The sequence below is a fragment of the Photorhabdus hindustanensis genome, assembly GCF_002968995.1.
Classification (GTDB): domain Bacteria; phylum Pseudomonadota; class Gammaproteobacteria; order Enterobacterales; family Enterobacteriaceae; genus Photorhabdus; species Photorhabdus akhurstii.
Map to the genome: position 1 here is coordinate 1 of NZ_PUWT01000037.1, position 57,671 is coordinate 57,671.

Annotated in this window: 45 protein-coding genes and 1 rRNA gene (1 of these 46 running past the window's edge); 20 read left to right on the plus strand and 26 right to left on the minus strand. The window is 43.5% G+C overall.

Features of this window, described 5'->3' with window-relative positions; translation table 11 throughout:
- The 3 genes from C6H66_RS14135 to btuB all read right to left on the minus strand — a co-directional run.
- Positions 1 to 273, minus strand: a 16S ribosomal RNA gene (locus tag C6H66_RS14135); the annotation flags it as partial.
- Between the two features lie 361 nt (positions 274 to 634).
- Positions 635 to 1,498, minus strand: coding sequence for a glutamate racemase (gene murI, locus C6H66_RS14140; RefSeq protein WP_105395898.1), 864 nt, complete (start codon positions 1,496 to 1,498; stop codon positions 635 to 637).
- Positions 1,443 to 3,302 carry a TonB-dependent vitamin B12 receptor BtuB gene (gene btuB / locus C6H66_RS14145; protein WP_105395899.1) on the minus strand — a complete coding sequence of 620 codons (1,860 nt, stop codon included), beginning with the start codon at positions 3,300 to 3,302 and terminating at the stop codon, positions 1,443 to 1,445. The genes murI and btuB overlap by 56 nt, the downstream gene beginning before the upstream one ends.
- Positions 3,303 to 3,480: 178 nt before the next feature.
- Here btuB and trmA point away from each other — a divergent pair, with 178 nt between their 5' ends.
- Positions 3,481 to 4,584 (plus strand): tRNA (uridine(54)-C5)-methyltransferase TrmA, encoded by a 1,104-nt coding sequence (trmA, locus tag C6H66_RS14150; RefSeq protein WP_105395900.1) that lies wholly within the window; start codon positions 3,481 to 3,483, stop codon positions 4,582 to 4,584.
- Between the two features lie 64 nt (positions 4,585 to 4,648).
- Here the strand turns inward: trmA and C6H66_RS14155 are convergent, their stop codons facing one another.
- Positions 4,649 to 5,020: a YijD family membrane protein gene (locus C6H66_RS14155; protein WP_036782597.1), complete on the minus strand. Its 372-nt coding sequence runs from the start codon at positions 5,018 to 5,020 to the stop codon at positions 4,649 to 4,651.
- 23 nt (positions 5,021 to 5,043) lie between these two features.
- On the minus strand, positions 5,044 to 5,688 hold the full coding sequence (fabR, locus tag C6H66_RS14160; protein ID WP_036782581.1) for an HTH-type transcriptional repressor FabR: 645 nt from the start codon (positions 5,686 to 5,688) through the stop codon (positions 5,044 to 5,046).
- Between the two features lie 391 nt (positions 5,689 to 6,079).
- Between fabR and sthA the strand changes: the two genes are divergently transcribed.
- Positions 6,080 to 7,477 carry a Si-specific NAD(P)(+) transhydrogenase gene (sthA, locus tag C6H66_RS14165; protein WP_036782578.1) on the plus strand — a complete coding sequence of 466 codons (1,398 nt, stop codon included), beginning with the start codon at positions 6,080 to 6,082 and terminating at the stop codon, positions 7,475 to 7,477.
- Here the strand turns inward: sthA and oxyR are convergent.
- The 5 genes from oxyR to argC form a co-directional block, all read right to left on the minus strand.
- Positions 7,469 to 8,374 (minus strand): DNA-binding transcriptional regulator OxyR, encoded by a 906-nt coding sequence (oxyR, locus tag C6H66_RS14170; protein WP_036782575.1) that lies wholly within the window; start codon positions 8,372 to 8,374, stop codon positions 7,469 to 7,471. The two genes, sthA and oxyR, sit on opposite strands and share 9 nt — an antisense overlap.
- Positions 8,375 to 8,523: 149 nt before the next feature.
- A complete protein-coding gene (gene argH, locus C6H66_RS14175) occupies positions 8,524 to 9,909 on the minus strand; it encodes an argininosuccinate lyase (RefSeq protein WP_105395901.1) in 1,386 nt (461 codons plus the stop codon).
- A gap of 152 nt (positions 9,910 to 10,061) precedes the next feature.
- A complete protein-coding gene (locus C6H66_RS14180; RefSeq protein ID WP_105395902.1) occupies positions 10,062 to 11,276 on the minus strand; it encodes an argininosuccinate synthase in 1,215 nt (404 codons plus the stop codon).
- A 68-nt stretch (positions 11,277 to 11,344) separates the two neighbouring features.
- Complete coding sequence (gene argB / locus C6H66_RS14185; RefSeq protein ID WP_105395903.1) at positions 11,345 to 12,118, minus strand: acetylglutamate kinase; 774 nt, start codon at positions 12,116 to 12,118, stop codon at positions 11,345 to 11,347.
- Between the two features lie 25 nt (positions 12,119 to 12,143).
- On the minus strand, positions 12,144 to 13,148 hold the full coding sequence (gene argC, locus C6H66_RS14190; protein ID WP_105395904.1) for an N-acetyl-gamma-glutamyl-phosphate reductase: 1,005 nt from the start codon (positions 13,146 to 13,148) through the stop codon (positions 12,144 to 12,146).
- Positions 13,149 to 13,250: 102 nt separating this feature from the next.
- On the opposite strand from argC, the gene argE reads away from it, so the two are divergent.
- The 3 genes from argE to C6H66_RS14205 all read left to right on the plus strand — a co-directional run bounded on the left by argE (position 13,251) and on the right by C6H66_RS14205 (position 18,212).
- Positions 13,251 to 14,408, plus strand: a complete 1,158-nt coding sequence (argE, locus tag C6H66_RS14195; protein WP_105395905.1) for an acetylornithine deacetylase — start codon at positions 13,251 to 13,253, stop codon at positions 14,406 to 14,408.
- A gap of 279 nt (positions 14,409 to 14,687) precedes the next feature.
- Positions 14,688 to 17,324 (plus strand): phosphoenolpyruvate carboxylase, encoded by a 2,637-nt coding sequence (ppc, locus tag C6H66_RS14200; protein ID WP_105395906.1) that lies wholly within the window; start codon positions 14,688 to 14,690, stop codon positions 17,322 to 17,324.
- 309 nt (positions 17,325 to 17,633) lie between these two features.
- The gene (locus C6H66_RS14205; RefSeq protein ID WP_036814526.1) at positions 17,634 to 18,212 is read left to right on the plus strand and encodes a YolA family protein; all 579 of its coding nucleotides are present in this window, start codon (positions 17,634 to 17,636) and stop codon (positions 18,210 to 18,212) included.
- A 295-nt stretch (positions 18,213 to 18,507) separates the two neighbouring features.
- Here C6H66_RS14205 and C6H66_RS14210 read toward each other — a convergent pair whose 3' ends face one another.
- Complete coding sequence (locus tag C6H66_RS14210; RefSeq protein WP_105395907.1) at positions 18,508 to 18,903, minus strand: type III secretion system chaperone; 396 nt, start codon at positions 18,901 to 18,903, stop codon at positions 18,508 to 18,510.
- Between the two features lie 2 nt (positions 18,904 to 18,905).
- A complete protein-coding gene (locus C6H66_RS14215; protein WP_046397093.1) occupies positions 18,906 to 19,841 on the minus strand; it encodes a hypothetical protein in 936 nt (311 codons plus the stop codon).
- Positions 19,842 to 20,254: 413 nt separating this feature from the next.
- Here C6H66_RS14215 and C6H66_RS14220 point away from each other — a divergent pair, with 413 nt between their 5' ends.
- Positions 20,255 to 20,437, plus strand: a complete 183-nt coding sequence (locus C6H66_RS14220) for a type II toxin -antitoxin system TacA 1-like antitoxin (RefSeq protein WP_105395908.1) — start codon at positions 20,255 to 20,257, stop codon at positions 20,435 to 20,437.
- A 1,512-nt stretch (positions 20,438 to 21,949) separates the two neighbouring features.
- Here the strand turns inward: C6H66_RS14220 and tcbA are convergent.
- From tcbA to metB, 4 genes are all read right to left on the minus strand, one after another.
- Positions 21,950 to 29,479, minus strand: coding sequence for an insecticidal toxin complex protein TcbA (gene tcbA, locus C6H66_RS14230; protein WP_105395909.1), 7,530 nt, complete (start codon positions 29,477 to 29,479; stop codon positions 21,950 to 21,952).
- Positions 29,480 to 30,123: 644 nt separating this feature from the next.
- Positions 30,124 to 31,008 (minus strand): methylenetetrahydrofolate reductase, encoded by an 885-nt coding sequence (gene metF, locus C6H66_RS14235; RefSeq protein WP_036780106.1) that lies wholly within the window; start codon positions 31,006 to 31,008, stop codon positions 30,124 to 30,126.
- Positions 31,009 to 31,349: 341 nt separating this feature from the next.
- Positions 31,350 to 33,785, minus strand: coding sequence for a bifunctional aspartate kinase/homoserine dehydrogenase II (locus C6H66_RS14240; protein ID WP_105395910.1), 2,436 nt, complete (start codon positions 33,783 to 33,785; stop codon positions 31,350 to 31,352).
- Between the two features lie 2 nt (positions 33,786 to 33,787).
- Positions 33,788 to 34,948, minus strand: a complete 1,161-nt coding sequence (gene metB / locus C6H66_RS14245; protein ID WP_105395911.1) for a cystathionine gamma-synthase — start codon at positions 34,946 to 34,948, stop codon at positions 33,788 to 33,790.
- A 298-nt stretch (positions 34,949 to 35,246) separates the two neighbouring features.
- Between metB and metJ the strand changes: the two genes are divergently transcribed.
- On the plus strand, positions 35,247 to 35,564 hold the full coding sequence (gene metJ / locus C6H66_RS14250) for a met regulon transcriptional regulator MetJ (RefSeq protein ID WP_036780112.1): 318 nt from the start codon (positions 35,247 to 35,249) through the stop codon (positions 35,562 to 35,564).
- A 128-nt stretch (positions 35,565 to 35,692) separates the two neighbouring features.
- On the opposite strand, the gene rpmE is transcribed toward metJ, so the two are convergent.
- Positions 35,693 to 35,908 carry a 50S ribosomal protein L31 gene (gene rpmE / locus C6H66_RS14255; RefSeq protein WP_036780114.1) on the minus strand — a complete coding sequence of 72 codons (216 nt, stop codon included), beginning with the start codon at positions 35,906 to 35,908 and terminating at the stop codon, positions 35,693 to 35,695.
- A 210-nt stretch (positions 35,909 to 36,118) separates the two neighbouring features.
- Between rpmE and priA the strand changes: the two genes are divergently transcribed.
- The 7 genes from priA to rraA all read left to right on the plus strand — a co-directional run bounded on the left by priA (position 36,119) and on the right by rraA (position 44,236).
- Positions 36,119 to 38,317, plus strand: coding sequence for a primosomal protein N' (gene priA / locus C6H66_RS14260; protein WP_105395912.1), 2,199 nt, complete (start codon positions 36,119 to 36,121; stop codon positions 38,315 to 38,317).
- A 326-nt stretch (positions 38,318 to 38,643) separates the two neighbouring features.
- Positions 38,644 to 39,672, plus strand: coding sequence for a DNA-binding transcriptional regulator CytR (gene cytR, locus C6H66_RS14265; RefSeq protein WP_105395913.1), 1,029 nt, complete (start codon positions 38,644 to 38,646; stop codon positions 39,670 to 39,672).
- 69 nt (positions 39,673 to 39,741) lie between these two features.
- Positions 39,742 to 40,569: a cell division protein FtsN gene (gene ftsN, locus C6H66_RS14270; RefSeq protein WP_046397082.1), complete on the plus strand. Its 828-nt coding sequence runs from the start codon at positions 39,742 to 39,744 to the stop codon at positions 40,567 to 40,569.
- A 124-nt stretch (positions 40,570 to 40,693) separates the two neighbouring features.
- On the plus strand, positions 40,694 to 41,224 hold the full coding sequence (hslV, locus tag C6H66_RS14275) for an ATP-dependent protease subunit HslV (RefSeq protein ID WP_036780122.1): 531 nt from the start codon (positions 40,694 to 40,696) through the stop codon (positions 41,222 to 41,224).
- Between the two features lie 11 nt (positions 41,225 to 41,235).
- Positions 41,236 to 42,567, plus strand: a complete 1,332-nt coding sequence (gene hslU / locus C6H66_RS14280; RefSeq protein WP_036780124.1) for an ATP-dependent protease ATPase subunit HslU — start codon at positions 41,236 to 41,238, stop codon at positions 42,565 to 42,567.
- 95 nt (positions 42,568 to 42,662) lie between these two features.
- Positions 42,663 to 43,580: a 1,4-dihydroxy-2-naphthoate polyprenyltransferase gene (locus tag C6H66_RS14285; protein WP_105395914.1), complete on the plus strand. Its 918-nt coding sequence runs from the start codon at positions 42,663 to 42,665 to the stop codon at positions 43,578 to 43,580.
- A gap of 146 nt (positions 43,581 to 43,726) precedes the next feature.
- Positions 43,727 to 44,236, plus strand: a complete 510-nt coding sequence (gene rraA / locus C6H66_RS14290; protein ID WP_036780127.1) for a ribonuclease E activity regulator RraA — start codon at positions 43,727 to 43,729, stop codon at positions 44,234 to 44,236.
- 68 nt (positions 44,237 to 44,304) lie between these two features.
- Here rraA and zapB read toward each other — a convergent pair whose 3' ends face one another.
- Entirely contained in the window at positions 44,305 to 44,547 is a 243-nt protein-coding gene (gene zapB, locus C6H66_RS14295) for a septal ring assembly protein ZapB (protein WP_036780129.1), read from the minus strand.
- Positions 44,548 to 44,850: 303 nt separating this feature from the next.
- Between zapB and C6H66_RS14300 the strand changes: the two genes are divergently transcribed.
- Both C6H66_RS14300 and glpK read left to right on the plus strand, forming a co-directional pair.
- On the plus strand, positions 44,851 to 45,681 hold the full coding sequence (locus C6H66_RS14300; RefSeq protein WP_046397084.1) for an MIP/aquaporin family protein: 831 nt from the start codon (positions 44,851 to 44,853) through the stop codon (positions 45,679 to 45,681).
- A gap of 30 nt (positions 45,682 to 45,711) precedes the next feature.
- The gene (gene glpK / locus C6H66_RS14305; RefSeq protein WP_105395915.1) at positions 45,712 to 47,235 is read left to right on the plus strand and encodes a glycerol kinase GlpK; all 1,524 of its coding nucleotides are present in this window, start codon (positions 45,712 to 45,714) and stop codon (positions 47,233 to 47,235) included.
- Positions 47,236 to 47,291: 56 nt separating this feature from the next.
- Here glpK and emrD read toward each other — a convergent pair whose 3' ends face one another.
- Complete coding sequence (emrD, locus tag C6H66_RS14310; RefSeq protein ID WP_105395916.1) at positions 47,292 to 48,476, minus strand: multidrug efflux MFS transporter EmrD; 1,185 nt, start codon at positions 48,474 to 48,476, stop codon at positions 47,292 to 47,294.
- Between the two features lie 334 nt (positions 48,477 to 48,810).
- On the opposite strand from emrD, the gene fpr reads away from it, so the two are divergent.
- On the plus strand, positions 48,811 to 49,557 hold the full coding sequence (gene fpr, locus C6H66_RS14315) for a ferredoxin--NADP(+) reductase (RefSeq protein ID WP_036814547.1): 747 nt from the start codon (positions 48,811 to 48,813) through the stop codon (positions 49,555 to 49,557).
- A 2-nt stretch (positions 49,558 to 49,559) separates the two neighbouring features.
- Here fpr and C6H66_RS14320 read toward each other — a convergent pair whose 3' ends face one another.
- Positions 49,560 to 50,000 (minus strand): DUF805 domain-containing protein, encoded by a 441-nt coding sequence (locus C6H66_RS14320; protein WP_046397086.1) that lies wholly within the window; start codon positions 49,998 to 50,000, stop codon positions 49,560 to 49,562.
- Between the two features lie 67 nt (positions 50,001 to 50,067).
- Between C6H66_RS14320 and C6H66_RS14325 the strand changes: the two genes are divergently transcribed.
- A complete protein-coding gene (locus C6H66_RS14325) occupies positions 50,068 to 50,670 on the plus strand; it encodes a DUF1454 family protein (RefSeq protein WP_181150208.1) in 603 nt (200 codons plus the stop codon).
- A 121-nt stretch (positions 50,671 to 50,791) separates the two neighbouring features.
- Positions 50,792 to 51,559 (plus strand): triose-phosphate isomerase, encoded by a 768-nt coding sequence (gene tpiA / locus C6H66_RS14330; RefSeq protein WP_105395917.1) that lies wholly within the window; start codon positions 50,792 to 50,794, stop codon positions 51,557 to 51,559.
- Between the two features lie 52 nt (positions 51,560 to 51,611).
- On the opposite strand, the gene C6H66_RS14335 is transcribed toward tpiA, so the two are convergent.
- The 5 genes from C6H66_RS14335 to C6H66_RS14360 all read right to left on the minus strand — a co-directional run bounded on the left by C6H66_RS14335 (position 51,612) and on the right by C6H66_RS14360 (position 56,494).
- Entirely contained in the window at positions 51,612 to 52,607 is a 996-nt protein-coding gene (locus tag C6H66_RS14335) for a sulfate ABC transporter substrate-binding protein (RefSeq protein ID WP_036780148.1), read from the minus strand.
- Positions 52,608 to 52,778: 171 nt separating this feature from the next.
- A complete protein-coding gene (gene pfkA / locus C6H66_RS14340) occupies positions 52,779 to 53,750 on the minus strand; it encodes a 6-phosphofructokinase (protein WP_046397089.1) in 972 nt (323 codons plus the stop codon).
- Positions 53,751 to 54,244: 494 nt separating this feature from the next.
- Entirely contained in the window at positions 54,245 to 55,189 is a 945-nt protein-coding gene (locus C6H66_RS14350) for a phosphatidate cytidylyltransferase (RefSeq protein WP_181150209.1), read from the minus strand.
- Positions 55,186 to 55,827 carry a lysophospholipid acyltransferase family protein gene (locus tag C6H66_RS14355; protein ID WP_036780155.1) on the minus strand — a complete coding sequence of 214 codons (642 nt, stop codon included), beginning with the start codon at positions 55,825 to 55,827 and terminating at the stop codon, positions 55,186 to 55,188. The genes C6H66_RS14350 and C6H66_RS14355 overlap by 4 nt, the downstream gene beginning before the upstream one ends.
- Positions 55,820 to 56,494, minus strand: coding sequence for a CDP-alcohol phosphatidyltransferase family protein (locus C6H66_RS14360; protein WP_036780157.1), 675 nt, complete (start codon positions 56,492 to 56,494; stop codon positions 55,820 to 55,822). Before C6H66_RS14360 ends, C6H66_RS14355 begins: the two co-directional genes overlap by 8 nt.
- A 506-nt stretch (positions 56,495 to 57,000) precedes the next feature.
- Between C6H66_RS14360 and C6H66_RS14365 the strand changes: the two genes are divergently transcribed.
- Positions 57,001 to 57,204 carry a hypothetical protein gene (locus C6H66_RS14365; protein WP_105395918.1) on the plus strand — a complete coding sequence of 68 codons (204 nt, stop codon included), beginning with the start codon at positions 57,001 to 57,003 and terminating at the stop codon, positions 57,202 to 57,204.
- A gap of 227 nt (positions 57,205 to 57,431) precedes the next feature.
- On the opposite strand, the gene C6H66_RS14370 is transcribed toward C6H66_RS14365, so the two are convergent.
- Positions 57,432 to 57,671, minus strand: partial view of a type II toxin-antitoxin system RelE/ParE family toxin gene (locus C6H66_RS14370; protein WP_105395919.1) — the 3' portion only. 72 nt of this gene lie beyond the right edge of the window; only the last 240 of its 312 coding nucleotides appear in the window; its start codon lies off the right edge, out of view; the stop codon is at positions 57,432 to 57,434.

Here is a 57,671-nt window from a genome sequence, read left to right on the forward strand (position 1 = left end):
GTAGGCCATTACCCTACCTACCAGCTAATCCCATCTGGGTTCATCCGACGGCGTGAGGCCCTTTCAGGTCCCCCACTTTGGTCTTGCGACATTATGCGGTATTAGCCACCGTTTCCAGTGGTTATCCCCCGCCCTCGGGCAGATCCCCAGACATTACTCACCCGTCCGCCGCTCGTCAGCAAAAGCGCAAGCGCTTTCCTGTTACCGCCCGACTTGCATGTGTTAGGCCTGCCGCCAGCGTTCAATCTGAGCCATGATCAAACTCTTCAATTCAAAGCTTGACGCTCAAAGAATTCTGACTAATTAGTTCGTAATGAATTAACTGTTGTTCACTCTTCAAGACTTTAAAACGTATTTTTTTGTGATACGGTCTTGTGAGTGCCCACACAGATTGTCTGATTAATTGTTAAAGAGCAGGCTGAATCAAAAAATCATATTCTCGTTCAGCCGGGCTGCGTATACTACGCTGTTCGCCCGCAGAGTCAAGCGCTTATTCGCTTTCCTTCTGCCTGACCTCACAATGTTTATCAGCGTTGTGTCGGTCAGTGGTGGCGCATTATAGGGAGTTCTCTGGCGCTGGCAATAATTATTTTGAAAAAAGTTAACGACCGATGATTATTCCATCGAATTTAACTTAAGTTATCAATTTTTCCAGTTTTGAGAATCCATATCCCTGCAAAACGGGGATTAATGCATCAGTATCAGTATTCACTTTCATACAATAAGCAAGACTATCTGCTGAAGTACAAACAAGATTATTCTGATGTTTAACTAACCAAGCCGTTCTTCGGGCAATAGCGGCACCAGAATCAATTAAGTGTGTGCCATCAGGGAGTATCTGAACTAATTCTTCTGCTAATAGTGGAAAATGAGTACAACCCAATACTACTGTGTCAGGTGGTTCTTTCATTCCGAGCCACGGTTTCAGTATCTTTTTTAAAATGTCGGAAGAGACCTTACCACCATGCAATTTAGCTTCAGCTAATTCTACTAATTCAGCAGAGCCTATAGATTCAATCCTGCAACCTGTAGCAAACTTTTCGATAAGTTCCTTTGTATAGGAGCGATTAACTGTTGCTCTAGTCGCCAATAATCCAACGACACCATTACGAGTTAACTTTGCTGCGGGTTTTATCGCTGGAACCACACCAACGACCGAAAAACTGAACCGCTCACGTAGAGCAGGCAAACTGACTGTACTTGCCGTGTTACATGCAATAACCACTATTGCCAGAGGATGTTTTTGCTGAACAGCCGCAACAATTTGAACAACTCGTTCAACAATAAATTCTTCCGATTTTTCACCATAAGGGAATGCTTCGTTATCAAAAACATATATATAGTGGAGATCTGGCAATAATTGCCGGATCTCTTGGTAAATAGATAAGCCGCCTACCCCAGAATCAAACACTAAAACTGTCGGACGTGCGACTTTATTTAAATCAGAAGTTATAGCTCCCAGTGAGATAGTATTCGCGTCCTGGAATGCGATAGCCATAAACTGTCTCGTAATCTTTATCAAGCAGGTTAGCTATTCTAGCACGGATTGTCAGATAAGAAGTGACTGGATATGAAACCGTTAAGTCCCAAAAGCTGACGCCACCTAATTTCACACGTTTAGCCGGGAATGTACTGAAATCGTTGTCATAACGCCGCCCTAAATATTGATAAGTTAACCCCCAATCAAAATCATATAGCTGCCAGTCAAGTTGATATTTGACTTGCTGCTTAGCACGACGAACTAAAATTTCATTAGTTTCACTATTACGAGGGTCGATATATTGTACCGTCAATTGATGCTGAAATATGCCTGTGTCCATTGAGCCAGTCCACTCAACACCTTTAATTTTTGCTTTACCAATATTGTAGTAACGGCTATTTGCATAATCGATCAATTGCTCAATCTCATTGCGATATACAGTCAGACGCCAATTTAGCTGGCCTGTGACGCCTTCAATACCACCTTCCCATTGTTTACTTTCTTCCGGTTTCAAATCATGATTACCACCAAAACCATACATTTGACTAAGCGTCGGAGCCTTAAATGCCGTACCATAAGAAGCGATCAAACGATAATTTTTAATAAATTCCCAACCTAAACTGGCTTGCCATGTGGTATTCCAACCAGCTTCTGAATGTTTATCTGAACGAATTGCACCTTCTAAAATAAAATCTTTTAGTTGTTGCTGTGCTGTCAGATACATTCCTGTATTACGTACCGTTTCACTCTTCGGAATATAACTGGTCCCAGCTTCTATCGATTGTTTTTGGAAATCCACACCTGTACTAACCATACCCTGATATAGCTGAAACGTATTTCCCCATTGCAGGTTATATTGATCAGAATCATTAAGGCTAGCAGACTTATCATAGCGCCCATATTTAGGGTCAAAGTTATAGTCTTTTATATGACTATAACTTGCAATTAATTGGGACGAGTAGATCCCACGGTTAAATCTGATCCCCGTATCATAGTGGCGGCTATAAAGTTCACGAGTATCCGGTCTAGCATATGGGTAACTCCAATTAATATCCGCATCATAAGATGTTCTATTGTTATAGCCATAAGCTCGAATAAACCCACTGACTTGCTCATTAAATTTTTGATCGACTCCCAACCAAAGCATTTTGCTCATAAAACCGTCACGATCAGGCTGTCTAAAGCCACCAGTATTACCATAAGCAACAACATCGTATCCTTTGGTATAGGTATAGTTAGCTGCTGCTGTCAGGACTGTATTTTCAACTAACTTTTGCTGAGTCGCGCCATCATAAGTCTGATAACCATGTGAACCGATACCTACGTTAAGGTTAGCGCCTAGTTTCTCTCTGGTAGTGATGATATTAATAACACCACCAATAGCATCAGAACCATAAACAGCGGAACGTGGTCCGCGGATATATTCGATTTTCTGAACCAATGATACAGGTATCTGGCTTAAATCAGAGGAGCCACTGATACCTGCTTGATTCAAACGTATCCCATCCACCAGCACTAATACATGACTAGCATGAGTGCCACGTATAAACAAAGAGCTTAGCTGTCCAATACCGCCATGCCGCGCAATATCAACACCGGGTAGACAACGTAAAATATCGGCTACACTATTTGACTGCCAATGATCAATTTCATCTCGTGTTACAACAGTATAAGGAGCCAGTATGCTTGACACTGGCTGTTTAAAACGACTCGCCGTCACAACCAATGAATCCTGCGACTCCACCATAGCGGAAGCTTGATTCCAACTAGAAATCACCACGATTGAAACAATGGATAATAAAAACCGATTTTTATTTATCATGAGAAAATATCCCACAATTTATTATCAGAAGGATACACTACAATGAAGCGTGAAACTGACTCATAATAGTAAGCATAGACAGGATTATGCATGAGTAATAAGAAAACTGGACATCCTTTGCTCTTTCCCTACAATTTCGCACGAAAATTTTTCTTACTACAGATATAAGAGAACAAACATAATGCAAAATCTCCTGCCAACGGAAAGCTACGAGCAGCAACTGACGGAGAAGGTCAGCCGCTTAAAAAACATGATGGAGCCTTTCCAGCCCCCGGAGCCAGAGGTTTTCCGCTCACCGCAATCTCATTACAGAATGCGAGCAGAATTTCGAATCTGGCATGAACAGGATGATTTGTACCATATTATGTTCGATCAACAGACGAAACAACGTATTCGTCTTGTTCAATTCCCTGTCGCTAGTAAGTTAATTAATAAAATGATGGTAGAATTAATTGACTCCATTAGATCTGAACAGATCTTACGTCATAAGCTATTTCAAATTGATTATCTGTCCACTTGCAATAATAAAATCCTTGTTTCTTTGCTTTATCACAAAAAATTGGGTGATGAATGGACACAACAAGCATTAAAACTGCGTGAGGCGTTAAGAAATAAAGGGTTTGACATTGAGTTAATTGGCAGAGCTGCTAAAACCAAAATCACATTGGATCATGATTATATTGATGAGGTTCTACCTGTTGCAGGCCGAGAAATGATTTATCGCCAGGTGGAAAACAGCTTCACCCAACCAAATGCTAGCGTCAATATTCATATGCTTGAATGGGCAATTAATATTACCAAGGATTCAAAAGGTGATTTACTTGAGCTTTATTGCGGTAATGGCAATTTCTCTCTGGCATTAGCTCAAAATTTTGAACGAGTATTGGCAACAGAAATTGCCAAGCCATCCGTTGCGGCCGCTCAATACAATATTGCAGCCAACGGGATTGATAATGTACAAATTATCCGCATGTCAGCGGAGGAATTCACCCAAGCAATGAATGGTGAACGCGAATTTAATCGCCTTCAAGGAATTAATTTAAAAAGCTATCAATGTGAAACTATTTTTGTCGATCCGCCACGTAGCGGCCTTGATGAAAAAACGCTTGAAATGGTCCAGACATATCCACGGATCCTTTATATTTCCTGTAACCCGGAAACCCTTTGCCATAATCTAGAAACATTAACCCAAACGCATCAAATCAGCCATCTGGCTCTGTTTGATCAGTTTCCTTATACACACCATATGGAATGTGGAGTACTGCTGGAAAAATCAAACTGATACTTAACGAACATATAAAACAGAAACGCCGGCAGATAGTTATCTCTCCGGCGTTTTGCATCAATTAATGACTATTTTCTATAATTGCCTGGTTTTTGCGAATTTTTACCTTTCTGTAAATCCAGAATACCAGTACGGTACCTATTACCGCGGGTAGAAAATTAGAGCCAATTTCAGGGTATTCAACTCTAATAATCGCACTATAACTAAATAATCCTAAGAGGAAACAAGCAACAACTAACTTAGGCATCCCATCTGGCATTGAGTAATTCAAATAGCGCTGATGGATACAATAAATTGATAAAATCAGTGTTATCAATGGGAAAACTGAAAAAGAAACAACTGAGCTAAAAACTGCTGAAAACGTTCCATTCGTTGCTAGTCCGACAATAAAAGCGAGTAACAATGTACTTTTGTCCTGGCGATATTGTTCCATCATTTCGTTCTCCTCCTTCATAGTTATTTAAGTTTAGGGTTCGGTGGATTCATTTCTTTGCGATACCAATAATATGCACCTTTAGCAATCATCCGTAGCTGCAAGACTAAACGTTCTTCTAAACGCTGTCTTTTCTCCAAATCAATATCCAATGCTTCTGCACCGGCACTGAATACTATTGTTACCATTGCCTCTGCCTGCACCTCAGTAAAATACCTCGGCATACAGCTTTCCTGTTCTAAATAGTCTGCCAGTTCAGCAATAAAATGTTGGATTTCCCGTGCGACAGCGGCACGAAATTCAGCAGAGGTCCCTGAACGTTCACGTAATAATAATCGGAATGCATTTGGATTATTACCGATAAATTCCATAAAAGTTGAAACAGATGTACGGATGACACTGCCACCTTTAGCAATACGTTGCCGGGCTTGCCTCATTAACTGACGTAACATCAAACCACTTTCATCTACCATCGTCAGCCCAAGCTCATCCACATCACGAAAATGACGATAAAATGAAGTTGGTGCAATACCTGCTTCACGGGCGACTTCACGCAAGCTAAGGCTGGTAAAACTCCTTTCGGCACTCAACTGGCTGAAAGCAGCTTCAATCAGTGAACGACGAGTTTTTTCTTTCTGTTTCGCTCTGATGCCGATAACGTTACTCACACGAATCCTGACTCTTTATCTGAACTACATGTTAGGAAATATACCAAATTTTAACGCGTTTGCCGTAATGATGTGCTCATCATGTCATTTATAATGATCAATGTCATTTTCTCAGCGCATTTTCTTATTAGATATTAGGATGATAAAGGCGACTATACGTAGTCAAAAAATCATTAAGGAGAGCATTCCCTCTTTAGTTAATTCACTTCGATCGTTAGATAATTATTTATTTTCCAAAAGCTTTATAATCTTGCGCCAGATTAACGTAACGGGCAAAACTATGTTCAATTCACTCTAAATGAGATATAAAATCCTTATGACGATTGGGCTATTAAGTCAACCAATGTTAATATAGCGTTGTAATTTTGTGTAAAAACAGGTCTTTCCTCATATGCAACATATTCATTTTGACGCCATTGTCATTGGTTCTGGTCCCGGTGGAGAAGGAGCAGCAATGGGATTGGTGAAGCAGGGTAAAAGCGTTGCGGTTATCGAACGCTATAATAATGTTGGTGGTGGTTGTACTCATTGGGGTACCATCCCGTCCAAAGCCCTCCGTCACGCCGTCAGCCGTATTATCGAATTTAACCAAAACCCTCTGTACAGTGATAACTCCCGCATTCTTCGCTCTTCATTTGCTGAAATCTTACGCCGTGCTGAAATGGTGATTAATCAGCAAACTAGAATGCGTCAAGGATTTTACGAACGTAATGGGTGTCGTATGTTTTCCGGGGAAGCAACATTCATTGATGATCACCGGGTGAGTGTGCGCTATGCCGACGATAACTACGATATTTTAAGCGCAGATAAGATTATTATTGCAACCGGTTCTCGCCCATATTGTCCACCAGATGTTGATTTCACCCATTCCCGTATTTATAACAGCGATTCCATTCTGAAACTGGATCATGAACCACGGCATGTCATTATTTATGGTGCCGGAGTGATTGGTTGCGAATATGCTTCAATCTTCCGTGGATTAGGCGTAAAAGTTGATTTAATCAACACTCGTAACCACTTACTGGCTTTCCTTGACCAAGAGATGTCAGACGCACTTTCTTACCATTTCTGGAATAGTGGTATAGTTATCCGCCACAATGAAGAATATTCTAAAATTGAAGGTGTTGATGACGGTGTTATCGTTCACCTCAAATCCGGTAAAAAAGTCAAAGCTGACTGTCTGCTTTATGCTAATGGCCGAACAGGCAATACTGATACTCTAGGGCTGAAAAACGTTGGTCTGGAAGCAGATAGCCGCGGTTTACTGAAAGTTAATAAGATCTATCAAACTAGCAATGAAAATATCTACGCTGTAGGAGATGTTATCGGTTATCCAAGCCTGGCCTCTGCTGCTTATGATCAAGGACGAATTGCCGCTCAAGCAATGGCGAAAGGAAACGCCGAAGTTCATCTGATTGAAGATATTCCAACGGGTATCTATACCATTCCTGAAATCAGCTCTGTAGGTAAAACCGAGCAACAATTAACAGCAATGAAAGTGCCTTATGAAGTTGGGCGAGCACAATTTAAACATCTTGCACGCGCACAAATTGCGGGGATGAACGTAGGAAGCCTGAAAATACTATTCCATAGAGAAACAAAAGAGATTCTTGGTATTCATTGTTTCGGAGAACGTGCTGCTGAAATCATTCATATCGGCCAAGCGATTATGGAACAGAAAGGTGAAAGTAATACTATCGAATATTTCGTCAATACTACTTTCAACTATCCGACTATGGCTGAAGCTTATCGTGTCGCAGCGCTAAATGGCCTGAACCGGCTATTTTGATTGCCTGTAATAAGTGCCCATTCTAGCTCTAATAGCCTCTGCCAGTTGCTCATAGCGACCACGCAGAGGTGAACCAGGACGATAAATCAAAATAACAGATCGCTTCGGCTCTGGGTTGCTACACTCCAGATAACAGACACCATCACGTTTTTTCTCTTGTGGCACTGCCAGATCAGGCAATAAGGTTATTCCACTACCGGCAGCAACCATATTACGCAGAGTTTCCAAACTGGTTGCACGAAAATGGGTATCTTCCTTCGCCCCAGCCTGAAAACAGAACCCCATAGCCTGATCACGCAAGCAATGACCATCTTCTAGCATCAGCAATTTTTCACCCGTCAATTCATCCATAGCAATTTTTTCTCGCTCTGCCCAAGGATGGCCATCATAGATAGCGAGTTTCATGGGTTCTTCAAACAATGGCACTTCAATGAAGGCTCTTGTCTCCTTACCCATTGCCAGAATCGCAATGTCCAATTTGCCGCTATCTAACTGGGCTAGCAAACTTTGAGTCTGGGCTTCATACAAATACATTTCCAACTTAGGAAACAAACCATGAAGCCCAGGAATAATATGAGGCAACAGATATGGGCCAATAGTAGGGATCAGGCCAATATGCAGAGGACCAGACATGTTTTCCCCTTGAAGTGACGCCATTTCCTGCAAAATTCTAACCTCACGGAGAACCGTTCTGGCCTGTTCTACTAATAACATCCCTTGTTGAGTGAACAAAACTTTACGGCTGGTGCGTTCCAATAACATTACACCCAGATCATCCTCAAGCTTACGAATTTGCCCGCTCAATGTAGGCTGGCTGACGTGGCAAGAATCAGCAGCATGGCGAAAGTGCCGATGCTCCGCAAGCGCCACAAGATATTCCAGATCGCGGATATTCATTCCCACCTCAACTAATATGAATGATAGAAAATACCAATAGATAATTATATCAACGTGAGGGAAAGACTATCAGATAATCATTAAAAACTTATATATAAAGATCGCATTTATTTTACAGGGGATAGATTCATCTCCCCTGCTGATAATGACTAACTTAATTTTAGCCTCTGTTTAGCCTCTGAAATCGCTTTCATGACCTGTTTTTGCGATACGCCACCCTTTGCAAGTCGTTTGTCCAGACAAGATTGCAGAGACAAAATATCATATACATCATCAGTAATTGCACTGCTGAACTTCTGCAACTCTGCCAATGACAACGCTTCCAGTGCCTTACCCTGACCCTGAGCAAGCGCCATAATCACAATTTCCCCAACAATATGGTGAGCTTCACGGAATGGAACACCTTTTGCAACCAAATAATCAGCTAATTCGGTCGCATTAGCATAACCCTGTTTAGCTGCTTCTGCACAACGTGAACGCCTGACCTGAATGCCATCTAACACCAACGCTGCCATATGCAAACAATCCAGCCAAGTGTCCAGCGCATCAAATAACCCCTCTTTATCCTCCTGCATATCTTTATTATAGGCCAACGGCAGACCTTTCAACGTCATCATCATGCCGGTCAATGCCCCCTGCACCCGGCCACATTTCCCACGGATTAACTCCAGCGCATCCGGGTTTTTCTTCTGTGGCATCAGAGAAGAACCGGAAGTGACTCGATCTGACAGTTCAATAAATCCTGCTTCACCGCTATTAAAGAAAATGAGGTCTTCCGCAAAACGGGAAAGATGGATCATACTGATACCGGCATTAGATAGCAGTTCCAATACATGGTCACGATCTGAAACACTATCCAGGCTGTTACGCGTCGCTGAAGCAAAACCTAGCCATGATGCCAATTGTTCGCGGTCAATATCATAAGCGGTTCCAGCCAATGCACCGCACCCAAGCGGGCTGGTATTCAGCCGCTTTAAAGTATCCTGTAACCGACTTTCATCACGAACCAGCATTTCTACATATGCCAAACACCAGTGAGCAAATGTGATAGGCTGCGCTCTTTGCAGATGGGTATAGCCCGGCATCACCGCATCTTGATTATTCTCCGCGGTAATCACCAATGCCTGCTGTAACTCCACAATTGCCTGATGAAGATGTGAAATGTATTCTTTACACCAAAGTTTGAGATCTGTCGCCACCTGATCGTTACGGCTACGGCCAGTATGGAGCTTCTTACCCAGATCGCCGACTTTACTGATCAATTGCCCTTCTACCCAACTATGGATATCTTCTGCATCACTTTGCAAGATGGTTTGTGGATTAGCCTGAACTTCATTCAGCAATTCATTTAATGCCAACTCCAGTTTTCGTTGCTCCTCAACGGTCAACACACCAACCGTTACCAGCGCTTTCGACCATGCAACTGAACCGGTAATATCCTGTTCCGCCAACCGGTAATCAAAGCGAAGTGAATCGTTAAATTGTTTGAACCGTTGATCTGCTTTCTGACTGAAACGCCCGCCCCAGAGTGCCATATTTTCGTTCCTGATTATCTGATGTCTGAGTGATTGATGACCTTTTATAAACAGCAATTTCATTTTCAATATGGAGATAATAGACTAGAGAAATCAAATACAAGGATGAATGTACGATCTGGTCATTATCTCCATAACTACGAACAATGAAATTACTCTTTACTATTTAATGCCCGAATACGTGAAGAGAGAGAATACAAACGGATAAATCCTCCTGCATGGCTGTGATCGTAAACCTCATCCTCACCAAACGTTGCAAACGCTTCAGAATAGAGACTATTCGTCGATCTCTTCTGGATCGCCGTCACCTGGCCTTTATAGAGTTTCAGAACCACTTCACCACGGACATCCTCAGCCAACGTCTCAGCGGCTGCCTGAATAGAGTGACGTAGTGGGGCAAACCAACGTCCATCATAAACAACATAGGACATTTCCAGCCCAAGCTGTTGACGCCATTTCAAGCTATCACGGTCCAGAACCAGTTGTTCAACACCACGTAACGCGGCCATCATAATGGTTCCTCCCGGTGTTTCATAACAACCACGAGATTTCATTCCCACCAGCCGGTTTTCCACAATATCGATCCGACCAATACCATGTTTTGCTCCCAGAACATTTAGTACTTCAAGGCATTGATATGGAGACATCACCTTGCCGTTAACCCCAACAACCTCGCCTCTCTCAATGGTCACACTGACCAATTCAGCTTCATCTGGCGCCTCTTCTGGAGCAACTGTCCACACCCAACAATCTTTATTGGATGCATTCCAGGTGCTTTCCAGTACGCCGCCTTCGGTAGAGATATGCCACGCATTCTCATCACGGCTGTAAATTTTCTCTAATGTCGCAGTAGTTGGAATATCTCGCGCTTTCAGATAATCCAACAACGCCTCACGGGAACGCAAATCCCACTCTCTCCACGGCGCGACGACTTTTAGCTGAGGAGCTAATGCCGTATAAGTGCTTTCAAACCGAACCTGATCGTTACCCTTACCTGTTGCGCCATGAGCAAGTGCATCCGCCCCCACTTTCAATGCCAATTCAACCTGTGCTTTAGCAATAATTGGTCGTGCCATTGAAGTGCCCAATAAATAGCTACCCTCATACAGAGCGCCAGTTTTCAGCACCGGATAAACATAATCTTTAATAAACTCCTCACGTAAATCCACAACATGACATTCTGATGCGCCAGAGCGCAAAGCTTTCTGCTCCACGCCCTCCAGATCTTCACGGCTTTGTCCCACATCGGCGACAAACGCAACAACTTCACAATTATCATAATGCTCTTTCAGCCAAGGAATAATGGCAGAAGTATCCAGACCACCAGAATAAGCAAGAACGATCTTTTTAATATCTTTAGTATGCATGAAGTTACCCTTTAAAATTCCGTTGTTATTCATCAGCAAAGCTTTGCCGAAAATTAATCAAACTTAATTTAAGCCAGAATACGAGTACCGACGGGAACACCGTTAAACAGGTCGGTCAGTTGATCTGCATGACGCCAACTAGCGATATCTACCGGGCGACCTAATGTCCTAGCGGCATCTAGAGCTGCATTCACCTTCACAATCATGCCGTCAGTAATAATGCCCTGCACAATAAGTTGTTCCGCCTTCTCAGCATTAATGTCAGGGATCTTCTGCCCTTTACCATCCAAAATACCGCTAACATCAGAGAGTAATACCAAATCAGCACCTAGCGTCTGAGCTATCGCCGTTGCTGCCTGATCGGCATTCACATTCATCAATTCCCCTTTATCAGTTACACCAATGGAACTAATAATGGGTATATAACCTGCATCCAGTAGCATTTTCAGCAACTTAGCATCGCCCGGCATCGCTTTCCCCACATGCCCCAACTCTTCATTCAGTTGGGAAACCCTGACCACATTACCATCTCCTAAATATAATCCAACTGATGCAAGTTGATATTTAGTCGCCCACGATAACAAGGTCTTATTGGCTATACCCGCTAACGCTCCCGTAATCATCCCAATTTGATCAGCGGGTGTTACCCGCAATCCTTGTTTCTTCTCTATCGGTAGCTGCAATTTCTGCATCAACTCATCCACCAGACAGCCACCACCATGAACAATAACCAACTGGCGTTCATGCGTTTGTCGATATTCCTGCAATGCAGTAAACACGCGTTCCAACGCTTCTTCACTGTCCAGTAACACGCCACCTAATTTTATGACTAAAGGTTCCATCTGCTTTACTCCTTCATGTCAATCATTAAAGTAATGCCTGAGTTTCTTCAAACCCAAAACGTATATTCATACACTGAACTGCCTGAGCTGCCGCACCTTTCAAAAGATTATCCTCAGTACCCACAACAATCAGGTGATCATCCTGTACAACAAAACCGATATCACAGAACGGTAGCCCAACAACGGATTTCAGTGCCGGTACCCCTTTGTTGTAGAGCCGCACCAATGGCTTATCCTTGTATGCTTGCTGATAAGCTTCATTTATCTGTTCTGCGGTAACACCTGACTTCAATTTACAGGTAATTGTGGCAAGAATACCCCGCACGAAATTGCCAAGATGCGGAGTAAAAATCACCTTAGTTCCCAGATGTTCCTCAATCTCCGGTTGATGACGGTGAGTAAATATTCCATAAGGTTGCAAACTGATTTCGCAGAAGCTGTTAGTCATACTGGCTTTCCGACCTGCGCCACTCACGCCACTGGTAGCATTAATCACTGGCCAATGGCTGGTATCTAGCAAACTATTTTCCAACAGTGGCTTCAAAGAGAGTTGAGAAACTGTTGGATAACATCCCGGTACAGCAACCAATTGAGCCTGTTTGATCTTTTCAGCCTGCCATTCGGCAAGCCCATATACTGCTTGTGCTAACCATTCAGTATGCTTATGTTTGAATCCGTAGTATTGTTGATAAATCTGAGCATTTTGTATGCGATAGGCACCGGAGAGATCGAACACAATGCAACCTGCCGCCAGAAATAACGGCGCAATGTCATGACTGACTTCATGGGCGGTGGCAAGGAAAACCACATCAATCCCTTTAGCAACATTAATAATATCAGTCAGCGGTTGCAGCGGCAGATCAACAATGCCTTTATACTGTGAATGTAAATCTGAGAAACATTTATCTGCATCAACGCTCTGAGCAGAAACCATTAGTCCAACCAGATTTATATACGGGTGGCGATGCAGATATGCTGCCAGTTCTGCTCCGGTGTAACCACTTGCACCAACAACCAGCGTATTCAACATAGGATATCTTTACCTTGTGCTCAGTATGTAAACGGGATAATGTATTTTTATTCAAAAAAAATGCATGAATATTGATACTATCATGAATAAAGGCTGTCAACAGTGAATATAAAATTACCTCCATTTATTGAGTTATTTCGGCAACTAATCGCGACTCCTTCTATCAGTGCCACCGATGTCAGTATTGACCAGAGCAATGAATCTCTCATCAACCTACTGGCAAGTTGGTTAAAGGAAATTGGTTTCGAGATTGAGATACAACCCGTCCCCGAGGCCCCCGGAAAATACAATCTGCTGGCGACGCTGGGGAGTGGCCTAGGTGGATTACTCCTATGTGGACACACTGATACTGTCCCCTTTGATGAAGGACTCTGGGCTAAAGATCCCTTCACCCTGACAGAACGAGATAACAAACTGTATGGTTTAGGTACAGCAGATATGAAAGGCTTTTTCGCCTTTATCATTGATGCATTGCGAGACATTGATGTCAGTAAAATAACCCGTCCGCTGTACATTCTGGCAACCGCAGATGAAGAGACAACAATGGCGGGAGCCCGCTATTTTGCCGCAAGTACCACTATTCGACCGGATTTCGCTATTATTGGTGAACCGACCTCATTGCATCCTATTTGCGCACATAAAGGACATTTATCGAACGCTATCCGCATTGTTGGTCAATCCGGGCATTCCAGTGATCCAGACCGTGGTATAAACGCCATTGATTTGATGCACGAATCTATTGGGCACTTGATTGAACTACGCAATACGCTAAAAGAGCGTTACAACAACCCGGCATTTGCCATTCCATATCCAACCATGAATTTCGGCTATATTCACGGAGGTGATGCAGTAAACCGTATTTGTGCCCATTGTGAATTGCATATGGATATTCGCCCATTACCGGGACTAACGTTACAGGATCTGAACGAACTGTTAAATGAAGCCCTTGAACCAGTGAAGCAGCGTTGGCCTGGCCGTCTGACTATCAACGAATTACATCCCCCTATTCCCGGTTATGCATGCCCAACCGATCACAAAATAATTGATGTGATAGAGAAACTGCTAGGCCGCAAGGCTGAAACGGTCAACTACTGTACCGAAGCACCATTCATTCAGGAATTATGTCCCACATTGGTACTTGGCCCAGGTTCTATTGCACAAGCACATCAGCCGGATGAGTTTATTGATATGTCGTTTATTGAACCTACCAGAAAGATAATTTCTCAGTTAATAGATCATTTTTGTCTAAGCAATAATTAATCGTTTTACTCGTCCCCCAAAAGTCAGGGGGACTCAAGCATCATCACGCAATAAAAACACCCTCCCCAAGCCTCCTGCGCATAAGTAATACTTATGGAACATGACCCGCCATTAAATTTTAGAAATTTCGCCCAAACTGATGATTTTCTGATATGAATATGAAGGCTTAGGGTGAATGAAACACTGTGGCGATACAAAAAACAACTTTACGCCACTTACATGAAATTTTTCTACAGGAACAGAATCAACATTCTGCCAGCAATAAAGGCCAAGAGTCATATGAACCAACAATATTCCGCAATGCGTAGTAATGTCAGCATGCTAGGTAAGCTGCTCGGAGACACAATCAAAGAAGCGTTAGGAGAAGATATTCTCGATAAAGTCGAGACTATCCGTAAATTATCCAAATCATCCCGCGCAGGCAACGAAATAGATCGCCAGCAACTATTATCTACCTTGCAAAACCTATCTAATGATGAACTATTGCCAGTTGCCCGCGCTTTCAACCAATTTCTCAACCTAACAAACGTTGCAGAACAGTATCACAGCATCTCCCCACATGGTGAAGCTGCCAGTAATCCCGTTGCGTTAGCGAAATTATTCACCCAGTTAAAAGAAAAAAATTTCAATAACGACGATCTGAAAAAAGCGGTCAATGAGCTGTCTATTGAACTGGTCCTCACCGCTCACCCTACTGAAATCGCGCGTCGTACATTAATTCACAAGCTGGTGGCAGTTAACACTTGTCTATCGCAACTCGATCACGATGATCTGGCAGATTATGAGCGTAACAACATTATGCGTCGTCTGCGTCAATTAGTTGCCCAGTCATGGCATACCGATGAAATCCGTAAAATTCGCCCAACTCCAATTGATGAAGCTAAGTGGGGCTTCGCTATGGTAGAAAACAGCTTGTGGGAGGGCGTACCGGCATTCCTGCGCGAATTTAATGAACAACTGGAAGAGTCAATTGATTACAGTCTGCCAGTTGAAGCGGTACCTATCCGCTTTACTTCCTGGATGGGCGGCGACCGCGACGGCAATCCAAATGTAACGGCTGAAGTGACTCATCATGTATTACTGCTTAGCCGCTGGAAAGCAGCCGATCTATTCCTGAAAGATATTCAGGTTCTGGTTTCTGAACTATCCATGTCTGAATGTACACCCGAAGTTCGTAAGCTAGCAGGTGGTGATGAAATTCTGGAACCTTACCGAGAAATTGCTAAAAAATTGCGGACACAACTCAGCAATACATTGACCTATCTGGAGAAACAACTGAAAGGGGAGCAAGTTCTGCCACCAACTGATCTGCTGGTGGATAATGAACAGCTCTGGCAACCACTTTACGCCTGTTATCAGTCACTAAAAACCTGCGGGATGGAAATCATCGCCAATGGTCAACTATTAGATATCTTGCGCCGTATCCGCTGCTTTGGCCTGTCGCTGGTACGCATTGATGTGCGCCAAGAAAGTACCCGCCATACAACCGCCATTTCTGAATTAACGCAATATCTGGAATTAGGTAACTACGCCAGTTGGTCAGAAGAAGAGAAACAGGCTTTCCTACTGCATGAACTACACTCAAAACGTCCATTGATACCACATAACTGGCAACCAAGCACAGAAACGCAAGAAGTTTTCGCAACCTGTAAAGTCATTGCAAAGTCACCGCAAGACGCTATCGCCGCTTACGTTATCTCAATGGCAAAAGTACCTTCTGATGTATTAGCAGTTCACTTACTACTGAAAGAAGCTGGTTGTCCGTTCACCTTACCCGTTGCACCGCTATTCGAAACCCTTGATGACCTGAATAATGCCGAAAATGTCATTCAGCAATTAATGAATATTAAATGGTATCGCGCTCTGATTCAGGACAAACAGATGGTGATGATTGGCTACTCTGACTCGGCAAAAGATGCCGGGGTGATGGCTGCGGGATGGGCGCAATACCGCGCACAAGATGCACTAATCAAAGCTTGTGAAAAAGAAGGCGTTATGCTGACCTTGTTCCACGGTCGCGGAGGCACCATCGGTCGTGGCGGTGCACCAGCACATGCAGCACTGCTTTCCCAACCACCGGGAAGCTTAAAAGGTGGCCTACGTGTAACTGAACAGGGTGAAATGATCCGCTTTAAATTCGGTCTGCCACAGGTCACTATCAGTAGTTTAGCCTTATATGCCAGTGCAATTCTGGAAGCAAACCTACTACCACCACCGGAGCCTAAACTGGAATGGCATCAGGTGATGGATACCCTATCCGATGTTTCCTGCAAGATGTATCGTGATTATGTACGTGAACAGCCCGATTTTGTACCTTATTTCCGCGCAGCAACACCAGAACAGGAATTAGCTAAATTGCCTTTAGGTTCTCGTCCAGCCAAACGTCATCCGGCGGGTGGCGTGGAAAGTTTACGCGCTATCCCGTGGATTTTCGCCTGGACACAGAATCGCCTAATGTTGCCAGCCTGGTTAGGTGCAGGTGCTGCGCTACAAAAAGTTGTCAATGATGGGAAGCAGGATGTACTAGCAGAAATGTGCCGTGACTGGCCTTTCTTTACCACTCGCATTGGTATGTTGGAAATGGTCTTCGCTAAAGCCGACTTGTGGCTAGCGGAGTATTATGATCATCGTCTGGTAGATAAGAACTTATGGCCGTTAGGCCAGAAACTGCGCGAACAACTTTCCGCAGATATTAAGACGGTATTAACCATTTCTAAAGATGAACACCTGATGGCAGATCTACCGTGGATTGCAGAATCAATCGCCCTACGTAATGTTTACACTGATCCATTAAACGTCTTACAGGCAGAACTATTACTGCGTTCCCGTCAACAGCAGCATCCCGATCCTCAGGTTGAACAAGCGTTGATGGTAACCATTGCCGGTATCGCAGCGGGAATGCGAAATACAGGTTAGTCGCTGTCAGGAGGAGACAATCTCAGCGCGATTGTAGTGATATTATTGAGCACAATACTGGCATTTTCCCCAAACACACCAGTACAAAATGTGCTCAATAGACAACAAAAAAGAGGTTAGTTCTCACCAGGTGAAAGGTAATTGAAGAAATATTCCTTATCATTTATCCACCTTTGTTTCGTAGTGAGACTAAGCAAGCAAACAATCACCCCCGCAAAAATTTCGATCATTACATAAATAAAATTTAATAATGTGATTTTCGCTCACTTCCCTAAAATTGGATTTTTCCATTTCTAAGAGAATTCAATAATGAAGAAAAATAAACTTGCTATGCTGTTATCTCTTGCTTCCTTGTTTGGCATTAATGCCTATGCCCAAACAGAGCAACCGAAGGAGGTCTCTACTGCTCAAAACGCCCTGGCAGCGCAATCTCAGCTACTGCCTAATCCTGAGAGCCCAATCCGAGCTGAAGAGAAGGAGCTCAACACTAAGTCTGAGGTAGCTTACGTCGCCGCACCTCCGCTAACCAATATGTGGGTCTATGCCGTTGGCTCGACGAATTGCGGATGGGAATACACTTCCAACTTGCCGGTGACAAACTGCAATCATGGAGGATATCAGCTTCGCGCCGCCGTTCTGGAAATTGGCTATGGATATAATTCCTTTGCTTGGATGAACGGCGGTACACTGCCATACTCGCTGTACTCTTCTACACCAGTGTGCATTACAAACGGGCAATACAATTGGCCATGTGCTGCGGGCCAAATTGTGGTTGGCTTCCTGAAAGAATACAGCCTCGATGGCTACCAAAATGGTATCTTCAGCTATCAGAACACTTCTGCTAATTGGCCTCGAAATACCATGTCAACGCAGATCAGCATTCTTTGACCTGCTGAAATCCATTTAAGAGTCTATTAAGAGGGGCGGGAAACCGCCCTTATTCATTCTTACGCATAGATACCAACGCCGATGGTTTAGCTTCGTAATTAGGAAATTATATAAAATTAATTTAAAAGTTTACCTCGGTGAATTTCTCACAAATTATTTCCGTTAGGCTCTCCCTGTAGGAGAACCTTTACCCAGTAATAAAATCATTAATCAACGAATGGTATAACGAATGCACAAAATAATATCGCTCGTGGCTTGCAATAACACACCTGATTAATCTCTTAAAGTTTTTCGCCTAAACTTTGTGCCACGAACTCCCTTGAATACTGAACGTCGGCCATTCTTGGCTTCCAGTGATAGGGGCCGTAGCTGTAAGGTTCCTGGCTTGCTGTAACATCCGCTCGACCAAGTTGACCAACAGCTCAGCATCCAGTCTCTCCAACCATTCGCGGCTCCAGAGCAGAGTCTCACCCTCACCGCTACGGCTCAGTTGCAATGATGGCCAATCGGCCAGTGTAGCCAACGAACAAGGTTCGACATCACCTAGCGGAATAAACAAAGTTACCAACTCATCGCGTTGGCGGATATGCAGGCTAAAAGGGCCGAGAGATAGATCGAGTCCTTCCAAGTGCAGAGATTCTTCGGCCTGCCCAAGGCGTCGGCACAGTTCTGATAATAAGGAATTGAACATGGTTACTCTTTATGGTTGTCAAACACAGATTCAGTCGGCGGCCACAGGTTAGCGATCGGAGGATTACTTGGCGTACCTTGCAATCTACCACCTATGGTAGCAGCCCAAGGATCGATGACATATGCCTGAGAACCCCAAGTTTCGGGTTTGTTAAGCTCACTATTGGAATCGCGCCCGACCACCACGAAGCAATGGGTCTGGGTATGCCCCTTAGAGCCACGATGAGCGACTACCTCAATGCGCTGCTGGTCACCTTGATTGTGCTTCACCAGTTCGGCTGCCGCAGAATAAGCTAAAGTGGTGCAGCAACCCGCTTGGGCTTGGGCGACACGGGCGGCAATAGATTGTAGTTGGTTGAGACTGACGTTTCCTTGTTTAGCGGCGATAGCCGCCATGTTGGACATCATGTTGGCTTGGTTGTTACCCCTCAGACGATCCGGGTTGTCATTGAATGACTTCAATCTCTCCATGATTTGCTGATAATGAGGATTCTGCTTGCTGACGAAAGTGCCGGCATCAGTGCATGCGTAAGTTCCCATCTTCTGTAAAGCTGGCATAGCCTGCTGCAACATAGCTTGGGGACCGGTTGCCATTACCTTTGGCTGGAAAGTGCGCACCATAGCGCCCTGTTCTGTCAGAGCTTGTTTAAGCTCGGCAAGGCGAGTGCTACGGGCTGCCACCTCTTTAGGATGGTGGTTCTCCCAGTGCTGGATGGCATCCTGCACCCGCTGAGCTTGCGCACTGTTGGGAGCACTCTGCAATTGGCGCAATTCGGCGATCAAATGCTTGAGATCAGAGCTCTGGAAGTGCAACGGGCCACGTCGGACAGACTGTTCAAACAAGCGGTTACCCTGTTCGAGTAGGGGAGAAGATACGGTGTGCTGAGGAGCTTGCGTTTGGCTAAGTGGCACATGACCGCTGATGGATGAAATTGGCATAACCTTTTCCAACATAAATTGAATTAATTACGGGCATCTTAGTATTTTTCCTGTCCTGCTTATGTAAAAAAGTGACCCGATTTTTATCTGTTTTAGATGTCAGAGGAGAAGGATTATCCGGGGATAGGTGTCTAGGATTATTGAACCACAACAGTTCATACTGGACGAAGGCTTATGGCGGACTTTACTTATTAAACCGAGATAATCTAACAATGACAATGTAGTGTGGGGATACAAACTCAATATTAAAACTTGTTTACTCAATTTTTATGCAGCAAAATACCGTATACGTTAATTTACCGTACTTAAAGAGGAATAGTAATGACTGCTATCACTCGATTTGATTTAAAGATGGACACAGATGAAAGGGAAGTTATTTCTCACGCTGCGGCTTTAATGGGCACAACAATGGAATGGCTGCATTCGTACGCACAGCAGCTAAAGAGAAAGCACGTGAGCTATTAGGTAGAGACTCTCGCATAACAATGACAGTTCAGGATTTTCAGGCATTCACAACCGCTTTGAATGACGCTTTTGCCCCCAATACTGCTTTACAAAACGCAATAAATGCTGTACGCAAGGTGAAACGTGTTTGAAGAGAATTTCTTGATCCAAACTACTAAGAACGTACCCAACACAAACTATATTGCCAGAAAAAATAAAAATCCATATCTGCATTGAGTCGATATCCATATAGCTATTTAGCACGAAATGGACAAGAATATTTTACAATATATGTGTAGAATATAGGGCGTATACAGTGTTAACTATATACTTTAAAAGGCGTATGAACGGGATAGCGGAAGCTAGGCGTCTCATCCAACCAATGGTTACCAGCCCAAGAGCGGTTATAAAGAGTTCCCAGTTAATTTTCTTAGTTATAAAGTAAAAAACCTCTCATTATTGTGAGGTTTTTTACTTTATAAGTTTTCTAACCTGAATATTGTGGGCAATAACAAAGAAATTTATTTTTTTCTTCTGTGGCTGAATCGTACCGTGATCACTATCTCTGACGTAGGCACTTTCTACAAATAATCGCAATTTCCCTCGGCTTTCTCGTGACACTTTGAAATAGATTTCATAGTCTACAATTTCCCTATTGTCATTAGTGAATTCAATAGTAAAAAAATTCCCTTTCCCTGTCTTGTAACAAGTTCTTGAGTTTATCGTTTTTACTATATTTGGAAGGCAGAAAGACATAACGTATCGTTTAAAACAAAAAACACGTGTTTCTAGAAAATCTAAGTAATAGAGATCTCTGGGATAATTAGAAAGGGTTTCACCCTTGCGCTTATTAGGCTTCAGGGTAAAACAGTGTAGACCAAATTCAACAATAAATTTATAGCTCTTCTCCGGCTTAATACACTCTTTTTCTTGAATGTAAGTGAATTCGAATTCATCAAGATGATTAAGTCTATATTCTTGACCATTAAAAGTAAAACCACCCCAGCTTTTAATAATTCCCTCCCTGAATTATGACATAAAAGTAATAATAACCATATATTATTCTGGAATTGAAAAAACGTCTCCAGAAAAATAGATATAAAGATTTTCACGCCAAATCGCCTTACAACTCTCCTCACATTTATACAATAATTAATAGTTATTCCACATTTAAATACTCTCAATTACTCATTAAATTAATCAAACTAAGTAACTTAAACAATATCATATAAATAAGCATAATTATCTCTACCCAATGGATATTATACAAAATAGTTATTTTTCGCAACACTCTTCATAAACAACCTTTAATTTATAATCAGGCACAAGACAGGAATACATGTACGTAAAATCTAAAACTTCTTTTTAGTTTAATCATTAATAATGATCATTTCAGGTACGATATCGAAATTATCAATTTATACCAAACCTTAAGCTAAGGTCCTAAAAGACCCATTCCAGGCCAATCAGAATCATCACAAGAGATCTCACCTTTTTACATTACACGCCTTTAAGAAAACAGAAAACAGAAAACAGATAGATTAAACTTAAATAATATAAAAATCTCAAGTTAATTTAAAAACTTACCTTCTATAAATATCTCATAAATTGCTTATATCAAGCTCTCCCAAAGGAGAGCCTGTATTATATAATCGCGAAATTAATTAACGGATGGTATAACGAATATGCAAAATAATATCGCTCATAGTTTGCAATATTGCTTGCTGTTTGTCGGTAGCATTCGGGAATTGAAGATTCAGTGTACCCTGATCATCAAGAGCAATACCCTCAAATGGCAGGTATTTGCCGTCATTGAAATCCAACTGGAACTGACCACTATCATTGGTACCATGAGACACAGCCAACGCTGAACAACCTTTCGGCAATTGAGTACTGCCACCATAGCTGAGCATAGCCTGAACATCCTGATAAGGCCCAACCAATGCAGGTAGCGAAACACTGATTTGCTTAATACGACGAACCTTGTTGCTACCAACGATACTGTCTGGATAATCCGTTCCCAGTTTCAAGTCGGACAATTTGACCGAAGCTGACAGGATAGCATTAGCCAATGATAACCCATTTTCTTTAGTTCCTGCTGTTCCCTCCCCCTTATCCAATAATGCAGGTATTTGTTCCGCTAAATTAAAACGATCATTACCTTCCAGTGAATCATAAACCACTGCCAATGAAACCGTGCGTTCTACTTCCAAAGCGCGAGATTCCCATTTCAGATATGCCTCTTCCATTTGTGCCAGATTTTGTATCAAAGCTTCTCCACACAATAAGCCGGCGTAAGTTCCTTGCCATGCACCCGGTTTGACAAAGCTAATGGAATTATCATTAGCTTCCCATTGATAGGATTGCTCTGCCATCAGGCAACGTGATACGGCCAAGTCATAGAACTGGAAATAAATACCTGATAAACGCCCTCGTAACCAACTATATAACGCTTGATTACTGAATTTGCTTCTTAAGAAAGTAAGTTGTGCCTGCGCCTGAGCTTGCTGGGTTTTCAGGTACTCTTTTTGCATTTCAGCGGCTTCACGGCGAATAGACAGTGATTCCAGTTGCGCGTTTAACTGGTTAATCTCCGCTTGTGCGTTGTCACGCTGAATTTTCCATTCTTGACGGCGACGGCGATATATTTCCGACTGAGCAACTTTCTCCGCATCAACCATCTTGGCAGAAGCGCTCAACTCAATACCGTCAGCGATGGCATAGGCAATAGCACCATAATGCATGCCGCCATCAGCCAGGCCGAAGATATTTGGCGCCATATCAACACCCGCGCCTGCCATACGGGAAATCTGCGCTCCCTGAGACTCAATAGCAGATTCTGAGCGTAACGCCAGCGCTCGCTGCTCACCTGCGTTGATGTTCTCCTCATACAGTTGGCTATAGCTGTCAAACCGTTGTTGCACTCCAGCTAAAGAGACTTGCAAGGCGGTTTTTTCCGAATCCAGCTCTGCCAATTGGTTATCCTGCATACGAATACTGGTCAGTATTAACTCGCTGGCTTGGGTTTGCAGTAGTTGACTCATAGCTTCCGCATCCTGACGCTCACTGTACCCCAATAGTGAACTACCGAACTGTATAAGCTGGTTAACCAAGCCCCGTGCCCCTTCTAGCATTTGAGGGAAGCGGTGAATAGTCAGCGGCGCCTTCGGCAAGTCGGCTCCCCCTTGAGAAGCTGAAACCGCCGCACTCAGTAAAGCTTTTGGATCAGCCGGTTTAGCATACAGCGGCAAGGAGAGCGGCTGGCCGTCAATCGACAGATTATGACGTAAATTAAACATACGCTGCGCCAGTGTCCGCCAGTAGCCTTTGAGCTTGCTATTTTCCTGCGGCAGGAATAAAGCGGTCAGGGAATTGGCTGTTCCTAGCAACGGGGTTTTTACCCTGCTATTGAGACGCAACTGGGTAAGCACTTGCTGACGAACCTGCTGTGTGGTTTTTGAAGCAGCATTACCCAATGTTGGATTAGCCCAAGTCGTACTCAGCATCACTTGTGGCTCATCACCCAACAGATTAAGCGCCTGTGTATACCACATTTTAGCTTCAGCCAACGTATCACGCTCTAACTGGCGGTAAGCAGCATCACCACGGGCCATTAGCAGATCCAACGTCGCCATAAAGGTAGCCACCTTGTAGTGCATCGGATCATCTTGGGCTACAGCATCTGGATCGGTGGAGTCCAGTTGTTGTGCATTCCAACTGGTGTCTTCTTCCAGCGGTCGCACGTTCCAGTGGTAGATAGCAATTTTACCATCAACGATATAACCGGATGGACTCCAGACATAACGGAACCAATGGTTCGCCGCATCAAAATTCTGTTCCTGCAACAAACGATGAGCCATCATCATCGGCGTGTAATAGAACAGTTCCCAGAAATAGAGAGCATTGGCGCCAGAGAAATCCATCGGTTCACTGTCGTTCTTTAATGCCTGTGCGGAAGAGAGACCACTAAAGGTCTTGTGATCGTCGCTGAGAAACCAACCGTGCGGATCTTTCTCATCAGTACGGTCGAACAAGATCTTATCAGTCGTTTCCTTTTGGTATTTTGCACGTACCCATAAATGATTTTTATTTCCATACGCCTCTATAAAATAGGGGAGAAAAACTTTCACAACAGTTTGGCTGGTTTCACTCAATTCCCCCTGATAAATAACAAAATTATCGCCATCTTTAAATATATCAGTATATTCAATAGCAAAGCTCTTATTAGTGCCATGAATAGATTCATCATATTTATCCAGAACAAGTTGTACATACGTACCCACTCCTAATTGAGGTTCCTGAATATTCTGAGTTTCCATACTGAGCACTGCATCAATGCCACGATTAGCACGGCTAACCAACTGTTGAGCGAATAACGTATTCAAACGGGTACGATATGCGCCAATTTGCATATATTGAACACCGTTATTTTCGCTATATAACGCAATCACGTTCTCAGTACCGAGAACTTTTTTAGTTACCGGGATAATAAAAGTTTCTGAACCCAAGAATCGGCCATCTTGTGCCGTAGCGGTGAAATCAATCTCAATATGTGCCTGATTGTCGATGAAATTTAAATTCTTACAATCTATTGTCAGGTTATTGAACTGATAAATCATCTCCTCAAAACTGGGTGCCGGTTGCTGAGGAACATAGGTACTATTATCAGCAGTAAAGATTTGATCGTCACCACCCGCTTTTACGGTGACTTTTACTTTAGAACTGTCAATACTCGTATCAATTGAGATTGCATTGCTGAGATACGCACCGCCAAACCACCAACCATAATCTTCAGTGCCAATAGCAACGTAGTTATAAGACTCAAAATCATCATACCAATCGTCCGCTTGTGCATACCGTTGTGCACCACCGCCAACTTTAAAAGTAAGATATTTTTGATTTGATGGAGTTTGGAAAACATAATAGTGATCTGTATTAGCTGTACTCGTTACCAAAATTCCTGAATCATGCCCTGGAGTCGTTCTCTGGAATAGAGCAGTAATATCCTCTCCATTACCAGCTGTATCCTGTGTAATATCACAGAGAATATATTTGCACCCTGGCACACCACCAAAATGCTTCATCAAGTTACATTGCTCTCGACGAGAACCTGGACCTCCAGCAGCACCATTATGAATAATACTCAATGCCATATTGGTGGATAGCTTTAAATCTTCCGCGGCAGACTGAAAGGTAATACTAGGAACACTGCCCCCATAAAGCATAGTTAAACTGTAATCACCCCAAGAGTAACCACTGTTACTTGTCACAGAGGAAGGAATTTCATAATCCTCCGCATAACGGTTATTAACTCTCCTGGTTATGACTTTTTTATTGTCGCTATCCGGATCTACCATCACAGTATCAAATTGCGGATAGCTGTTATTCCAATAATTAGTTGCTTGCGCATTCGTCATATTGTCTGATGACATATCAGCGAAAATATATAGCCCAGTGGCCGGCGCATTATTATCGGTATAGGTACTATAACTACTCTGCATTGAATAGAACATAACTAATAGAGTGTCTTCCCCTTGATAACCAGTACAATACAACCCTAAAGATTCAGCAGCATCAGTACTCGACGTGTAATTTTTTACCTTTTCTGTCACATCAAAAGTAAATGGTGTATTCCAACTACCGTCGTAACGAATATGAGCCAGTTTTAAGTTATATTGATAAATCGTGTCCTTACCATCATCACTTTTCTTTGTTTGCTGCTCCAGCCATAGCAGATATAAGCGGGACATATAAACAACCGGACGGATGATATTTTTCCAAGGATTGACAGCACAGGTAATTTTATTCCACTCACCCCAAGCATTAGCGGCAAACTTGCCATTTTCACATTTGCTGTGATCAACACTACGCCAGTAATACGTACCCGGAGCTGCTTGGTCGATACCGATAAAATAAGTTAATCCTTGATCCACATTCACATTATCGTGGTAAGCACTAATTACTTTCAGATTTGCTACCTGCTCAAAGCTGGTCAAATAAGTTTTGAAAGCATCTTCCACCGTATCCGCATTTAGCTGGCTCTGGTTGATGGATTGCAACAGCGCATCCATCATTTTGGTTTGCCCAATGCGCTGAGTGGGATCAACATAGTTTTCTGGATAATAGACCAGTTCAGAGACACCAGTCCAAGTGCTGTAACGTTTATTGTAACGTTCCCAGTCAGTGAAGAACTGACGGGTACTAACGTCCGATGCAAGCTGACCTTCATCTCGGTTTAAAGCCCGGTTAACGTACAGTTGAATACCGGCGATAGCTTCTGCAATACGTGAAGTGATCACATCGGCAGAAACCTGATTATCAATCAGCAAATAGGTATATAAACCGTCACGATCACGTACTCCAGCAGCACTATCGACAACAGCATTAATATAATAGTTACATAATGCCTTACTGAACGTCTCATCCAGTTTTTTCTGTGCCTGATTAGCATGATCAGCCATCAGCGCAGCCGCCGCAGCTTGCCAGGCAGCATAGTTATGATCTATCCCATATTTCAGGGCCATCATCCCTGCCAGATCCAGTGGAGAAACCGCCAAGGCCGAAGACATCTGTAACCATTGCAGAATAGCGTCAATCTGTGTCCAACTGGTCAGTTTTGTTAGATCCTGCTCCACCTGATTAGCTGCCATTTGTAGGAGAGATTCCTCCTTATTCATAGCTTGTGCTACATCGGTAACTGTCAAGGCTCCGTCTTTCAACGCCGCCAATATCAAGGAGGCATGTTGCCCCAAGCCATTAACCCAGGTATGAAAACCTTCCAAGGCCATCAGGGTTAACAGACCGTGATCCAGTATGCTTTTGCCTGCCACTAGCAGAGAAGATTGAGTCACGATCAGTGACAGTTCCGTTTCACTTAACCCAATACGACGATAGATCAGGCTCAATTGTGCCAGCACCTGAGCAAAGGTAATCACCTTCAAGCTGGTTGGTGTTGTTTGCACTTCTTTCCAAAACCCATCAACAGTTATTTGTGCCGGTTGAATCTGGTCTATCCACAACAGCAGGTCATACGCAACTTCTTGAGAAGTCAAATGCAAAGCCGAAGTAAAGCAAGGCGCCATTGCTCTTTTCAGATCTTCCCCAATCAGACTCTCTTTACCATGCAAAGTTGAAGACAACGTAGCCGTCAGATTGCTAATTTCTGGCGTTAAAGTGGTGCTGTAAGTGGCCGTGGTCATCAGAAACAGGTCGGTAACTGTCCATTTTTGGGTCTTCAACCATTGAGTGATCCACAACAATGTTTCTACTATTTTAGCTAAGTTATCGTCGGTAATCTGATAAATGTTGGTGTCGCCATAGCCACAAATCACCAACAAAATGTTCAATTCAGCAATAGTCAGATTATGAATCTGGGCCAGCAAACTAACCAAATACAGATCAGACAAATTCTCTAAGTTATTTTTGATAACACCGTCTTCTTTACGATCAGTGATCAATAACATCTGATACAACTCACTGGCGTTAACCTGAAACGCGCGTTTTAAAACCGCCTTGCGTTGATCATCACCGGTACTGTCTGGTTTAAGGTTCAGATCAGGATTAGGAAGATGTTTGGAGTTGTCCTCACTGATTTCATAGCGAATACCATTGAGCGGCGGGTGATTAAATAGTTGCTCAAACTGGCTAAGCTGATTGCCAACAGCTTGCTGAGAGATATTAATATTAGCCAAAATAGCGGCTGTCTCTTCACTGATGCCATAACGATCAATATAGAATTTTACCCGATAAACCTTGTTTAATACCTCAACCGTGATGGATTTGGTGCTATTAACACTATCAACAATACGCTCCAACGTAGCAAAAGAGAGGCCGGTAGCTTTGAGCAACCGAATAGCCTTATTCATTTTAAGCAGGAAAGCTTTCGGGGAGTATTGGTCAATTTTAAAATTGGCGGCGGCAAAATTATAACTACCGCTATGCCATCTTTGTAACCCTATACTGAGTATATTGTCAGAGTCACTACGTTTAATTGTCGCCTGTGATTCATACTTCTGATTTATGACCATATCAGGATAGGGATTATGGGCAATCTCAGCCCAATCAGCGGAACCATCTTTATATTGCAGATAAAAATCATCCAAACCAAAACTATTGCTTAGATTGTATTTGATCAAATAATTGTCACCACCCTGTGGATACAGCTCAATATAATTCGTCTGACTGGTATAATTATCCGATGGTGTTCGGGTAACACGAACTACTTCCATCTTACCCGCACCATCGACCAACGGAATAACCAGAATATCACTGCTATATCCAACATGTGATAATGAAGTCGTCACGTAGGCAATATCTTCCGGTGAGACGCCATAATACCGGGCCAGATAACTTGGGGACATTAACTGAGCAGTAGTAATATCGCCAAAGTTTGTTTTATAAAGCGTATCAAGCGCGGCTTCATCTTTTTCCGGGATCTCCTCAATCAGCAAGTTATACAGTTCTGGCGAAATATGGGAGCTAATACCCAACAAAGTCACAGGATCGAGCTTCGCAGCGACAATGGGTGCCTGTGATAAATGACGAAATCCCGGATCACGTTCATGAACGATTTCACGAACAGTTTCATAAGCGTGATGATAAGGAGTCTCCCCACTTAAGCGATAAGTTGACAACATATCCATCACTTCATCTTGTGATTTTCCTGTTTTTGTTTCTATCCCGGCAAGGCACAATTCATTAGAGAGAGCCAGCGTTGAAATTTCCTCATCCATATTTTTCTGGCTGAGCATTAAGCTTGCTAAATCCGGGCGACGTTTATCCAGATAATAAATTGAGCTGCTGTCATGCAAGTTTTTAGCTTCACGGTACAATTCCGTCAAATAAGCCGCCGGTGAGAACATCGATGCAACCGAGCCTGGCGCGGCATAGTTATCAGCACGATTACCAAGCAGATCACTATAACCTTGTATAAAACCCAACATTTGCCGGGTACCCAACCGAACAGCGTTTTTCAGCAGCGGATTGGCATAGGCAAAAATACGTTTTTCATGAAGTAGGTTTCTATCCTGTTCCGTTTGTGCAGTTTCATAAATCCGTTTTGCTTCCCCCCAATTAACCATTCCCCGAGTTTTTTCCCGGAAAGTATCAAAGGGATACAAAGCAATTTCCGCCGGACAAGTTAATTGCAGTTTCTGACAAATAGTATCGATAGTGCTTGATAATGAGTTTTGCATAATTGTCTCTCATTGATAATGTTATTGCAGCAGGCAAACAGAGACCAACTGCAAATGTGCAGTATTAACAGATTAGGGATCAAAAACACGGACGAATATTATTGAAATAATATCGCCTGAAAACACCCATAGGGCTGATTCATCCTCTAATTTGGTTGGTATGAAATAGTGAATACGAAAAAATGCCACATAATGATATCAGGCATGGGAAATATATTTATCAGCCCAGAAGGGAAAGCCACAAACATATTTTTTTACGTTGGAGTGTTAAAAAATGATATGGTAGTCATTGATATTTACCAAGATGCGGGATTTTATACGAGCTGATAAGTCTGACGACTACAATTAGTTAATTTTATTTCCAATAAAGAGACTGAAAAAGTGATAATCATGTGAAATATATTATAAAGACGTTATAACCAGCGTCGTCATTTACTATAGTTTATCTTTAATGACTTAATTAATAACAAAATTTTATTAATTACCATCCTAATTCTTCCATTTATTCAACTTTATAAAATAAAATATCGAAAATAGATTAACCTTAATTATCCAGATGGAAAATAAAAATTTATACTTTGTAAGAATGCAATAGATAAAAAAACACGCTCTTACCAAGGAATTTCCTTAGTAAGAGCCAATGATTAAGGACGAACACCCAAAGTATGACAAATTGCATAACTCAGTTCCGCGCGGTTCAAGGTATAAAAATGAAAATCCTTCACACCTTCGCGACTTAAAATCTTCACCATATCCATTGCAATAGAAGCACCAACTAAATTAGCGCTTTCAGGATCATCATCCAACCCATCAAACATTCTGGTCATCCAGCTAGGAATACGCACATTGGTCATTACAGCAAAACGTTTAAGCTGACGGAAATTGGATACCGGCAAAATTCCCGGTACGATTTCTACATCAATCCCCGCAGCCACACAGCGGTCACGAAAACGCAGGTAACTTTCCACATCAAAGAAGAATTGGGTAATAGCCCGGTTCGCACCCGCATCAATTTTTCGTTTCAGGCTAATCAGATCAGCCTGAGAACTTTTTGCTTCTGGATGAACTTCAGGGTAAGCAGCAACGGAAATATCAAAATCAGCTTCTTTCTTAAGTAATTCAACCAGATCAGACCCATACATTTTGGGTTTTTCACCGTTTTCCGGTAAATCACCCCGTAAAGCCACAATATGGCGAATACCATTCTTCCAATAATCACGGGCAATTTCGCATAACTCATCACGGCTAGCATCAATACAGGTAAGGTGCGGAGCTGCTTCAAGGCCAGTTTTCTCTTTTATTCCCTTGATTATGCTATGGGTACGATCACGCTCGCCAGAGTTAGCACCATAAGTTACGGAAACAAATTTAGGCTTGAGGGTGCTCAGGCGATTAATGGATTTCCACAGGGTTTTTTCCATCTCGGTTGTACGCGGTGGAAAGAATTCAAATGAAACACGGATCTGTCCTTCCAGTTCAGCCAGATTCTGATTCAGCGCCTCTCGCTGATTTGCGTGAAAAAAACTCATACCCTGCACCTCGTTAACAAGCGGAATAATTTCCCATCTCAATAATTTGCCAGTTATTCTTGTTTACACTTCTAAACACCTATACGTTTAGACGTCTAAATAAGATGAAGGATCGGCATTTTTTAGTCAACAACAAAGTTGAGTTAAATCGGTGAGGAATATTCACCCTGAATCGGAAAAAAATTCATCAAGCAATCTTTAACTTTGTTTATATCGGCTTACAGATCGATGCCTAAAGCAGTAATGAGGAAAGATGCCCTGTTCAGGACATCCACCCTCTCACTACCTCAAGTATCAAGCGAAGGAAATCACATTTGATCAATCAAGGAAGGTTATAAAACTTAAAGCCGTTGTGACAAACGGTTAAGATCCGACTGAATCGCTCCGGCGGTCACATCACGACCCGCCCCCGGCCCACGTATCACTAACGGATTATCGCGGTACCAACGGCTCTCAATCGCAAACACGTTGTCACACGGTAGCAAGGAAGCCAATGGGTGATCAGGACGCACCGCCTCAACACCCACTTTTGCCTTACCATTCGCATTAAAACGAGCAACATAGCGCAGCACCATGCCCATTTCCTGCGCTGCGGCTAATCGTTGCACCATTTGTTCATTGATCGCACCGCTATTATCAAAGAACTGTTCAATAGAACCTGATGCTGCTTCTTTCGGAACTAGTGACTCAACACGCACCTGCTCTGGCTCAATCTCATACCCTGCTTCACGGGCAAGGATAATCAATTTGCGCATCACATCCTGACCAGACAGATCAATACGCGGATCAGGTTCTGTCAATCCCTGTTGCCACGCCTGTTCGACTAAATCACTGAATGGTACTGAACCATCAAATTGCAGAAATAGCCAAGATAATGTACCGGAGAAAATGCCGCTAATGGACAAAATGGTATCGCCACTCTCCCGTAAATCTCTCACTGTATGGTTGATCGGTAAGCCCGCGCCAACTGTCGCATTGTAAAACCAATGACGACCCGTTTTGGCAAATGCGTCGCGAATAAGGCGATAGTCGCTACTACTGGAAGCACCTGCAATTTTATTGGCGCTGATAACATGGAAACCATAGCTGGCGAAATCTCTGTAACATCGAGCTAGTTCTTCACTAGCGGTCACATCCAAGATCACCAGATCGTCATAAGGGTGCGCTCGCATCCACAGAAATAATGCATCAACATCATATTCTGTCGCTTCATCGTCAAAAAAAGCTAATGCTCGGCTAGCATCAATTCCTTGATAGTCCAGTAAGCTCCGGCGACTATCCACCACACCGGCTAGAATAAATTCAAAATCACTGCGAGCCGAAATATTTTTCTGCTCACGAGCGAATAACTCCAACCAACGGGAGCCAATATTACCCTTACCAAACAAAATCAGACCAATCCGCTTTTCAGCACGGAACAAACTCTGATGCAGCCCCTGAATCACATGTTCAGTCTGATTGGTCCGCAGCACCGCGACAAGGCTAATGCCATCCTCCGCGTGCCAGATAAATTCTACCGGCTGATCTTTAAGTTGCTGATAAAAACGGTGGCAATGTAATGGGTTCTTGCATACACCGGCCCCAACCAGCGCCACCAGCGCCAGACCTTCTCGTAGGGAAAATCTCCCTGGAAGCGCAGCATCTTCCAGCACACCCAGCGCACTATTCACCACTTCCGAAGTGTAACAAAGCTGAATCAAATTACAGTCTGGATGGATACCTGTTGCCAATGGACGAATTTGTTCCCGTTTTAATAACAGATCAATGTCTTTGTATATCTGTTTAAAATCATGATGAGCAACCAGGTGCAACTCAATCAGGCAAACATCATCATGGCTAGTAACAATTTTTGCGCCAGTTCCAGAAGCTAAAACTCTTTCAATACGCGTTGAACCTTGTTCCGGCTGGTAGCTGCAACGTAATAGCAAATCAATATCACTGATGGAAACAGGCTGTAAAGTACGGGTATGCAGCACAGGTGCGGCAAGACGGGCAAGCTCGCTGGCTTCATCCAAACGCAATAGCGGCAACAAACAGGCATCTTTAACTTTTCTCGGATCAGCACTGTACACACCAGCAACATCACTCCAGATTGTTACCCGTCTCGCCCCTGCCAAAGCCCCGACTTGAGTTGCAGAATAGTCACTGCCATTCCGCCCCAATAAAACCGTTTCTCCATCATGATTACTGGAGATAAAACCGGTCACGACCAGTCGCTTATTTAGATTTTGAGTTAACAACTGATTTAACAACGGCTGGGAAAGGGTAACGTCGATTTGTGGTTGAGCCGCTCGCTCTGCGCGTAAAAACTGGCGAGCATCCACCCAAGCGCTAGGAATACCCTGGTCTTCAAGCACGGCTGACATCAAACGTGCGGACCAGATCTCTCCGTGTCCCACCACTTCTGCATAAGTCACATCACTAACTGGTTTATCCAGTAATGCGCTTAACTTTTCAAGATCGGCAATAAAACGCTTCACCAACTCTTCAGCAACAGTTTCAGGTAATAAACCTCTAATCAGATCCTGCTGATAACGGCGCAGAACCTGCTGTACCTGGTGGGCAGAAATACGGTCGTTCTGGCTAAGTTTAAGCCAATTAATTAACTGATTAGTCGTGCTGCCTGCTGCGGATACCACCATTAAATCACCGGGTTGGCTGTAATTAGCCATAATCTTGGCTACCCGTTGATAACATTTCACATCCGCGAGACTGCTTCCACCAAACTTATGTAATTGGCGGCCATTTTCCGCCGTTGCAACTGCCAGTGCACTCATGGTCACTCCTTTACTACTGCCTGAAATGCATTTTCTAAATCAGCGATTAAATCCTGACTATCTTCAATACCCACAGAAACACGCAATAGTGAATCCGTAATCCCCGCTTCCACCCTCGCCTGTGCTGACATTCCAGCGTGAGTCATGGTAGCCGTATGGGAAATTAAGGTTTCCACCCCGCCCAATGATTCCGCCAAAGTAAATAACTTTAACTCAGACAGGAAACGGCGTATCGCCTGTTCATTACCATCTAATTCAAAGCTTATCATTGCGCCAAAACCAAATTGCTGTTTACAAGCAATTTCATGCCCTGGATGATCCTTCAAAGCTGGATAAAAAAGTTTTTTCACTAACGGTTGATGTTGAAGATAATCGACAATCTCCAATGCATTCTTTTGCTGTAACAAGACCCGTGGCGATAAAGTCCGCATGCCACGCAATAACAAGTAACTATCAAACGCGGCGCCGGTTACACCAATATTATTCGCCCACCAAGCAAGTTCCGTTGCAACCTCTTCATCCTTTGCAATAATGGCTCCAGCAATCACATCAGAATGTCCGTTAAGATATTTAGTACAGGAATGCACAACCAGATCTGCCCCCAACTCCAGAGGTTTCTGTAATACCGGGCTCAGGAACGTGTTATCAACAACAACTGTCGCACCTACCTCATGGGAAAGCTGGCATATATGGGCAATATCGACAATACGTAATAAAGGATTACTGGGCGTTTCAATCAAGACCAACTTTGGTTTTTTGGACAATACTAGCTTTAATGCCTGTTCATCACTCTGATCGACAAAAGCCACATCATAAGCACCGCGTTGACTCAGGCTATCAAACAAGCGGTAGCTACCGCCATAACAGTCATGAGGAGCAACCAACAGATCGCCGGGCTTAAGGAAAACCGTACATAACAGGTGAATGGCTGACATTCCGCTGCTGGTCATGATAGCACCCGCTCCCCCTTCCAACTCAGCTAACGCCCGTTGCACCATATCACGGCCTGGATTACTCCTGCGGGAATAATCATGCGTCCTTGGCTGATTAAAATCTGTAAAATTATATGTACTGGAAAGATAAATAGGTGGAACAACACAGCCATACTGTTCATCATTATTCAGCCCATTGCGAACTGCTATTGTTGCCGGTTTGCGTGTCATATCAGCTACCACTGTCTGTCATAAATTGAATCAGGGAAGAATATCCGCTAGCACAATAGACGTCAATACATCTAGACATCTAAACCTCTTTACGGTTAGATTAAACGATAGGAAAATTGTTCATCATAACTAATACTGCTTTATTTATTCTTTATTTATTAATAGCCATTAGTTTATCGCATATACTATAACTGTATAATTGATAAGGAAATCACGATAAAATGACAATATGTTACAACGAAAGCTGGTGTTGTTATCTGGCTTAATTTTATGATTTTACGACTATTTAAGGTACCCCATGGCTGAGTGGAACGGTGAATATGTCAGCCCTTATGCTGAACATGGCAAAAAAAGCGAACAGGTGAAGAAAATCACAGTTTCAATTCCTTTGAAAGTGTTGAGGATCCTCACTGACGAACGCACCCGTCGCCAGGTAAATAACCTGCGTCACGCGACCAACAGTGAATTGCTGTGTGAAGCATTCCTGCACGCATTTACTGGGCAACCACTGCCCGATGATGCTGATTTACGCAAAGAGCGTAATGATGAAATCCCAGAGGCTGCCAAAAAGATCATGCGGGAATTAGGTATTGATCCCGATACCTGGGAATATTGATAGTAGCGCAAAAAACTCCTGTAGAAATTCAGGGATTTTTTATATGGCTAAAATACAAAACGCCCGATGCAAAACACCGGGCGTTAGTACCAGTTGGCCTGGCATTACAGACAGGCGCAATTCTGCAATTACTTGCTGACACCTGGAACGTTGAAACGTTTCTTGAAGCGATCAACACGACCACCTGTAGCAACATCACGTTGTTTACCCGTATAGAATGGGTGGCATTGGCCGCATACGTCCAAGTTCAGAGCGTGACCAACGGTAGATCTGATTTGCATTACATTACCGCAAGAGCAGGTTGCAGTAACTTCTTCATATTTAGGATGAATACCTTTTTTCATGGGATAACCTCTGTTAAGGCCGTGTCGCTATCCAGCCCTGTTGCCGCCAGACACCACACGTCGTGTTGATAAAATGAGTTTGGTATCTTCCATACCAAAGGCGGCGGATCATACAGAAGATCTGCCTATCTCGCAATGAAATCCGTTTATTGTCTATGATATCCTATAGCCAATTTTTCGCTTTATTTATTGATCGTTCGGAATAACTTTATGGTTGTCGTTCAGGTTGCTCTGCCTATCCCTCTTACCCGCACTTTTGACTATCTGTTGCCCACAGAAAGTCAATTACCCGTTGCAGGAATGCGAGTAACAGTCCCTTTTGGCAAACGTAAAGCGATTGGTATCGTTACCAGGATAGCTGACAACAGTGATATTCCAGCAGAACAACTGAAAACCATAGAATCTATTCTTGATACTCGCTCCTTATTTTCAGAAAATCTTTGGCAACTATTACTCTGGGCATCCAGCTATTACCATTACCCCATCGGTGAAGTCCTGTTCCATGCATTGCCGGTACTACTTCGTCAGGGAAAACCCGCGGAACCAGCCCCATTATGGCAATGGCAAATTACTCCAGCCGGTGCTGAATTACCGCTGGCTCAACTGAAACGCTCACCAAAACAGCAGCAGGTACTGGCAACCCTACGCCGTAAGGCAATATATCGCCACCAGATTACAGAACTGGAACTGAGTGAAAGCGCTTTTCAGGCGCTCAAAAAGAAGTCACTTATCGATTTATACCCTGTGCAACCTAGATATGAGAACTGGCGAAATCACTTCCAAATCACCGGCGAACGCCTGAAATTAAATACCGAACAAGCCACAGCAGTCGGAGCTATCCGCGCAGAAGACCAGCAATTTTCTCCCTGGTTACTGGCAGGCATCACCGGATCAGGTAAAACAGAAGTTTATCTCAGTGTGCTGGAGAATATTTTGGCACAAGGTAAACAAGCGCTGATACTTGTACCAGAAATTGGCCTGACACCACAAACCATCCGTCGTTTCCGTGAACGTTTCAACGCACCGGTTGATGTTCTTCATTCAGCCCTGAATGACAGTGAACGCCTTGCTGTATGGCTACGGGCGCAACAGGGTGAGAACGCAATTGTCATCGGTACACGCTCAGCCCTATTTACCCCTTTCGCCGGTCTTGGCATCATCATTATCGATGAAGAACATGACAGCTCTTATAAACAACAGGAAGGCTGGCGTTATCATGCTCGTGATCTAGCGGTATTTAGAGCAAAAAAAGAGAATATCCCGGTGATCATGGGTTCTGCGACTCCAGCAATGGAAACACTTTACAATGTGCAACAAGGCAAATACCGCCCTCTGACATTATCCAAACGAGCAGGCCATGCACAACCAGCGACTCAACATCTGTTGGACTTAAAAGGTTTACCACTTAAAGTCGGGTTATCTCAACCACTAATAAAGCGTATTGAAGAGCATCTACAAGCCAATAATCAGGTCATACTTTTCCTTAACCGCCGCGGTTACTCACCTGCCTTACTCTGCCACGAATGCGGCTGGATTGCAGAATGTCAACGCTGTGACCATTATTACACACTGCATCAATACCATCGTCAGTTACGTTGCCATTATTGTGACAGCCAACGCCCCGTTCCCCGCCAGTGCCCGCAATGCGGTTCTACCCATCTTCAACCTGTTGGCCTTGGCACAGAACAGCTTGAAGACGGTATTTCAGCCCTATTTCCTGATGTACCCATTACCCGTATTGACAGAGATACCACCAGCCGCAAAGGAACACTGGAACAACAACTGGCTGACATTCACACTGGAAATGCCCGTATACTGATTGGCACTCAAATGCTGGCAAAAGGACACCATTTTCCTGATGTCACACTGGTCGCTTTACTCGATGTTGATGGTGCTCTGTTTTCAGCAGACTTTCGGGCAGCGGAACGTTTTGCACAACTTTATACACAAGTTTCTGGTCGGGCTGGTCGAGCAGGTAAACGAGGAGAAGTGGTTCTTCAAACTCATCATCCTGACCATCCATTACTGCAAATTTTGCTCAATAAAGGCTACGATGCTTTCGCTATTCAAGCTATGGATGAGCGCAAAAGTGTGTTTTTGCCGCCATTTACCAGCCATATTATCTTGCGGTCAGAAGATCACGATAATCAGCAAGCACCTGCTTTTTTACAGCAATTGCGCCTACTTTTCGAACATCATCCTTTGCGGGATGATAACTTATGGATCATGGGTCCGGTTCCTGCATTACAGTCAAAAAGAAGCGGTCGTTATCGTTGGCAACTATTAATTCAACATCCATCCAGAATTTTTTTACAAAAAATCATGGCGATGGTTTATCCACAAATAACAACTTTGCCGCAAATTCGAAAAGTGAAATGGAATATCGATGTTGATCCAACAGACAGCTAGCGATTAATTGCCTCTATTTTAAAACACATAACCTGAGCAGATTAAACATACTCTTATTTACTATTTAAAAAATCGCACCTGACAATCAGTAATCAATGAAAAATTATTCACTAATTTGCGAGCCATATCGAATAAATGATTTATATCACACTTTTTTACAAACTAAGGAATAAATGAATTTGCCAAACTGTTTAGAATGATCCCTTAATAACATTGTCATAACCTTAAACCGCATGTCATTACTTTTCTTAAAGTCACTGACGGTTTCCCGGCAACCAGAAATTGACAATCATTTAACTAACCCGTCAGGAAATGAGGAGTGAGTTTTGGAGCAGAAAAAGAATGGCACCTCCGCAACAATGAAAGATGTCGCTGAAGTGGCTGGCGTTTCTACCGCAACAGTATCAAGAACACTCATGAATCCAGAAAAGGTTTCTTCCCAGACCCGACAAAAAGTGGAACAAGCTGTACTGGCTGTGGGTTATTGCCCAAATAACTTATCCCGTAATCTTAAACGCGGTGAGTCAAAAACTATTTTAGTGATAGTGCCAAATATCAGCGATCCCTTTTTCACTGATGTGATTTGCGGCATTGAAGAGACAGCGGCAGAACATGGCTATCTGGTTTTAATCGGTGATTGCCAACATCAGCAAAAACAGGAACACACGTTTCTTAACCTGCTTGTCACCAAACAAATTGATGGTCTGTTGTTACTGGGTTCTAATGTCCCGTTTGATGCCAGCAAAGAAGAGCAAAAAAACCTACCACCTATGGTAATGGCGAACGAATTTGCACCAGAGCTAGAGCTGCCGACTATTCATATTGATAATCTGACCGCCGCATTCAATGCCACTCATTATCTGCAAACATTGGGACATAAACGCATTGCTTGCCTCTCCGGCCCAGAAAACATACCGATTTGCCGCTATCGCCTTCAAGGATATATCCAAGCACTGCGTCGCTCTGGCGGGATAATTCGTGAAGATTATATTGTTCAAGGTAATTTTACCCATGAAAGCGGCGCAAAGTTGACCGAACAACTACTCTCTCTGTTAGATCCCCCTACAGCCATCTTCTGCCACAGCGATGTTATGGCGATTGGCGTGATGTGGCAGGCTAAAAGAATGGGCTTAAAAATACCGGAAGATTTATCCATCATTGGGTTTGATAACTTAAGTCTAGCCATGTACAGCGATCCGCCATTGACAACCGTTGGCCAACCCCGTTACCAAATTGGTCACAAAGCAATGTTACTGTTGCTAGATCAAATTCAGGGCCACACAACATCTGGCGGTTCTCAGTTACTGGAATCAGAATTAATTATTCGGCAAAGCACCTGTTCGCCTAAAAGCTAGGCAAATAACCGCAGGTTAAGTAACATATCGTTTATTTTCTTTTATTTAAATTACTCAGCGAATTAGACAGTGGCACAACGAGATTATGTGAGTCGCGGGCGTTCAAACACCCGCCGTAAAAATACCGATAAGAAAAAATACCAAGCCCAAGGGCTGCCAAAAGCAACGCTGGCTGTCGCGGTAGCATTAGTCATTATCTTTATTGGTGGCCTTTACTTTATTACCCACAATAAACAGAAAAGCGAATCAGAAGTAGTGCCAAAACATTCTCAGCAAAACAGTGGGTTACCGCCAAAACCGGAAGAACGCTGGCGCTATATCAAAGAATTGGAAAATCGTCCCGTTGGTATCGAGACACCACGTGAGCCTTCATCCGGAGGGCAAATCAATTCACAAACTCAGCTAACCGCCGAGCAACGGCAGTTACTTGAACAAATGCAGGCGGATATGCGCCAACCGGCGACTTCGCTGCCAGAAGTACCATACAATGGCGTTCAAGTACCGCGTTCACAAGTGATCATCAAGCCATCAACGGAAACACAACAACCGCAGGAAACAAGACCGCAACCACAGCCTCAACAAACGTTACCGCAACAATCAATGCAGACTCAGCCAGTTCAGCCGCAAACGCTACCACTGGCTGAAACCAGTAAACCAAAGCCCGTAGAAAAGGCACAGCGTATGATTTTACAATGTGGTTCATTCCGCAATATGGACCAAGCTGAATCAGTACGTGCCAATCTGGCATTTGCAGGTATTGAGAGCCAGATTACAACGGGAGACGGCTGGCATCGTGTTGTTCTTGGCCCCTACAGTAAAAACACCGCAGAAAAAATGCGGGAGCGCCTGAAAGGCGTTGGCGTATCAGGTTGCATTCTCCGTGTTACTGGGGGTTGAAAAATTATAATTCTCCCCCATCTATACTGCTAAACACCGTGCACACGGTATTTTCGATAGCCGTATACACTGTCGAAAGTACCGTGCGTCACATTTATCTATTTTTGTAACCAAGGGCTTACTCGTGACTACAATCGTAAGTGTTCGCCGTAATGGCCAGGTCGTAATCGGTGGTGATGGACAGGCAACGATGGGTAATACCGTCATGAAAGGCAATGTCCGTAAAGTTCGCCGCCTCTATAATGACAAAGTAATCGCGGGTTTTGCCGGCGGTACAGCAGACGCTTTTACTCTGTTTGAACTGTTTGAACGTAAACTTGAAATGCACCAAGGGCATCTAACCAAGGCAGCGGTTGAGCTTGCTAAAGACTGGCGCACTGATCGCATGCTACGCAAACTGGAAGCACTGCTAGCAGTCGCAGATGAAAATACCTCTCTAATCATTACAGGTAACGGCGATGTCATTCAACCAGAAAATGACCTGATTGCTATTGGTTCCGGTGGACCGTACGCCCAATCCGCCGCACGGGCAATGTTGGAAAATACCGATCTCAGTGCCAGACAAATCGCAGAGAAAGCGCTAACCATTGCCGGTGATATCTGCATTTATACCAACCATAATCACAACTTCGAAGAACTTCCTTCAAAAGCGTAAGGGTAGATAGTATGTCTGAAATGACTCCACGCGAAATTGTCAGCGAACTTGACAAACACATTATTGGTCAGGACAAAGCGAAACGCGCTGTAGCTATCGCACTCCGTAACCGCTGGCGTCGTATGCAGCTAGATGAAACGCTGCGCTACGAGGTAACGCCTAAAAATATCCTGATGATTGGTCCGACTGGGGTAGGTAAAACCGAAATCGCCCGTCGCCTGGCAAAACTGGCAAATGCGCCGTTTATCAAAGTCGAAGCGACAAAATTCACCGAAGTTGGCTATGTTGGAAAAGAAGTCGACTCTATCATCCGTGATCTGACCGATGCTGCGGTTAAAATGGTTCGCCTGCAATCTATTGAACAAAACCGTTATCGGGCAGAAGAACTGGCAGAAGAGCGTATTCTTGATGTCCTGATTCCACCAGCAAAAAATAATTGGGGGCAAACGGAGACGCAAGTCGAACCATCGGCCGCACGCCAGGCATTCCGTAAAAAATTACGCGAAGGTCAACTGGATGATAAAGAAATCGAGATTGATGTTGCTACCACACCGGTAGGCGTCGAGATCATGGCGCCTCCGGGCATGGAAGAGATGACAAACCAGCTGCAATCTATGTTCCAGAACCTTGCTGGTCAGAAACACAAATCTCGTAAGCTAAAAATCAAAGATGCTTTCAAGCTACTGGTCGAAGAAGAAGCCTCTAAACTGGTTAACCCGGAAGAATTGAAACAACAGGCCATTGATGCCGTTGAACAACACGGTATTGTCTTCATTGATGAAATCGACAAAATTTGTAAACGTGGTCAAACTTCAGGCCCTGATGTTTCCCGTGAAGGTGTTCAGCGTGACCTGTTGCCACTGGTGGAAGGCTGTACGGTATCGACTAAACACGGCATGGTAAAAACAGACCACATCCTGTTTATCGCCTCAGGTGCATTTCAGGTTGCCAGCCCTTCCGATCTAATCCCTGAATTACAAGGGCGTTTGCCAATCCGCGTGGAACTACAAGCATTAACCACAGAAGATTTTGAGCGTATTCTGACTGAACCAAGCGCATCTCTGACAGAGCAATATAAAGCTCTTATGGCAACAGAAGGAATGGACATCAGTTTCACGACTGATGGCATCAGCAAAATCGCTGAATCAGCATGGCAAGTAAATGAATCAACCGAAAATATCGGTGCTCGTCGCCTGCATACTGTGCTTGAACGGCTGATGGAAGATATCTCCTTTGAAGCCAGCGAACGCCAAGGCCAGTCAGTTAACATTGATGCCGACTATGTTAAACAGCATCTAGATGAACTGGTTGCAGATGAAGATCTGAGCCGCTTTATCTTATAATCGGTGTATACGATTCCTGATCCACTGTAATTAATGATGGGAGGCTTGCCTCCCATTTGTTTTTTATAAATTTACAGGAGTAAGTGAACGCAGAAATGAACTCATCAACCTCCATTAGTCAAACTCAAGCATGGCTGGAAAGTTTGCGTCCTAAAACGCTGCCACTCGCCCTTGCAGCCATTATTACTGGTTCAGCCCTCGCTGCCTGGACAGGGCATTTCAAGCTACCGGTTGCTTTACTGGCGCTATTAACAGCAGCCATACTGCAAATTCTGTCCAATCTCGCCAATGATTATGGTGATGTTATCAAAGGTAGTGATACTGAAAAGCGTATCGGGCCACTACGTGGTATGCAAAAAGGCATTATTACCGCCTCACAGATGAAAAAAGCGCTGAAGATTATTGTCCTGCTAGCTTGCCTGTCTGGTGGTGCCTTGATTGCCGTGGCCTGTGAAGAACCCGGCGATATATTTGGTTTTCTGGTACTTGGCCTGCTAGCAATTATTGCCGCAATTACCTATACCGTTGGCGCAAAGCCTTACGGTTATATTGGGCTTGGCGATATTTCAGTACTGATTTTCTTTGGCTGGTTAAGTGTTGCCGGTACTTATTATCTTCAAGCAGGTTTTTTTGACTCGGTTGTCATACTCCCGGCTACAGCCTGTGGTCTTCTCTCTACTGCTGTTTTAAATATCAATAACTTGCGTGATATCGAAGATGACAAACGGCATGGCAAAAACACCCTAGCTGTCCGCCTCGGCCCTAAAAAAGCCCGTTACTATCACGGCTGTTTAATAATCACAGCAATACTTTGCTTGGCATTATTCACCGTACAAAACTCGTCTGGCTGGTCAGGCTGGCTGTTCCTGCTCGCTCTGCCTTGGTTGTTCAAACATATGTGGTATGTACTTAATGAACCCACACCAGAGGGAATGCGTCCAATGTTGGGACAGATGGTTAAAGCGGCATTACTGACTAATATTTTATTTTCAGTTGGTCTTATTTTTAACTAGACAGTATTTATGCTGCTTTTCCGGGGAGGTTGAACTTAATCATTCTATACCTGTTAACAATATCAATTTAATAATTGATGATTTTGCTAACATCCACCTGAAAGGGATATACTTACCGTTCCATACCTTAACCAGACGTAAATCCTATGAAATATGATACTTCCGAGCTTTGTGACATCTATCAAGAAGAAGTAAATGTGGTAGAACCTATGTTCTCCAATTTTGGCGGGCGTACTTCATTTGGTGGTCAAATCATCACGGTTAAATGCTTTGAAGACAACGGGTTACTTTACGACCTGCTTGAAGAGAACGGTCATGGACGCATTTTACTGGTAGATGGCGGTGGTTCTGTACGCCAAGCATTAATTGACGCTGAGCTGGCACAACTCGCTGTGCAAAATGGATGGGAAGGCATTGTCGTTTACGGTGCTGTACGTCAGGTTGACCAGCTAGCAGAGTTCGACCTCGGTATTCAAGCTATAGCCGCTATTCCTGCTGGCTGTCGTGATGAAGGAACCGGTGCAAGCGATATCCGGGTGAATTTCGGTGGTGTCACCTTCTTCTCCGGCGATTATTTGTATGCCGACAACACCGGCATCATTTTGTCCGAAGAGCCACTGGGACTTGATGAGAGTGAAGAAGATGAGATCATCTGATGGTAATGTATAATAGAATTAAGGGCGATTTTTTAGATCGCCCTTATTTGTCTGTTGGAAATTTGTAATTACTGAACATCTTCCATTTTGCCCAACAAGGCACGCAAACGTTCTTGCCATACTTGTTGCTCTTGCTTTAATTGCTCATTCTCATGAGTCAGAGACTCACGGCTGCTGGTAGCATTCTGAATTTCCTGAGACAAAGATCGATTTTTTTCTTTTAATTCTTCAATTTCCATTTGTAGCAGGGTAATAGTATCAATCGCCTGCTGAACCTTGGCTTCCAGCTTTTCAAAAACTTCAAATGACATTCTCGGTTCCCCCTTATAAGCAATTGTCTGATTGTATGTAGCCAACGCGCCCCTGTCTAGCAACATCCCCAACACATGAAAAATAACTACCAAATAAAAACCTCAAAGTGTCTCACACTTTAATTTTTAGCAAAATAGCGGATAAATGCGGATTCGCTCATTTTGTTGACACAACACACACATTTCAATTTCGCTATTTCTCGTTTCCGCGCATTAACGATAAATTTACATTTTCCTCCTTTCAATGCTGGAAGGCGACAATAATAACTACCCCTCTAAAATCTTCTTCGTAGGATAGAACATATGAGCCAAACCACTAGCACGACATTAACCGGACAATGTATCGCTGAGCTTCTTGGTACCGCACTATTGGTTTTCCTTGGCGTAGGCTGTGTTGCCGCTGCACGTATTGCCGGCGCACAATTAGGTTTATGGGAAATCAGTATTATTTGGGGCATGAGCGTTGCGTTGGCTGTTTATCTTACCGCAGGTGTTTCCGGCGCTCACCTTAACCCAGCGGTGACAATTGCCTTATGGTTGTTTGCCCGTTTTGACGGCAAAAAAGTTATCCCTTTTATTATTGCCCAGATGATTGGCGGCTTTATCGCTGCCGCTCTCATTTACATGATGTACTACAGCGTATTCCTTGATTACGAACAAGTACATAATATCGTTCGCGGTACTCCTGAAAGCTTGTTTACAGCGGGTGTATTCTCTACTTATCCAATGGCCTCACTGTCTATTTCTCAGGCTTTTATGATAGAGATTATCATTGCCGCTATTCTGGTCTGTTTAATTCTGTCACTCACTGACGATGGTAACGGTATTCCTCGCGGTCCTATGGCTCCGTTACTGATTGGTATTGTAGTTGCCGTTATCGGTGGCGCATTCGGTCCATTAACTGGTTTCGCGCTGAACCCGGCCCGTGACTTTGGTCCCAAACTAATTGCTTATCTAGCGGGTTGGGGAGATATTGCCCTGACAGGTGGACGTGAAATCCCTTACTGTCTGGTTACTCTGACCGCACCCATTATCGGCGGTATTGTGGGAGCATTTGGCTACCGCAAGCTTATTGGTCGCCATTTACCATCTGATGTTCATAAAACTGAAGATCAGAAGAAAAAGAGAGCCTAGAGTAGAGCATTACCAGAACAGGTTATTATCATGACAACAGAAAATATGATTGAGAAAAAATATATTGTCGCCCTTGATCAAGGAACTACCAGCTCCCGAGCGATAATTCTTGATCACAACGCCAATATTATCTCAATTTCTCAAAGAGAATTTGCGCAAATTTATCCTAAACCGGGTTGGGTAGAACACGATCCAATGGAAATTTGGGCAACCCAAAGCTCAACTTTGGTAGAAGTATTGGCAAAAGCGGATATTAGTTCTGATCAGATTGCCGGTATTGGGATTACCAACCAACGTGAAACGACGATTATTTGGGAAAAAGAAACCGGTAAACCTATCTACAATGCCATCGTTTGGCAATGTCGCCGTACCGCGGACGCATGTACTAAACTAAAACAAAAAGAGGGATTGGAAGAATATATTCGCCAGAATACAGGGCTGGTAGTGGACCCTTATTTCTCTGGCACCAAAATAAAATGGATCTTAGATAATGTCCCAGGCGCCCGTGAACGGGCTGAAAAAGGTGAGCTACTGTTCGGTACTGTGGATACTTGGCTGGTATGGAAAATGACCCAAGGCCGAGTTCACGTTACCGATTTCACAAACGCCTCTCGAACAATGCTGTTCAACATTCACAATCTGGAATGGGATCAGCATATTCTTGATGAGTTACAAATCCCGCGCTCCCTACTGCCTACCGTTCATTCATCTTCTGAGATTTATGGTCAGACCAACATCGGCGGTAAAGGCGGCACCCGGATCCCTATAGCAGGTATCGCAGGCGACCAGCAAGCTGCTCTATATGGTCAACTTTGTGTCCAACCGGGTATGGCGAAAAACACCTACGGAACAGGCTGTTTTCTGCTGATGAATACAGGTACAGATGCTGTGCGCTCCAATCATGGATTACTGACAACCATTGCCTGTGGTCCCCGCGGTGAAGTGAACTATGCACTTGAAGGTGCGGTTTTCGTTGGTGGCGCTTCTATTCAGTGGCTACGTGATGAACTGAAACTTATTGCAGATGCTACTGATTCCGAATACTTTGCCACCAAAGTTAAAAATAGTAACGGCGTATATGTGGTTCCCGCTTTTACCGGCCTTGGCGCCCCCTACTGGGACCCCTACGCCCGCGGCTCAATCTTTGGCCTGACCCGCGGCACCAACAGTAATCACATCATTCGTGCGACGCTAGAATCCATCGCCTATCAGACCCGCGATGTCCTGGATGCCATGCAGGCCGATTCAGGCACCCGGCTGCAAGCACTGCGGGTAGATGGCGGTGCTGTTGCCAATAATTTCCTGATGCAATTCCAATCAGATATCCTTGGCACCCGTGTAGAACGCCCTGTGGTGCGTGAAAGCACCGCATTGGGCGCAGCATTCCTCGCAGGATTGGCGGTTGGTTACTGGAAAGATCTCGATGAAGTGAAAAGCAAAGCCACCATTGAAAAAGAGTTCCGTCCGGGCATTGAAACCACCGAACGAAATTACAAATACAATGGCTGGAAAAAGGCAGTTGCCCGCGCACAGGATTGGGAAGATAAAAGCTAAGATTTGCTGAATAAAAGAGAGGGGGGAATGAATGCCCCCTTTCTTTAACTGCTTGATTAAACGACATGTCCGTGACGCTGCATCCTATGCGCCAATGGTAACCAGCAAATCAGGATCAAAACTGACGTAAAGAACATCAGCATACCCACGCTGAATTGATTATTTTGCGGCAGCATTGCGGATAACCAAGTTGCTAAGCCAGAACCAACATTCTGCAAACCGCCGACCAACGCCCCTGCTGCACCTGCCAGATAAGGAAATGGCTCCATTGCCCCGGTTGTTGCCAGAGGAAACAACATTCCTGCACCGAAGAAAAAGAGCGCGGCAGGCACCAATAGCGTCCAAATATTCATTACACCGAACCATCCTGGCAACCACATCAATGCACCGGCCAATAAACAGCAAACCACCGAATGCCACATCAAATTATAAAAAGTTCTTCCTTCTCGCCCGGCATACCACGCGCCAAAGAAAGCCGCTGGAATGGGCAAAATAAACAAAATACTGACGGTAATACTGTTCAACCCAAGCACTCCTCCCATCAGCACACCACTACAAGCCTCAAAGACCGCAATCCCTGACAGACCACCAATTAACATCACCAAATAAGCAGTAAACGAGCTATTCGATAACAGTTGATGGAAAGAAGTGAGCATTTTTCGTTTTTCGGTTTGCTGTGGCCGGGTTTCCGGCAACTTACAAAACACGTAATAAACGACACCAATACACAAAAGTAATAAAAATAGATAGCAGGAACGCCAACCAAAGAAATGCGCGACCACACCGCCAATCATCGGCGCAAGTAACGGGCTAACTAAAATTCCCATATTCAACAAACTATTAGCATAACGCAGCGCAGTGCCAGTATATAAATCCCTTGGCATCGTTCTGGCCATCACACCTGCAACTCCTGTTCCCAACCCCTGCAAAGCACTGGCAACAACCAACACATCCAAATTAGGAGAAAATAAAGCACAGACAGTCGCAAACAGGAAAATGATCATACCGGCCAGAATAACCGGGCGCCGGCCAATCTGGTCTGAAAGAGGGCCGTAAAAAAGCTGCGAAAGCCCATAAGAAAACAGATATGCGGCCATCACACGTTGTACAGAACCCGTCGACACATTAAAGTCTTTAGCAATATCTGCAATAACAGGCACATAGATTGTCTGTGTCATCTGCCCTACAGCAGCCAGTGCAATCAATGTCAGCAATAAATGAAAGTTTTCTAATTTTCTCATCGCATTCACAATAAGTTTATACAATTCATAAAGTCACAAGAAACCCCAGGCTATGTAAAAAATGGCCTGTATTCTCTTACTCCACTAATGTGACTAACTTAACAAATTTAAAATATTTTGCGAGATAGTGCACAATTTTATTTGTAGAAAAAATAACAGTTAATTACGCCATATCTGGCAACAAATATGTACATATAAAACTAAGTATTAATAAAATAATGGTTAATTTTTCTATAACACAGAATCGATAATGGTATTTATCTCTATAGGACTAAAATAGCGACGTAAAAACAAACGGTTCGGGGATTTCTTTCAGGATAGGAGATAAGTTCCAATGGCAAACTGGGTTACAGGAAAAGTTACACAAGTTATTCACTGGACGAATACCTTATTTAGCATCAGGATGCATGCACCGGTTGAAGAATTTACTGCGGGCCAGTTTGCAAAACTGGCGATGGAAATAGATGATGAACGGGTACAACGGGCCTACTCTTACGTTAACGCTCCGACAGATAATAATCTTGAATTCTATTTAGTGACAGTTCCTGACGGCAAACTTAGTCCACGATTAGCAGCACTGCAACCCGGTGATGATCTACTAGTGACAGAACAAGCCGCAGGTTTCTTTATTCTTGATGAAATACCTGATTGCAAAACATTATGGATGCTCTCAACGGGAACAGCCATTGGTCCTTATCTGTCAATTCTTCAACAAGGGGACTACCTGGAAAGATTTGAGAGCATCGTATTGGTGCATGCAGTCAGGCTCACACAGGATTTAAGCTATCTGCCCTTAATGCAACAACTAGTTGAGCGTTTCAATGGCAAATTACGCATTCAAACTATCGTCAGCCGTGAACAAAACCCCGGCTCACTGACCGGCCGTATCCCGGCACTGATTGAGAACGGCGAACTTGAGGCCGCAGTCGGGCTTACGATGAACAATGACAACAGCCATATTATGCTATGCGGTAATCCTCAAATGGTGAAAGATACCCAACAACTGCTAAAAGAGCAGCGTGGAATGACAAAACACTTACGCCGCAAACCGGGGCATATTACTAGTGAGCAATATTGGTAATTTCAGTCACCTTCGGCAGAAATAAAATCCACTTTCTCTGTTGCTTCACCAAACCGATTTGGTCCATCGGTGCCACGGAATACACCGCAATCAAGCACCATCATCACAATGATCAATGTGGGGATAAAACGGCCAATCCCCCATTGCCAGAACGGTGCCATGCCACCCCAGTCAACAGCAACCAACAATCCTGCCAGCAGCAAAAGCAGCGACCATCCTCCCTGCTTATTTCGGTCATGCAAACGCTTAACCATCATTGCCGTTGCAGGATACATCACCAAAACAAGGGCAAAAACAGCATAGTGCATAGCTATAGCTAAAGAATTCATTCCCTGAATAGTCAAGATAACAAACATCAAGGCCAGGCAAACACCAATGCCAATCCAGAATTCACGCCGCCCAATACGTCCTTTGAATGAAAAACCCCATTGTTGTAATGTCATCTATTCTTTTCCAATCGTGTATTCTGTTTCTCAGCGCAGTTTAACCTAAGCGAGCGGCAACATGAAAATGGACGTTAATAAATTTCTAGCCATAATATTCGCGGCAAGCATCATCGATTTGCCGTCGGTAGCCAATGCTGATGAATCCACAACCACTGGACCCACAGTGCAAGCAACCTATCTTCTACCAAATGCTCCCTCTTTTGATGAAACCATCCCGCGATTTCGCGAAAAATATAATCTCCGCAATCCGACATTGCCACTACACGAGTATCGGGTAATCATAAGTAAAAACATTTATCTGCCACTGACACGAGCTGCCAGCAGAATCAATGAAAAACTTTATTCTTCCGCCGTACTTGAGCGGGGAAGTGAAAAAATCAAAAGCCTGCAACTGACATTATTACCATCAGAAAGCGAAACAGAAACACAGAAAAACCACATTCTGGCAGAACAATACATGATAGCTCTGATGCGCCACTTTAACCCGACTATTTCACAGGAACAGAGCAAAGAGAACATTAATAACTTGCTCAGAAACAGCAAAAAATCGCCATTTTACAGCCACAACATCGGCGCCATTCGCTATATTGTGGTAAATAGTAGCGAAAAAACGCTTACTTTTGCCATTGAACCGATTAAGCTATGGTTATCTGAACCGGATAACTAATCAAATTTAGGAATAAAAAAAGCTATTGTTTGTAATGATCACTATACTGTGGAGCATTGATCTACCGAATTGATCCTAAATTCAGCTCACTACTTAAACTTCTCTGGTTGGAGGAAAAAACATGCGACATCCATTGGTGATGGGTAACTGGAAATTGAATGGCAGTACCCATATGGTAAACGAACTTATCACCGACCTGCGTAAAGAATTAAGCAGTATTACCGGCTGTGACGTCGCTATCGCGCCACCAGCACTTTATCTCTCTCAGGCTAAACAAGCGCTGGCTGGCAGTCGTATTGCTCTGGGCGCACAGGATGTTGACATTAACCTATCTGGTGCATTTACAGGTGAAACTTCCGCCACAATGTTGAAAGACATTGGCGCAGAATACATTATCATCGGCCACTCTGAACGCCGTACTTACCACCAAGAAAGTGACGAATTCATCGCGAAAAAATTCTCCATTCTTAAACAACAAGGTCTAATCCCTGTTTTGTGCATCGGCGAAACTGAACAGGAAAATGAAGCCGGACAGACTGAAACCGTATGCGCAAGGCAAATTGATGCAGTTCTGAATACATTGGGCGCAGAAGCATTCCAAGGCGCGGTCATTGCTTACGAACCTGTTTGGGCAATTGGTACAGGCAAATCAGCAACACCGGCACAAGCTCAGGCTGTGCACAAATTCATTCGTGATCATATTGCGAAAAGAGACGAAGTAATCGCACAACAGATCATTATCCAGTACGGTGGCTCTGTGAACGCGGATAATGCCGCTGAACTATTCGCTCAGCCAGACATTGACGGCGCATTAGTTGGTGGTGCCTCTCTAAAAGCTGATGCTTTCGCTATTATTGTAAAAGCCGCTGCTGCTGCGAAAAAAGCTTAATTCATATTTCAACGATAATTGACCGCCGTATGCCTACGGCGGCTATTCATTTTCAGCGCTGAATAATCTCATCAAACACACCGCCCGTCGCAAAATGCACTTTTTGCGCTTTTCCCCAACCACCGAATACTTTATCGACAGTAAATAATTCCAACTCAGGAAAAGAAGAGCGATACTTATCGGCAACTGTTTTATCACGTGGCCGATAATAGTTTTTAGCCACTATCTCCTGTCCAACGGGAGAGTAAAGGTATTGCAGATATTCTGTTGCTAGCTCACGGCTATGACGTTTATCAACGACCTTATCAACAACAGAAACCGTCGGCTCAGCCAGAATTGAAAGGCTAGGCGTCACAATTTCGAATTTATCTTTATCAAGCGCATTAATCGCCAATAATGCCTCATTCTCCCAGGCAATTAATACATCACCGATTCCACGCTCAACAAAAGTACTGGTCGCTCCTCTTGCGCCAGAATCGAGCACTTCAACATGCTGGTAAAGGGTTTTAACAAACGCTTTCGCTTTGTCCTGATCCTGATTGTTATGAATCAACCCATAACCCCATGCGGCCAGATAATTCCAGCGTGCGCCACCTGATGTTTTTGGATTAGGCGTCACAACAGATACGCCTGGACGAACCAAATCTGACCAGTCTTTAATCTGTTTTGGATTACCTTTCCGCACTAAAAAAACAATAGTTGAAGTATAAGGGGCTGAATTCTCTGGCAAACGCTTGATCCATGCCTTAGCTATCCGGCCACGTTCCGCAATGGCATCCACATCATAGGCCAAAGCCAGTGTCACCACATCCGCCTCAAGGCCATTAATAACAGAAGTTGCCTGTTTACCCGAGCCTCCATGAGATTGCCGGATTATCACTTTATCCCCTGTCTTCTGCTGCCAATAATCACTAAACGCTTGATTATATTGCTGATACAACTCGCGGGTTGGATCATAGGAAACATTAAGAAGTTGAAGATCTTTTGCCCATACGCTACTACTGGTAACCAACAGTAACGCCAATGCTATATGCCATCTGACTCTCACTTGAATCTCTCCCACACTGTTTTTGGCTGTTATGAAATCCAAGGCTGACAGAAAGCGTTATCACTCAGAAATAATTAAAAGCATTTATTTATATGCCATAGGAATATCTAAAGACAAATTACAGCCTCCAACGAGGCTGCAACAGATTTAGATTTGCCGGTATTGACGTGATCAATATAGCTTTTTCGCGGTTTCCAACCAATCCTGTTTAAACACGCGTTTCATATTCTGCACTGCATCAATGATGTCATGATGAACAAGTTTCTCGTTCTGAATACCAACACAACGACCACCATAACCTTCCAACAATAATTGGATGGAATACGCCCCCATACGGGAAGCCAGAATACGATCATAAGCAACCGGGGAACCACCACGCTGAACATGGCCTAAGACTGTGGCACGGGTTTCATGATGCGTCTCTTTTTCGATATGTCTCGCCAGTTCATAGACATCACAAACATGTTCGGTAATTGCAACAATGGCGTGGCGTTTGCCTTTATCGATACCCGCTTTAATTTCAGCTACGAGCTCATCACAACTAAATGAGACTTCCGGCAGAACAATAAATTCACAACCGCCTGCAATAGCGGCTGACAAAGTGAGATCACCGCAATATCGCCCCATCACTTCAACAATGGAAATACGTTTATGGGAAGTTGAAGTGTCACGCAGACGGTCAATAGCTTCAACCACCGTTTCCAGCGCAGTGAAATAGCCGATGGTATAGTCCGTACCCGCCACATCATTATCAATCGTGCCCGGCAAACCGATGCAAGGGAAACCCGCTTCTGTCAATTTCTTCGCACCAAGATAGGAACCGTCACCGCCGATAACAACCAGAGCATCAAGACCGTTTCTCCTCATATTCTCAATAGCGACGGTACGAACCTTCTCATCCCTGAACTCAGGGAAACGGGCTGAACCGAGAAAAGTGCCGCCACGGTTAATCATGTCGGATACACTAAAACGGTCAAGTTTCTTCATGCGGTTTTCATACAAGCCAAGATAGCCATCATAAACACCGAAAACTTCCAACCCTTCGGCTAATCCCGCACGGACCACACCACGAATAGCTGCATTCATACCCGGCGCATCACCGCCACTCGTTAAGACACCGATTCTTTTGATCCCATTGCTCATGATGACCTCTGACTTGTAGATGTAATAATTGCAAACCCGCTAACGGCGGACTCCGTATGCGATCACTTTGACTGAGAAATCTGCCTTTTTAACCTGCTACCACTTTAACCTGTTACCACCTGGCGTACTGAAACAATCAAGCTGAATTGATTCAACTTTCATATAATACGGTAAAAAACCAAGTCTGCGTTAACATAAGTCCCTTTTTTGAGATCAAGTTGGCTAAAAAGCCATTTAATTATGCTGCTATAGCTCTTAAGATCATCACTCAATTTCAGAGAAATCCTATCCTTAATCTTCCCGTTCACACTGGACAAGGGCTTACAACGTTTTTTGCTAACAAATTCGGCATCTTTTAAACGTTCATCCGCAATTTTGTTCAGTGCTGCATCCTCAGCCAACTCTCATCAACAACACAGAAACCAGCACTGCGGCAATCCATACCACAGTGCCGATTCAACATAATCTTTATTCATTACGTTGGCGTCTTTCCATCAGGTATAGAAATAACGCGTTAGGTGGAAAAATACCGGTGCCGCAAAGCATAAAGAGTCGATCCTGTCTAACATCCCTCCATGCCCTTCAATCATTTCACCGAAATCTTTAATGCCACTATCACGTTTTATCGCTGACATACACAAACCACCAATAAAACCCATCAACGTAATTGCTAACGACATCAAACCTGCCTCCCACGGAGAAAATGGCGTTACCCAGTAAAGTGACATTCCTAACAAAACGGAAGCCAAGATTCCCCCAGCAAAACCTTCAACTGTTTTATTCGGGCTCAACTTAGGCACGATCGGATGTTTGCCAAACAATTTCCCAAATACGTACTGCAAAACATCCGACATCTGCACCACAATCATTAAAAACAGCAATAATTCGACATTCTCCCCTTCATAACCTGGAATATCCAACATCAATAAAGCGGGCGCATGGCTAATACAGAATACCGCAACCAACATTCCCCACTGTATTTTAGCTGTTCGTTCCAGAAAGTTCGTTGTATCTCCAGCCAATGCAATACGAGCAGGTAAAAACAGGAAAACATAAACAGGAATGAAAATAGAAAACACGCCATACCACTCAATACCAACAGCAACATATTGCAATGGCATGAAAATAAAGAAACACCAGAACATCGCCTCATGGTCACTTCGTCGTGTTGGTGTCAAAGTGAAAAATTCCCGTAAAGCGAAAAATGACATACTCGCAAATAATAACACTGAACCGATTGGCCCAATAATCACCGACAACACACAAATAACACACATCCCCCACCAACCACGGATGCGGGCATTCAGATTATCGATTGTCGCATTACTGTTATCCCTTGAATATTTAGAAGAGAGTATTGCACCAACAATACTGGCAATAATTAACGGCACGAACATACCCCCCAACAACAGGAGTAGTTTATTATTAAGCATAGTCATAATATTAACGCCTCCAATGCCTGACGAGCTCGCTGTAAAAAATCAGCTTTTTCCTCCTTTGCACCTAATTTTTCCAAAGGTTGCCCAAATGTTGCCGAGCAAATAACAGGAACAACAAGTGCCGAGCCTTTTGGTAAGACCCTGTTTAAATTTTCCAAATAAACAGGAATAAGCTCAACATCAGGATATTTCTTCGCTAAATAATACAGACCGCCTTTAAACTTATTAATTTGTTCCCCACTTCCTCGTGTCCCCTCTGGGAACAAAATTAAAGACTCACCTCGTTTTAATACATCCTCCATTGGCGTAAGAGTATTTCCCTTTAAACAATCCTCACCTCTACGATCAATCAGCACAGCCCGAAAAACTTTATTGATAAAATATTTGCGCAGATAAGTCTTACTCCAATAATCACGGGCAGCGACAGGATGCACCCGAGAACGTAATACCCGAGGAAAACCAGCCCAAATAACTAACCCATCCAAATGACTCGAATGATTAGCATAATAAATTCGAGAAGCTACCGATGGCTTACACCCAATCCAACGAATTCTTACCCCAGTTAACAAACGGCAAAGTCCGGACAGGAAAGAACCCATACCTTTACTTACCAACGTCACTTCTTGTGATTTATTCATTACAAGCATCCTTCTCTTGTAATTCACTTAATATGACTCTGGTTCGCCGAATACATGTCCAAAGACAACCTAATGTGATAACGACTAATACCGCCAATAAAAGATACTGGCTCCATAACTGCGGTAAAAAAGCGGCAACAATTGAACTAACAGTAATTAATGCCATCCGATGTTGTTTTGCCATTGGGCCCAGGAAGCGTTGAGGCAAACCACAAGTACCCCCTAATAAGCGAATATAAGCCGTCAAAACAGCCAGTAATGCCGCAATACAGCCAAGAGAAACTGCAAACGGGAAAAGTGTTAAGCCATACCCTACCCCAATCAGAATAAAAGAATCAGCAATACGATCTGGAAGATCGTTAAAAACAGAACCAGCAGCCGTCTTCAATCCCCCTTCAACAGCAACCATACCATCCAATAAATTACATATTAGCCGACCTTGAATAAGCAAGGCGCCAATAATCAATAAAAGTGAAGTCAACCAAAAAGACTCGACTAAAAAACACACGGCAAAACACACGCCAGCTAATACAGCAAAAACAACGCTGGCAACAGATATGCCATTTGGTGTCGCCCCTTTACATTGCAACCATTTAGCCATCTTACTGGCCCACACTGCATTGCGTGTCTTGATCGGACGCCGATCTTTTACCTCGTTACCAGACATATCCTTTTCCCTTTTTGAGCACAAATGAACAATCAAATCTACTTAAGTTAAATGAAATAAGATAAACAGGATTGGTTAGAATAACAACAATAAAAAACCATCGGAAAGAGTACCGCCCGACCAAATCGGACAATTAATAGGCTAAAGGGCCTTGTCAGAGCTGACTCGCAACAGCTTCCATTTGTCATGAAAACAGCACGACTCTCACTGCAAAGAAGAAGACTCAACAGCCAGAGCACCACATCAGATCGCTTACTACAGAATTGCTCAAGGATCTCAGATATGAATAAAACCACCTTATACAGTTTTGAGATTAACTGTACTTATTCCATTCAATTTTCTAGCAAATAAACAAAACACACTTACTGCCTATTCCAACAGCCATAATTAATTACAAACCATTCTTATGAACGAACAGTGAACACAAAAATGTGCAAGAAATGGTGTTTCTTATGTAGTTGTTATAGAAGGAATAAAACCCTTATCAAGACTCAAATTGAAGAGCTGTGGATGCAAAGCCAAGCCAATCTGGAACGAATGATCGTTATTCTGGCCTTTATTTTTTCGTCTTTAGCGATGGCAACAAGAAAGAGTCATCTGATAAAATTAAAATAGCAAATAAAACCCTCGCTGATTATAAAAAAGAGCCACAAAGCAACAGGCAGAAAATTGATCTCAAAACTGGAGAACCAATTGGGTTAATAGAGTAACAAATCTAACCCTACATACTGGGTTGGACTATTTAAGGTATTATTCATTGATTATAAGGGGATTTTAAAATGAATTATCCACATCTCATCTACTGTATAATTGAAACCCTTAGCAAAAGCCCTTCGTATTTCGAGAGGCTTTTTATAACTCAGTTTACTGTCAGACAAAGAAATGCTCCCAGTTATCTGGCTGGAATATTCTTTAGATTCACCTCAAAGTTTTTTACTTAAAAAAGCCCGGTTATTCTTCTGGAGATGTGCAATATTCTGAGAATTTTTATATTTTCTATATCCTCATCGTAACGGTAGAGCATGATAAAAGGAAAATGAAGGACAATGAGTTTTCTATAATGCTCATCTGGGCTGTTACGAGCCTTTATGCCTATGCTTGCATATGGGGTAACTTTCAGAAGTTCAGCCATTTCCGAAAATTTTGTATCAATTTTACCAGCCAACAACAGCCCAGC

Bases quoted from the DNA above. Each gene is read 5' to 3' on its own strand.
- oxyR (WP_036782575.1), bottom strand. From the start codon at position 8,374: ATGAATATCCGCGATCTGGAATATCTTGTGGCGCTTGCGGAGCATCGG.
- C6H66_RS14360 (WP_036780157.1), bottom strand. From the start codon at position 56,494: ATGTCTGGTAACGAGGTAAAAGATCGGCGTCCGATCAAGACACGCAAT.
- rraA (WP_036780127.1), top strand. From the start codon at position 43,727: ATGAAATATGATACTTCCGAGCTTTGTGACATCTATCAAGAAGAAGTA.
- C6H66_RS14285 (WP_105395914.1), top strand. From the start codon at position 42,663: ATGAACTCATCAACCTCCATTAGTCAAACTCAAGCATGGCTGGAAAGT.
- C6H66_RS14205 (WP_036814526.1), top strand. From the start codon at position 17,634: ATGAAGAAAAATAAACTTGCTATGCTGTTATCTCTTGCTTCCTTGTTT.
- ppc (WP_105395906.1), top strand. From the start codon at position 14,688: ATGAACCAACAATATTCCGCAATGCGTAGTAATGTCAGCATGCTAGGT.
- argC (WP_105395904.1), bottom strand. From the start codon at position 13,148: ATGTTGAATACGCTGGTTGTTGGTGCAAGTGGTTACACCGGAGCAGAA.
- rpmE (WP_036780114.1), bottom strand. From the start codon at position 35,908: ATGAAAAAAGGTATTCATCCTAAATATGAAGAAGTTACTGCAACCTGC.
- sthA (WP_036782578.1), top strand. From the start codon at position 6,080: ATGCAACATATTCATTTTGACGCCATTGTCATTGGTTCTGGTCCCGGT.
- murI (WP_105395898.1), bottom strand. From the start codon at position 1,498: ATGGCTATCGCATTCCAGGACGCGAATACTATCTCACTGGGAGCTATA.
- metB (WP_105395911.1), bottom strand. From the start codon at position 34,948: ATGACACGCAAACCGGCAACAATAGCAGTTCGCAATGGGCTGAATAAT.
- C6H66_RS14320 (WP_046397086.1), bottom strand. From the start codon at position 50,000: ATGACATTACAACAATGGGGTTTTTCATTCAAAGGACGTATTGGGCGG.
- argH (WP_105395901.1), bottom strand. From the start codon at position 9,909: ATGGCACTCTGGGGCGGGCGTTTCAGTCAGAAAGCAGATCAACGGTTC.
- argB (WP_105395903.1), bottom strand. From the start codon at position 12,118: ATGGAACCTTTAGTCATAAAATTAGGTGGCGTGTTACTGGACAGTGAA.
- C6H66_RS14350 (WP_181150209.1), bottom strand. From the start codon at position 55,189: ATGACTATGCTTAATAATAAACTACTCCTGTTGTTGGGGGGTATGTTC.
- C6H66_RS14355 (WP_036780155.1), bottom strand. From the start codon at position 55,827: ATGAATAAATCACAAGAAGTGACGTTGGTAAGTAAAGGTATGGGTTCT.
- C6H66_RS14325 (WP_181150208.1), top strand. From the start codon at position 50,068: ATGGACGTTAATAAATTTCTAGCCATAATATTCGCGGCAAGCATCATC.
- emrD (WP_105395916.1), bottom strand. From the start codon at position 48,476: ATGAGAAAATTAGAAAACTTTCATTTATTGCTGACATTGATTGCACTG.
- C6H66_RS14220 (WP_105395908.1), top strand. From the start codon at position 20,255: ATGGCTGCATTCGTACGCACAGCAGCTAAAGAGAAAGCACGTGAGCTA.
- C6H66_RS14180 (WP_105395902.1), bottom strand. From the start codon at position 11,276: ATGCATACTAAAGATATTAAAAAGATCGTTCTTGCTTATTCTGGTGGT.
- C6H66_RS14300 (WP_046397084.1), top strand. From the start codon at position 44,851: ATGAGCCAAACCACTAGCACGACATTAACCGGACAATGTATCGCTGAG.
- metJ (WP_036780112.1), top strand. From the start codon at position 35,247: ATGGCTGAGTGGAACGGTGAATATGTCAGCCCTTATGCTGAACATGGC.
- C6H66_RS14155 (WP_036782597.1), bottom strand. From the start codon at position 5,020: ATGGAACAATATCGCCAGGACAAAAGTACATTGTTACTCGCTTTTATT.
- tpiA (WP_105395917.1), top strand. From the start codon at position 50,792: ATGCGACATCCATTGGTGATGGGTAACTGGAAATTGAATGGCAGTACC.
- C6H66_RS14240 (WP_105395910.1), bottom strand. From the start codon at position 33,785: ATGAGTGCACTGGCAGTTGCAACGGCGGAAAATGGCCGCCAATTACAT.
- btuB (WP_105395899.1), bottom strand. From the start codon at position 3,302: ATGATAAATAAAAATCGGTTTTTATTATCCATTGTTTCAATCGTGGTG.
- fpr (WP_036814547.1), top strand. From the start codon at position 48,811: ATGGCAAACTGGGTTACAGGAAAAGTTACACAAGTTATTCACTGGACG.
- metF (WP_036780106.1), bottom strand. From the start codon at position 31,008: ATGAGTTTTTTTCACGCAAATCAGCGAGAGGCGCTGAATCAGAATCTG.
- tcbA (WP_105395909.1), bottom strand. From the start codon at position 29,479: ATGCAAAACTCATTATCAAGCACTATCGATACTATTTGTCAGAAACTG.
- glpK (WP_105395915.1), top strand. From the start codon at position 45,712: ATGACAACAGAAAATATGATTGAGAAAAAATATATTGTCGCCCTTGAT.
- zapB (WP_036780129.1), bottom strand. From the start codon at position 44,547: ATGTCATTTGAAGTTTTTGAAAAGCTGGAAGCCAAGGTTCAGCAGGCG.
- hslU (WP_036780124.1), top strand. From the start codon at position 41,236: ATGTCTGAAATGACTCCACGCGAAATTGTCAGCGAACTTGACAAACAC.
- pfkA (WP_046397089.1), bottom strand. From the start codon at position 53,750: ATGAGCAATGGGATCAAAAGAATCGGTGTCTTAACGAGTGGCGGTGAT.
- priA (WP_105395912.1), top strand. From the start codon at position 36,119: ATGGTTGTCGTTCAGGTTGCTCTGCCTATCCCTCTTACCCGCACTTTT.
- C6H66_RS14215 (WP_046397093.1), bottom strand. From the start codon at position 19,841: ATGCCAATTTCATCCATCAGCGGTCATGTGCCACTTAGCCAAACGCAA.
- C6H66_RS14210 (WP_105395907.1), bottom strand. From the start codon at position 18,903: ATGTTCAATTCCTTATTATCAGAACTGTGCCGACGCCTTGGGCAGGCC.